A 54,772-nucleotide genomic window follows, 5' to 3' on the forward strand; every position below is an offset into this window, starting at 1 on the left:
CTCGCTCCCACAGATGGCTTTAGGTTTACCTGGGTTACTGGATATCTTCCGGCTTGACGATCACCCAGTTCTTGTCCGCCGTGACCGGCAGGCCTTCCTTGGCCTGGGCGGCGGCGTGCTTGGCCATCATGCCGTTGATCTGCGTCATGTACTTGTCCTTGCGGTTGACCCACAAATGGATGCCGCCCTTGGCCACGTCCACATCGTGGAACAGCATGTAGCCGTCGCTGCTCGGCGTGTCGCCGGCGACGAGCACCGGTTTTTTCCATTCATCGATGTAGGTCAGGATCGCCGCATGCTTGCCGGCCATCCAGGTCGCCGGGGTCCACAGGTAAGGCGTGTACTCCAGGTCCAGGTTGGCCTTCTCGTCATACTTGCCGGCAGTGATCTGCTTGCGGGCGGTGGTCAGCTCGCCGCTCTTGCGGTCCTTGAGCAACGTGGTCACGCCGATGACGTTCTGGGGCTTGAGGTTGTAGCCATACTTCGGATCGGCGGCGACCATGCGCACAAGCTCTTCGGAGGCGGCGGTCATGACATACACCTCGATGCCATTTTCCATCAGCTTGTTGTACAGCTCGGTCTGGCCGGTGAAGACTTTCGGCGGGTTGACGTTGTAGTTGACCACCTTGTCGCCGTCGTAATAGGTGGTCGGCACCGGCTTGCCGGAAGCCATCAACTCGTCGACATAGCCTTTGAGTTCCTTGAGGGTAAAACCTGCAAACACCTGGGCCACCCACGGGTAGCAGACCATGTCGTCCACTTCACACAGGCGATAGTAGTAACTGAACAGACTTTCCTTGTGATCGGCCGTGTCCTTGAACGGCATCAGCTTCAGGGACGGATCCAGGGTTTCGCGAGTGATGAGCCCTTTGTTCTCCATGAACGGCAGCAACGATTCCTCGAGGTCGTAACGGTAACTGGTGTTGTCCATGTCGAACACCGCGTAGTTACCCTTGTTGGCGTTGGCCGCGATCATCGCGTCCAGGGCCTTGGCCTGCTCTGCCGGCCAATGCTTGAGTTCAGCGGCGAGGACCTGGCCGGCCAGGCCCAGGCTCAAGGCGACAGCGAGAAAACGAGGTGCGAGCTTCATCGGCATTTCTCCCAGGTTTGAAGAACCCGACGCTAACAAATGCCTGTGACAGATATCGCCTGCCCGCGACCGCTTGCGTCTTGATCGCGTCAGCGACATGTCCGTAAACGCCACAGCCTTATTCCATAAACGACAATCTACATGCTTTTTTAGTATTAATTCATTAGTAATCAGGCTGTTAGGCTCCCCGGTTCGCAGTCGCGGCTTCAAGCGACTGGCACAAGTCTTATCGGAGTCTTTTGATGAATCTGCCGCTGATCCTCAATCTGCTGGTATTTCTCGCCCTGCTGTTCGGCCTGGCGCAAACCCGTCATGGCAGTTGGAGCCTGGCGAAAAAAGTGCTGTTGGCGCTGGTGCTGGGCGTTGTGTTCGGTATCGCCCTGCACACGATCTACGGCGCTGGCAACCCGGTGCTCAAGGCGTCCATCGGCTGGTTCGACCTGGTGGGCAACGGTTACGTACAGTTGCTGCAAATGATCGTCATCCCGCTGGTCTTCGCCTCGATCCTCAGCGCCGTGGCCCGCCTGCATAACGCCTCGTCCCTGGGCAAGATCAGCTTCCTGACCATCGGCACGCTGCTGTTCACCACCGCGATCGCCGCGCTGATCGGCATCGGCCTGACCAACCTGTTCGGCCTCACCGCCGAAGGACTGGTGGCCGGCACCCAGGAACTGGCGCGTCTGCAAGTGATCCAGAGCGACTACGCCGGCAAGGTCGCCGACCTGAATATCCCGCAGTTGCTGCTCTCGTTCATTCCGCAGAACCCCTTCGCCGATCTGGCCCGGGCCAAGCCGACCTCGATCATCAGCGTGGTGATTTTCGCGGCCTTCCTCGGTGTCGCGGCCTTGCAGCTGCTCAAGGATGACGTGGAGAAAGGTCAGAAAGTGATCAACGCCATCGACACCCTGCAAAGTTGGGTGACACGCCTGGTACGCCTGGTGATGAAGCTGACCCCTTACGGCGTGCTGGCACTGATGACCAAGGTGGTGGCCGGCTCCAATCTGCAGGACATCATCAAACTTGGCAGTTTCGTGGTGGTGTCATACCTGGGGCTGGGCCTGATGTTCGTGGTCCACGGCTTGCTGGTGTCCGCCGCCGGGATCAACCCGCTGCGGTTCTTCCGCAAGATCTGGCCGGTACTGACCTTCGCCTTCACCAGCCGCTCCAGCGCCGCGACCATTCCACTGAGCATCGAAGCCCAGACCAGCCGCCTGGGTATCCCACGGGCGATCGCCAGCTTCAGCGCTTCGTTTGGCGCCACCATCGGCCAGAACGGCTGCGCCGGTCTCTATCCGGCGATGCTGGCGGTGATGGTCGCGCCGACCGTGGGCATCAATCCGCTGGACCCGCTATGGATCGCGACGCTGGTGGCGATTGTGACCTTGAGTTCGGCCGGGGTGGCGGGCGTCGGTGGCGGCGCGACATTTGCCGCGCTGATCGTGCTCCCGGCCATGGGCTTGCCGGTTTCGCTGGTGGCGCTGCTGATTTCCGTCGAACCGTTGATCGACATGGGCCGTACGGCACTGAACGTCAGCGGCTCGATCACCGCCGGGGCGATTACCAGCCAGGTGATGCAGCAGACTGACAAGGCGTTGCTGGATGCCGAGGAGCATGCTGAGTTAGTGCATGCCTGATAGACCGCTATCGCAAGCAGGCTTGCTTCCACAGGGTTCGAGGTGAACACAGCAGTCACTGTCACCGCTGGACACTGTGGGAGCGAGCCTGCTCGCGATGCTCTGGCCGTTAACGCTTTTCCCACACCTCAAAACTGTACGCCGGCTTATCCCCTTCCGCCGGATTCGGCTGGTTCGAAACCAGCTTCCACTGGCTCGAATCGAACTCCGGAAACCACGCATCCCCTTCCGGGCTCAGCGCCACGCGCGTCAGGTACAGCCGATCGGCCTGTTCCAGCGCCTGGGCGTACAACTGAGCACCACCGATCAGCATCAACTCATTAACGCCTTGCTCCTGGGCCCATGACTCGGCCCGTGCCACGGCAGCTTCCAGGGTGGAGAAGACTTCCGCCCCCTCCAGCACCAGCCCAGGCTGGCGACTGACCACGATGTTCAAGCGCCCGGGCAACGGTCGGCCCAGGGAATCCCAGGTCTTGCGACCCATGATGATCGGCTTGCCCAGAGTGGTGGCCTTGAAATATTTGAAATCCCCCGGCAGGTGCCAGGGCATGCGGTTGTCGACGCCGATCACACGGTTTTCACCGAGGGCTGCGATCAGACTTAAAGGGAGAGTTTTTTTCATGATGGCGAGGATACCAGAGCCCCGGCGTACCCCGACAGGCGCCACAGCGGTTATCCTCAACGCTCATTTGCAACGGAAGCGCCCGTGACTGGACCTCTGACTGAACTGCAAAACCTCTGGCTGACCGAGACGATCCGCCTGCGTGAAGAGCACGCCGGGCCGCTGGAAGACCAGGAGGCCAATCGCCTGGCCCGTGCGGCGGGCGGCGATTTATCCAACCGTATCCGCCAGCGCGCCCTGGGCCTGGCCGAGCGCGACGGCCTGACCCAGGCCTTGCGCCACTGGCTGCAAGGGGCGCGCCTGGCGCTGCTGGTATTGGCGCTGCTCGCCATTGTCAGCGGTGCCGGCCTGGGATTCGCCGCACTGGGTGACGGGCAGACGCCGGTCAACGTGTTCTGGGCCTTGGGCAGTCTGCTGGGGTTGAACCTGGTCCTGCTCGTCGGCTGGACGCTGGGGCTGGTATTCGCCGGTGAGCAAGGCGCCACGCTGGGGCGCCTGTGGCTGTGGCTCAGCGAAAAACTCGCCCGGGATGCCAAGGCCGCCCAACTGGCACCGGCGTTGTTGCTATTGCTGCAACGGCGCAAGCTCAATCGCTGGACCCTCGGCACGCTGGTCAACAGCTTGTGGTTGCTGGCGATGCTCAGTGCACTGGTCATCGTATTGGTGCTGATGGCGACCCGGCGCTATGGCTTTGTCTGGGAAACCACAATTCTTGGCGGTGAAACCTTTGTCGCCCTGACTCGAACTCTGGGCGCGCTGCCGGCGCTGCTGGGGTTCAGCGTGCCGAGCATGGACATGATCCGCGCCAGCGGCGACGGCGCGCTCAATCTCGAAAGCGCACGCCAGGCCTGGGCTGCCTGGCTGGTCGGGGTGCTGCTGGTCTACGGCGTGCTGCCGCGCCTGTGCCTGGCGCTGCTGTGTCTGTGGCGCTGGCGACGTGGCCGGGCGCTGCTGCGCCTGGACCTGAATCTGCCGGGCTACGCTCAATTGCGCGAGCGCCTGATGCCCAGCAGTGAGCGGCTGGGCGTCAATGACACCGCGCCTGCGCAGTTGCATCGGGTCGAACCGGCAATCGGTACGCTACAGAGTGACGGCGCGCTGTTGGTCGCCATCGAGCTGGATGACCGTCCCTGGCCGCCAAAACTGCCGGACACAGTAAAGAACGCCGGCATCCTCGACAGCCGCGAGTCCCGTAACAGACTCTTGGAACAGTTGTCGCGCTTCCCGCCCGCGCGGCTGGCGATTGCCTGTGACCCTCGGCGCTCGCCGGACCGAGGCAGCCTGGCATTGATCGCCGAGCTTGCCCGCAGCGCCAGCGCCACCCGCGTCTGGCTGTTGCAGGCACCGCCCGGCGAAGCGCTGGACGCCGAGCGCCTGGGAGACTGGCACACCGCGCTGCAACAACTGCAACTGCCCTTCGCCGATTGCGCGCCGTTGAACTGGTTGGAGAGCGGCCATGACTGATCCGATCAAGCCGCTCAAGTTGGCCGTGGTCGGCCATACCAATGTCGGCAAGACCTCATTGCTGCGCACGCTGACCCGTGACGTCGGCTTTGGCGAAGTCTCCCACCGGCCCAGCACCACGCGGCATGTCGAAGGTGCGCGTTTGTCGGTGGACGGCGAAGCGCTGTTGGAACTGTACGACACACCGGGCCTGGAAGACGCCATCGCCCTGCTCGATTACCTGGAGCGGCTGGAGCGTCCCGGCGAGCGCCTAGACGGTCCGGCGCGCCTGGCCCGCTTCCTCGATGGCAGCGAAGCCCGGCAGCGTTTCGAGCAGGAGGCCAAGGTACTGCGACAGTTGCTCGCCAGCGATGCCGGCTTGTACGTCATCGATGCCCGCGAGCCAGTGTTGGCCAAATATCGCGACGAACTGGAAGTGCTCGCCAGTTGTGGCAAGCCGCTGTTGCCAGTGTTGAATTTCGTCAGCAGCGCCAACCACCGCGAGCCGGCCTGGCGCGAAGCGTTGGCTCGGCTGGGGTTGCACGCCCTGGTGCGCTTCGACAGCGTGGCCCCGCCCGAGGACGGCGAGCGCCGCCTGTATGAGAGCCTCGCGCTGTTGCTTGAAAGCGCCCGGGGACAACTGGAGCGGCTGATCGCCGATCAGCAGACCCAACGCTTGGCGCGCCAGCAGAGCGCGGCGCGGCTGATCGCTGAATTGTTGATCGATTGCGCCGCCTGCCGCCGCAGCGTCGCCAGCGACCCGGAACTGGAACGCCAGGCCATCAGCGAGCTGCGCAACGCGGTGCGTCAGCGCGAGCAGCGGTGCGTCGAGGCCTTGCTCAAGCTTTTCGCTTTCCGCGCCCAGGACGCGGCGGCCAGCGATCTGCCGCTGCTCGACGGGCGTTGGGGCGATGACTTGTTCAACCCCGAGACCCTCAAGCAGTTGGGGGTGCGCGTCGGCGGCGGGATCGCGGCGGGCGCGGCGGCCGGTGCCGGCGTGGATCTGCTGGTGGGCGGCCTGACCCTTGGTGCCGCCGCGCTGGCCGGCGCCATCGCCGGCGGCGCCGTCCAGACTGCCCGCAGCTACGGCAACCGGTTGCTGGGCAAACTCAAGGGCCAGCGGGAGCTGACGGTGGACGACAACGTGCTGCGCCTGTTGGCCCTGCGCCAACGACAACTGTTGCAAGCCCTCAACCAGCGCGGCCATGCGGCACTGGACCGCATCCGCATCGCCACACCCGAGGAGGACAAGACCTGGCGCGAAGGCAAGCTGCCCGACGCCCTGACCAAGGCCCGCGCTCATCCCCAATGGTCCGCCCTCAACCCCGAGGCGCGATTGAGCCAGGCTGAGCGACAGGAGCAGATCGAGCAGTTGGCTGGGCAGTTATAGCCACCCAAAACTGTGGCGAGGGAGCTTGCTCCCGTTCGGCTGCACAGCAGCCGCAAAACCACTGCACGCGGTGTATCTGATGAAACGCGGCGAGTCGTCTGGGGCTGCTTCGCAGCCCGGCGGGAGCAAGCTCCCTCGTCACAAAAGGCGGTTCGACTAGGTTATTCCTTGATCAAAACCTTCAGCGTCGCCGCGGCTTGCGGCAGTTGCAACTCGTTGAACACTTGCACGCCATGGCGCTTGAGCAGCGCAGCAGTGACGCCTTCGCCACTGACTTTCACGCCGGCAAACGTTCCGTCGTAGGTCAGCAGGTTGCCGCACGACGGGCTGTTGGCCTTGAGCACGGCGATCCGAATGCCATGTTCGCGGACCAGTGCCAACGCCTGGTGGGCACCCGACAGGAACTGTGCGCTCACGTCCTCGCCGTCTGTGGTGATCACCGCCACCTGGCCGTCGAGCACCTGAGCGCCTTGTCCGCCGGCAATCTCCGCAGCCGCCCTTGGCGTGGGCAGGCCGCCGGCGACTTCGGGGCACAGCGGCACGACCCGGCACTCGTCGAGCCACTGCTGAAGTTGATCGAACGGCCCGCTGGCGCCGCCGTCATAGCGCACACGGTGACCGAGCAGGCAGCGGCTGACCAGGATCTTTTCCATGTTCAGAACAACTCGTTGCCGCGGCGCCGGAACCAGCCGGTCAAGGACAGGCGATCGCGATTGGCCGGAAGGACTTCATGGGGGATATCGCCCGACAGGAACACCACCAGGCAACCACCCGTGGGCAGCACGTCATGTTCAGCGTCCTGCAGGTACATGCGCAACTGGCCGCCCTGGTCCGGCAACCAATCGTCATTGAGGTAGAGCACCGCCGACACCATGCGCCGGTCGTCGTCGCGAAAGCGGTCGACATGCCTGAGATAGAACGCACCGGGTGGATAAAGGGCAAAGTGACTCTCGAAGTCTTCCAGGCCCAGGAACAGCGCCCGGTTCATCGCCTCGCGCAGACTGTCCATCAGATCCAGGTAGCTATCACAGGCCTGCGCCTGGCCGGGCTCGATCCACTGGATGCGATCACCACGAATGCCTTCACGGATTTCCGAGAACGGTCCGCGTCCGACTGCCGCCGGCGCCAGTTCGCCTTCGGCGGCGCGCTGGCGACACTCGGCCGCCAGGGCGCGGGTCAGGGCGTCCGGCAAGAAAAAGTCCTGCTGCGACCAGCCACGCTCGGCCAGGTCGTCCACGATACGTAACAGCAGCGGATGATCAGAAGATATTTGCATGGCGCGCATAGTATGCCTGTGCCGGTAAAACCGACAGCGCCGCGCAGCGGTTCCGGTGCTCCGGATCGCAGTGGCGTACGAACTTGATACGAATTCTCGACAAGACCCCACACCCCACGGAGAATAGTCGGCTGCTGACAGGAGTCCCTATGCGTCGTTTGCTTTTCTCACTGTTGATGTTCTGCGTTTTGCCCGCCTGGGCAGACAGCTACGACCAGTTGTATCAGGTCGCTGGCTGGCCGGAACAGCGCGCGCATTTCAACGATGCCTTGAGCGCCGCACAACAGCGCTATCAGAACAGCCTGCCACCGGCGGTGTTCCAGGCGCTGGTGACCAACAGCAATCAACGCTTCGCGCCCCAGGCCATGGACCAGCGCGCCGAGACGCAGATGCGCAAGAACCTCCGCGACCCTACCCCGGCCCTGAACTTTTTCCAATCGCCCCTGGGCCGCAAAGTGGTGGCGGCCGAGCTGCTGGCGACCCGGCGCGATCAGTTGGCGAAGAACGCCAGGGGCCTGCCGAAGATGCAGGCCAGCGATAACCGCCTGTTGATCATCGGCCACCTGGCCCAGGCCCTGCCGGCCCGCGAAGCCGGCGCCGAGGTCAGCCTGGCGATTGCCGGCGTGGCGGCCGACAGCCTGAGTTCGATGATCCCCGGCCTGCTGGGTGGCGGCCAGGCCCAAGGCATGCTGAATGATCAGCGCCAGCGGCTGATGGAGCAGATCGGCGCCGACCTGAACAACACCCTGCTGTACGTCTACCGTGACCTGAGCGATACCGAGCTGGAAGAGTTCGCCACCTTTGCCGAATCGGCCGAGGGCCAGGCTTACTATCAAGCGGCCCTGGCGGCGATTCGGGCGGGGTTGGCGGTGGGGCAGAACCTGGGGCAGTAGATAGAACTGCAGCGCCTGGAATTACGCCATCGCGAGCAGGCTCGCTCCCACATTGGATCGTGGCCGGTCGCAATATTCGATTTCACCCAATCCCCCTGTGGGAGCGAGCCTGCTCGCGATAGCCGTGTCTCGGTCACCCCCGAAACCGACTCATCCGCTTGCTCAAGAACCCGAACATCTCCTGACGCAACGCCAGCGCTTCGTTCGCCAGGTGATGCCGGCCCTCGGGCAGCATCAAGACCTGTGGCCGGTCGAACTTGCTGCGCAGCACTTGCAGGTTGTGCGTCCAGTCCACCGTCATGTCCGCCTGCCCTTGCACGATCAACGGCTGGCGCGAGCTGCTGGGCGCGGCTTCGATACGCTTGATCCATTGCGCCAGCGCGCCCACCCACGCAGTGGGCAGGCGCAGCGGTTGCAACGGATCGGCTTGCAGGAACGGCAGGAAACCGGGGTCGGTGGAGTTTTCACTGAACCGCCGGGCGATGCCGTTCACGAAAGGCTTGAGCAGGTAGTAGCTCAAGCGCGACCAACCCCATGCCCGCGGCCGCACCAGAGGCGACAGCAGGATGACCTGGCCCTGGGCCGGGCTCTGCGCGCCGTGATTGAGAACATGATCGACCACAATCGCCCCGCCAGTGCTTTGCCCACACAGATGCCAGGGCTGCGGCAACTCCAGCGCCGCAGCCTCGGCCAGCAATCCCTGCAACGTAGCTTGGTACTCGGCAAAATCACCGATGCTCGCCCGCTCGCCGCTGGACAAGCCGTGGCCTGGCAAGTCGCAGGCAATCACCACGAATTTCTGCTCCAGGCCCCATTCGATCAGGTGTCGGTAAAGCCCCATGTGATCGTAGTAGCCGTGGAACACGAACAGGGTCGCCACGGCCTTCTGCGGCCACCAGACCTGAGCGACCAACTCGTAGCCCTCGATCCCGAAGCATCCAAGGCCTGTGCGCAACTGACGCCCGGGAAAATCCAAGCCATAAAAACGCTGGTAAGCCTGCGCCTGCTCCGATAACGGTTGCCAGCGCACCAAGGGTTGCAGGCTGGCACGCAGGTGATCGGGGTCGAAAGTGGCAGGCATCGGGATTTCCAGGCAAAAGCGCATCGCGCAAAACGGACTTTGTCAGCGAGCGATATTCATCTGTCGCGCCAGCCATGGCAAGCTACCCGCCCCCAGAGGATCGATCCCATGCGCCCGTCCCACCGCACGACCCTGCTTGCCAGCCTGCTCGCCCTCGGGTGCGCTGCCGTGTTGTGGGTGGCTTATGACTGGTTTCAGGGGCGATTCCTGCGCGCCTTCAGCCAACACACGGCGGTGTTCTCCGGCGACCCCTTGCGCCTGCCCGAAGCACTGGCCGGCCCGGGCGCGATCCGCCTGGTGCATTTCTGGGACCCGGCGTGCCCGTGCAACGTCGGCAACCAACAGCATCTTTCCGAACTGGTGGATAAATACGTACCGCAAGGCGTCGAGTTCTACGCGGTACAAAAGACCGGCAGCCAGGGCCGACTGCCCGACACCCTGAACCGTCTCAAACCCCTTGCTGCACTCCCCGGTTCAGAGCAGCTTCCCGCCAGCCCGGCCGTGGCGATCTGGGACCGCAGCGGCCAACTGGCGTACTTCGGCCCTTACAGCGAAGGCCTGACCTGCAACTCGAACAACAGCTTTATCGAGCCGATCCTGGAAGCGCTTAGTGTCGGGCGCAAAGTTAACGCCGCTAACACACTGGCGGTCGGCTGTTATTGCCCCTGGTCAACTCCAAAATGATTAAGTCGGACTACGAAACGTATTTCAAAACACTCTTGCGTAGAACTAAACAAATCGAACATTTGTTTGATAGTAGAGCGTTTGCTCCAAACAGGCGCTTGCGCTGAACCGTTTGTCGGATCCAATTTTCAAAAAGCTCTCCCGGATCCCCCATTTTTTGGCCAAACCCCATGCCAGACGGGTCGCGAACGGGTGCCCAGGCTTTTCGACCGTTGAGCTGAAACGATTAACATCTGCCCCGGGTGCATGAACTTTTTTTTAATCGGTTCTCTAAACCTCCGTAGCAAACAGAACGTTGGTCTCAAGTCGGTCATGCCGCGGCGCGGGTAAGTTCCACGCGCCTTTGATCTTTAAATTTGTCGACCTCCTAACAACAAGAATGGAATCGTCAGTGATGCAAAAGATGCTTTGCGCTGCACTTTCCACTACCCATAAAGAGGATGTTCTCAACCTTGAGGCGTTCGCCCAAAGTGTCGCACCGCTCATGGTCGACGTGCTGTTGCGCGGCGAAACCGGCACCGGAAAAGACACGCTGGCGGAGAAAATCCACCGCATGTCCGGTCGTTCCGGCAAGTTCGTCGCCATCAACTGCGCGGCCATTCCCGAGAGCCTGGCAGAGAGTCAGCTCTTCGGTGCCAACACCGGTGCTTTTACCGGCGTGAGTCAAAGCCGCGCCGGGTTCGTCGAGGCCGCGCATAACGGCACGCTGTACCTGGACGAGGTCGATAGCATGCCCCTGGCGCTGCAAGCCAAGCTGCTGCGTGTCCTGGAGTCCAGGACCGTGCAGCGGCTGGGTTCGACCCAGAACATTCCGGTGAACATGCGGGTGATCGCCTCCGCCCAGTGCCCTTTGGGAGAGATGGTCGAACGGGGCGAATTTCGCCGGGACCTGTACTTCCGGCTGAACATCGTCAGCCTCAAGCTGCCGCCCCTGCGCAGCCGCAAGGAGCGCATCGTACCGCTGTTCCAGTCGCTCGTACGCCGGGAAGCCAAGGCCCTGGACCGGCCTTACATCGCGCCGTCGCCGGAGCTGCTGTGCCAGCTGATCGGCTACGCCTGGCCCGGGAACATCCGCGAACTGCAATCCGCCGCCAAGCGCTACGTGCTGGGCCTGGCGGCGCTGCCCCGCACCGAACAGTCGGAGCGCTGCAACACCACGCTCAATCTGAAGGAGCAATTGCAGCAGTTCGAAAAAGTGCTCATCGAAGACTGCATGCGTCGCCACCATCGGCACATCGACAAGGTCATCGCCGAGCTGGGCATCGCCCGGCGCACGCTCTACTACCGGATGAAATGCCTGGAAATATCGATGAGTTGAGTGCCCGGCGTGGAACCGTTTCCGCCTGCGCCGCCACCTAACCCTCGAGACACTCACAACCGTCTCGCCATTCCACAATCCGGAGATACGACTATGAGTTTTGGTGGAGCTTCCCTTGCGGCCTCCATGGCGGCCATGCAGCAGATGGACGCTACCTCGGCCGCGATGACGACCATGAAATCCGAATTCGATCAGAAGAAACTGATCGCCGACACCATGAACGCCATCTCGGCAGAGTCCATGGACAGCGCCACCAAGGCCATCACGGCCATGGGGGAGGCGTCCAAAAACATACGATTCTGACAACCCGCTTCAAGCCCCGCCGCGGCGGGGTCTTTTCAAGCGCGATGAGATCAGGCCCATGCATATCGATCGGCTGAACAGCCTCCGTCCCCCCCTAGCCCTCGCCCATGACGACCTCACTCAGCGCCGCGTCCCGGTTTCCCAAGGCCTGGCAGACGCGGTGATCGAGCACCTGACGCAGCACGCGGGCAGTGGCCGGTTGAAGGAGTCGATCGTTCGATGGAGCGGCGAACACGACTCGACAGGCGGGCGAGCTCCCTTCGGCTGGCAGCCTGCGCAGCAGGGGCAGGCGGCGGAAACGGAGAACCCGCTGAATCTGGTGCTGGCCGACATCCTGGAAGAGATCAACGGCGGTACCGGCCAGAACCTGGAGGTCGATATCGACGACGCATACTCCGACGAAGACCTGTTTGGCGACCTGGCGCAAATGTTCGCCCATCGCCGCCCGCCTATCGGCGACAACGACGTCGGCAGCCAGAGTGATTTCGGCAGCGCGAACAACCCGTTCTGCGGTGCCCTGTTCGGCGGCTGGGAAACAGAAGGTCCGCTCGATCGGCATGGCGCGAGCCTGCGGCTGTTGCTCAGGCTCATCGCGGTCCTGGGCCGGCGCAAGCTGCTGTCGCTGCTGGATATCGACGACAGCGCGGGCCAGGCGCGCTATGAGCCGGACGATCAGGACCTGATGTTCGAGATCGCCAGCTTCATGGACCAACACCCGCTGCGCTACCCGCCACCCGTCTCCCACGACGGCCAGGGGTGGACCTGGACCGAGCGCGTTGCCCTCGGTACACCGCTGGAAGCCCGGGAGACCCGGTTGTTCCAGCTGGCCCTGGAACAACTTGACCTGGCGCTGGCTCGCCTTGCAGGCCAGTACCCGGTCGCGCGCAGGCGGGCAAGGCGCGGCCGCGAGGAAATCGAGTTTCACCTGAGCGTCACCGGCAGTGCCCGCAACGTCCTGCGGCTGATGTGCGCCTGAAGCCATCCGCCCTTTTTGATTCTTTCTCACAGAATGGAGAAGCCCATGGAACTACAAGCCATCGATGCCAGCCAACTGGCCTCTTCCACGGCCAAGACGGGCGCCAAGCCCCAGGCCAGCGCCGAGACCAGCGACGTCAGCTGGTTCAACGCCCAAATGCGCGAGAAGCCGCCGGCGCCGGACACTGAAAACAACGTCGCGGCACGCATCATCGATTCGCTGTCGAGCCGCTCCGGCGAACTGCAGCGCCTGGACGAGCGGGCCAACCGCGACATGCTCAAGGCCATTCGCACTGCCGATCCGCAAGACATGTTGCAGTCGAACCGGTCCTTATCGTCGTTCCACCTGGAAAGCCTGATGACCGCGAAACTGGTCAGCAAAGGCTCCCAGGCGATCGAGAAGCTTACTAACCTTCAGTAAAGGAAATGCCGGCCATGTTCATGCGCGCATGCTCAACGCTGTTACTTTGCCTGCTGCTCACGGCCTGCGAGGAGCGGTCGGCGCTGCACAGCCGTCTGTCCGAGCAGGATGCCAACGAAGTGATCGCGGAGCTGGCGGACAAGAACATCGAGGCGAGCAAGCAAGTCGACAAGGACGGCATGACCGTCCTGGTCGAGCCCGCCGACATGAACAGCGCCGTCCACGTACTCGAAGCCGCCGGCCTGCCCCGGCGCTCACGTTCCAGCCTGGGGGATATCTTTCGCAAGGAAGGGGTCATTTCCACACCGCTGGAAGAACGCGCTCGCTACATCTACGCGTTGTCCCAGGAACTGGAATCGACCCTGTCTCAGATAGACGGCGTGGTGCTTGCTCGGGTCCATGTGGTGCTGCCGGAACGGGTCGCGCCCGGCGAACCGGTGCAACCGGCATCGGCCTCGGTGTTCATCAAGCACACCGGGGCGCTGGATCCCGACAGCATCACGCCACGGGTGCGTAACCTGATCGCCAGCGGGATCCCCGGCATGGCCGACGCGGCCCACAATGCGAGCAAGTTGTCAGTGGTCTTCGTGCCCACCGTGCCGTACCAGGAGCGGCGTAAAATGGCGCACTTCGGACCGTTCGTCATGCAAGCCGAAGAGGTCGCCTACTGGCGAACGGTCACTGTGGTGGCGGGCATCCTTTTGCTGAGCATCCTGCTGGGCGCCGGCTATGGTCTCTACCGGTTGTGGCGCAAGGGCGCCCTGACGCTGCCGCGCTTTCTCCAACAGAAGCTCGCCCGGCCGGACGCCCCCGCCGCGCCACCGGGCAACGCAGCGGCGCCGTTGTTCGCGGTCAAGACGCCGGGCGCCGGCGCCCCTGACAAAGGGTCCGCCGCATGAACCCCGCGCTGGAGTGGGTTCACTGGTGGCACCACGCCTGGCGCCAGGCGGCCCCCGGATGGCAGCCGCCGGGTCTTGAGCGGCTGGACGCGCCACGCCTCGACGCCCTCGCCCGCGGACACCACGCCGCGCTGGCCAGGCGCTTCGGCATGACGCCTGGCACGCCACCTAGGCCGAGCCCGGCGGTGCAGACCCTGCTTTGCGCGCCGACCGCGCTGGCCCTGGCCTGTGAACTGGTGGCGGCCACCTGTTCACCGTTGACGGCAGCCCCGACACTGTCGGCGCAGGACCGCGCCTGGTGCGAACGCACGGCCAAGGCACTGCGCCCCGGCCACTGGCTCGAACCGGAGCAGGATCCGCTCGCGCTGCTGCGGGCCTGGCTCGGCGAGCCGACCTGGCAGCGGGCGCGCCTGGCGTTCCCACGGGCAAGAATCATGGCCGTCGAGCGCAGCACCACACCCCGACCGCCCGCGGCCAGGCTCGACACGCTCTGGCAGTCCGCCTGCTGGAAAGCCGGGCAAAGCCTGGCGCTCCCCACCTCTACCGCCTACGACACGGAGATGCACGATGCTCGCCCGGCGCTCGCTTGAACTACGTCCCGAAGGCCAGGGCTTGCTACAGCCTTATATCGCTCGCGAAACCCTGGCCGACTGCGCCCGTGCGCAACGTGTCATCGAACGCGCCAGGGAGCAGGCCGCGCAATTGCTCGAACAGGCCAATGAAGTGGCCGAGGCGAAGGTACTGCAAGCCCAGGCTCGATTCTGGGACAAGGCCGACGCTCTGCTCAGCACATGGGAGGCGCAACGCCAGGCGATGTGGGAACAGATCGAAAGCAGCGCTGCACGGCTGGTCAACGAAGCCTTGCGCACGCTTCTGGACGAGGTGCCCGAACCTGCGCGCATCGATGCGCTCGTGCGCCAGTTGGCCTCAGGGCAGCGCGATCCGAGCGATGCCACCCTGTACTGTCATCCCGAGGACCTGGCGAGCCTGACCCGCAGCCTCGGCAATACCGCCCCACAACCCTGGACACCGGTGGCCGATGCCGGCATGGAGCGTCACCAGGTGAAACTGCAAACCCCTGGCGGTACATTCCAGCTCGACTGGCCCGGCGCCGTGCAAGCGCTGCGAGTGCCAGAGCCCCAACCATAAAGAAACACAACCATAAAACCAGCCCCTACCTGTGGGAGCAAAGCTTGCTCGCGATCGCGGCAGACCTGCCGACATCGCATCCGGCGGTCACGGCCTGATCGCGAGCAAGCCTTGCTCCCACAATCTTTCTGTTCTCCTCGCGGAACCGCCACGGGCGTAACCACCACTCACCGGGTGAACACGCCCAAGCCCGGAGGAACCGTTTATGTCTTCTATCGATGCCCTGCAGCGCCGCCTCGACACCTACTTCCAGCGCGCCACCGACAACGTCAACAACGCGGCAATGAATGCTGCACAGAGCCAGTCCCTGGACGACATGCACACCTTCCTCACCAGCATGAACGGCATGTCGGTCGCGGTAACGGCGGCCACCCAGCAGACCACGGCCCACCACAACCTCGCCAAGGCGATCATCGATGCAATGCCATGAGCTGCGCGCACAGCTCATCCGCTGGAGCGCCGGTGCCGACGAACCCGCGCCTTTCACCCTGGTCATCGACGACGGCGACGTCACCTTCGACAAACTCGAAGGTGCGCTGCTGCTGTCGGTCGAGCTACCCGCCTGCGTGTCCAACGAGGCGGCCCTGGAAGAAGTGCTCCGGCTGGCCCACCCGAGTCTTTCGCGCTTCCCCGGAGCCCTGGCGCGCTCTGGCGACGATGCCCGGTTATGGCTGATGGCGCAGTTGGCTCCGGACGGACACGTCGACGACTTGATCGAATTACTCGAAGCGCTGCTCAACCAGCGCGACACCTGGCAATCGATTCTGCAAAAAGCCCCACGTGGTGCGGCAGCGCCCGTGGCGCGACGGCCCTCGCACACTCATTTCCTCGGCACAGGACTCCGACATGCCTAACCAGTGGTTTATGCCGTACCGCTTGATGACCGAAGGCAACGCTCGTCTTCGCCAGTTGATCGCGCAGCGCTGGGCGACGCCCTCGCTGATCGCCCTGATGATGGCCGGCTCGCTTGGCCTGGCAGCACCAACCCAGGCGGCCGTGCCCACCGATTGGAAAAACACCCCTTATGCCTATGACGCCCAGGCCACGCCGCTGACCAAGGTACTCGATGACTTCGCCAATACCTTCGGCGTGCAACTGGTGATCGACGGCACCGTCAAGGGCACGGTGGAAGGCCGGATGCGTGCGGAAAGCCCCCAGGCGTTCCTCGACAGGCTCGGGTTGGAGAATCGCTTCCAGTGGTTCGTGTACGGCAGCAGCCTGTATGTCAGCCCGTTGCAGAACCAGCGCTCCAAGCGCCTGGAAGTGTCCGCCGATGCCGTACCGGACATGAAACAGGCGCTGACCGATATCGGCCTGCTGGACCCGCGCTTTGGCTGGGGCGAATTGCCCGACGAAGGCGTGGTGCTGATCACCGGCCCAGAACGCTACGTGCGTCTGGTGACGCAATTCGCCAAGGCGCGCAAGACTCCCGAGGAGAAACAGGAAGTCATCAGCTTCCCGCTGCGCTACGCCACCGCAGCCGACCGCAACATCAAATACCGCGGCGACACCTTGGTCATCCCCGGCGTCGCCAGCATCCTGCGCGGCCTGCTGGAGAACCGTGGCTCGACTTCCGGCGCGGCACCCACGGCCCTGCCCCAAGCGTCGTTCCAGAACATGCAGGGCAACCAATCGATGGCCATGGGCAATATCGAACAACTGGCCTTCAACGGCATGGGACGCCCGAACACTACCCGCGTGCAGCCCGGCGATAGCGGCGGTGGAAGCCGCGGCAAGATCCGCGTCGAGGCCGATGTGCGCAACAACGCGGTGCTCATCTACGACGCCCCCAAGCGACGGGAAATCTACACCCCACTGATCCGCGACGTGGACGTGCCGCGCAAGCTGGTGGAAATCGACGCGATCATCCTGGACATCGACCGGACCCAACTGGCCGAGCTGGCCTCCAACTGGAACGTCGAGAGCGGCGACCTGATCGGTGGCGCCTCGATGCTGCGTCCCGGTGCCAGCTCGACGGTATTCATCCAGGACTACGGCGACTTTTCCGCGCAGTTGCGCGCCCTGGAAGGCCGCGGCCTGGCCTCGGTGGTTGCCAACCCCTCGGTCCTGACCCTGGAGAACCAGCCGGCGGTCATCGACTTCAGCCGCACCGAATACCTCTCCGCCATCGGCGAGCGCGTGGCCAACATCGAACCCATCACCGCCGGCACCAGCCTGCAAGTGGTGCCGCATGCCATCGAGACCGGCGGGCACAAGCAGATCCAGATGGCCCTGGACATCGAAGACGGCCGTATCGAACCTTCGGAAGTGGGCCAGCAGACGCCCAGCGTGCGCCGCGGGGTGGTCAGCACCCAGGCGGTGATGGGCGAAAGCCGCTCACTGGTGGTGGGCGGGTTCCACACCGAGGAAACCGGCGACAACCTGGAGCGGGTGCCTTGGCTGGGGCGCATCCCACTGGTGGGGCCGCTGCTGTTTTCGTCGACGACCCGCCAGACCAGTCGCCGGGAGCGGGTGTTCATCCTGACGCCACGCCTGATCGGCGACCAGGTCGACCCGGCCCGCTACATCTCGACCCTCGACCGCGAACAGGTCGACAGCGCCATGGCGCGCGTGGAAGAGCGGCGCAACGGCAAGCGCCCGGTCGGACGCCTGGAGGTCAGCGACGTGCTCGCCCGCCTGGCCGACGGCAACATTCCGGCTTCGTTCAAACAGGCCGATTCGATTCCCTATTCCCCCGAGACGCTTTGCGCCTTGCAGCCCGGACTGACACTGGATGCCTCGCGCGCGCAGTGGTTCGCCGGCCCCGACTACGGCATCGCCGTGGGCGTGGTGCGCAACGACGGCCAGCGGCGGCTGCGCTTCGATGAAGCGAGCTGCGGCAGCCGCTGGACGCTGGCGGCCTCTGCCTGGCCGAAAGTGTGGCTGGAACCCGGCGAGGAAACCGAAGTGTTCGTGGTCATGAACCAGCCCGCTCGCGTGCCGGGTGGCGAACGCCCCTCCCTATTGCAAACCACCGCGAGGATGACCCCATGAGTCGCACACCGCTGCTGCTCGCCGTACTCCTGAGCCTGCCGGTATTCGCCGGCTGCGCAAGCCGCTCGGGCTGCCAGGCCGGTTCCTGCGAACGGGCCGAGCCCGACCACGCGCGAATCGTCGTCTGGTGGTCGCCCGGCATGCGTGGCGGCCTCGGCTCCCCCGAACACCCTCTCGACCACAGCGTCGTCCCTCTGGAGGACTGAATCGGCATGTCTTTCTCGGTGCACAGCGCAAACACTCGCCAAGCTTTTCAAAAGAACATCATCGCCGGCATTGCGACGTATTGGGAAATCGCCCCCGGCATCGAGTTCGGCTTGAGACGCGAGCCTCACAGCGTGGGTCTCGCGCTACAAGTACAAAGCCAGGTGCTACGCGCCAACCAGATCCAGCAGGCGCTCGAACGGCGCTTCGCCAATCCGTTGGAATACGCTCAACTGTTCGTGTTCCTCGACCCACAGCGAGCGCTCGTGGTGTGGCAGGCGCTGCCGGATTCCTCCATCACATCTGAATTGCTCGACGAGATCCAGTCCCGACAGCTGTCGCTGCTGGGCCTGGAAGACCTCGATGATCGTCCAGCCACCTACTGAGGTTCATCATGACCGCCGCACCGCTCGCCCAACGTTTGATCTCGGCCCTCGCCGATCATCTGCACGCGGACCTGCAACTGGAGCAAGGCGTATGTGCGCTCTACGACAAGAGCCACCGCGAAGCGGTGGTCATCGAGTTGCCCGAGCACAGCGACATGGCCATTCTCCACTGTGCGATCGAGGTGACGGCCCACGCCCCGGGCCTGCACAAGCGCCTGCTGGAACTCAACTTTCGCCTGGACCTGCTCGGCGGCAGTTGGCTGGCCCTGGACGACAAAGCCTGTGTTCGCCTGTGTGCCCACAGCGCGTTGTCGGCGCTGGACGAAACCCGGTTCTGTCACTGGGTGGTGGGCTTCGTCGCTCAGGTCAACGAGGTACGCCCGCGCATCCTCGACCTGGCCAAGCCTGGCGAACCCCGCCCGACGTCGCTGGCCATGGGCCGCACCCGGCTGGGCTGATCCACCCCGTCGAGCCCCACCAGGCAGGCCTGGCGGGGCCGTGGGCCATGCCAGGTTTCAACGCAGTTTCATCGCTTCACCACCCTCCTGCATGACCTTCCTGGCGCTGTCCAGGAAGCCCTTGGTGACCTCTGTCACCGTGTCGCTCATCAGCTTGGTCATGTCCGCCGCGCTCTTGACCTGCAGCAGCGCCGCCTGGCGCTCCTCCATGCCCATCTGAAGTTCGAACTGACGCTCCATCAACTGGCGCTGACGGGTCTCCATATCCCGCAGCATCGTTTGCTCGGAAGTGGGTGGCGTCGGTGGCGGCGTCGCTTCATTCGTTTCGGGAGATGGCCGTGGTTGTGGAGGCTGGGACCTGGAACGGGGCGCGCGGGTTTCCTCCCGCGTGCGCGTTCGACCGCGCTGGTGTAGCGCCGGAGGCGTTGAGGACGAGCGCCCTCGCGCCTGCAGGCTCTGGCTGGTGCGGCGTTGCTGGGCCTCATGGGGCTGCTGGCTCAATGAGGACGAGTTGGACAGCAGATTGCTGTCGACCCCGCGCAAGGCGCCTGTGCGCCCGACAAGGCTTGGGTCATGGGGCATGGGAAATTCTCCAGTGGGTTGCTCATGGAGGGTGGCGAGCCATAGCGGCAAGCCGGCAGCGCCAGAACGAATCCGGCTCATCCCCTGAGTGGCAACGACCCGTGCATCGGTTCCCTTGCGTGGCGTCAGCGCCGGTTCAACTCCGGAATCTCGATCACTTCGGCCTTGGCCTCATCGTCCAGCTCCCGCAGCACCCGGTAAATGTGCGCCACCGCCTGGAGCGTCTCGCGGGGGATGAAACCGCCGACGTCCTCGCGGTAGATCGTCCGTGCCAGCCAGATGCACTGGATGACCGGGATCCGCGCCGCCTTGGCCCGCTCGATCAGCGCACGGGCCTCGGCATCGACACCTTTGACGATGAGCTGCGGCAGCGCCGTTTCCTCGGGCCGGTAGCGCAGCGCGACGGCAAAGTGGGTGGGGTTGACCACCAGCATGTCGGCGTCTTCCACCGGCTTGGCTTCCTTTTCGGCGGAAGGCCCGGCCAACTGCCGGGCCAGGTTGCGGCGATGCATCTTGACGTGCGGATCGCCCTCCATCTCTTTGAACTCCTTGCGCACCTCTTCCTCACTCATGCGCAGGCGCTTGGCGAAAAAGTACTTCTGTAGGCCGAAGTCGATGATTGCCAGCACCAGCAGCACCCCCAGACATGTGTGCATGATGTGCCGGAAAAGGCTGGCCAACCCGCGCCAGTAGGTTTGCAGATCGCTGTTGACCAGGCTGACCAACGCCCCGAGCGCAGGCATCGTGACCAGGTACAGCACGGCCGCGATGAACACCGCCTTGACCAGCCCCATGAACAGGTTGATCAGCGCCTGCCCGGAAAACATCTGCTGGGCCTGATTCATCGGGTTCAGACGATTCGGGTCAGGCGTCAGGGCCTCGGGGGAGAACAGAAAACCGAACTGTATCCAGCCGGCCACCAGCCGCGTGGCAATCGCCAGCCCTACGGTCATCAGGGTGAAACTGAGGAGCACGCTGCCGGCATGGGCCAGGGTTTCCTCGAAGGCCCGCGTGAAGTCGACATCCAGCCGATGCAGCGGGAAGGCCACCAGGTCTTGCAGCGCCGGCATGCTGTCGTCGGCCAGCGTCAGCGCCACTTCGGTGATCGCCGCCAGCACCAGCAGGCTGCTGAGGTCCTGGCTCTGGCCGACCTGGCCTCTTTTGCGTGCGTCGCGAATCTTCTTCGGCGTCGCGCTCTTGGTTTTTTCGCCACTGTCTTCGCTCATCGGGCCCCTCCTTCAGGGCGCCTGCAACAGCAGGTCGAGCAGGTGCCGGATCTCCCCATAACGGATGAGACGACCAGTCATCGCGTCCCACAACGTAGGCAGGTAGAACAGCAAGAAGCCCAGGCCGATCAGGCTCTTGGCCGGCATGGCGAGGACAAATACCTGCAATTGCGGGCTGTACAGGCTGAGCAGTGCCAGGCTGAATTCCACCAGCAACAGCAGGCCAATGAACGGCGCGGCGTAGAGCAGCATGTGCATGAACATCTCGGCGAGCAGGCCGAGGAACACGCCGAAGCCATCCGCGCCGGGCAACGGGAACCAGGTCGTAGGCGACCAGACCAGGTAACTGTCCCAGATCACCTGGGTCAGAGTGCCGATGCCCAGGGTAGCGACCAGCAGCAGGATGATCATCTCCTTGAACAGGTGGCCCAGCGGTGTGGTATCGGTGCCCAGGGCCGGGTTCAACTGGCCGCCGATGAGCGCACCGCGCTGGTTGTCCAGCAGGGCCCCCACCGACTCGTACAGCCAGAACGGCATCGCCAGCAACACCCCGAGCAAGAGGCCCAGGATCAGTTCCTTGACCATCAAGCCGCCCAGCGAAAGCCAGTTCACCTGGGCGTCGATCAGCGCCTGGCGGATGCCAGGCGCCGGCAACATGGCCAGGGCGAAGACGATGGCATGGCGTGGCAGGCCGCGCAGGTGCTGGAAGCAGAACACCGGCACCAGGTAGGCGACCGGGTAGATACGCGCCATGCCGAGCGCCACCGACAACAGCAGGTCGAAATAGGGCAGGAACGCCGAGGCCGCCATCAGGTGTTGGCCATCATTTCAAAGGCCCGGCGCAGCAATCCCATCAGTTCCCCGCCCACCCAGCGCCCAGTCACTAGCAGGGTCAGCCCCACCGCTACCAGCTTGATGCCGAACGGCAACGTCTGGTCCTGGATCTGCATCAGGGCCTGCACCAGCGAAGTCAGTACCCCCACCAACACCGCCACGATCAAGGGCGGCGCGGACAGCAGGACCACCAGCAACATGCCTTCCTTGAACAGCGTCATCGCGTCCATCACAGGTCCTCACAGGTAGGAATAGAAGAGGCTGTCCAGGAGCTGCGTCCAACCCTGGGCAAGCACGAAGACCAGCAACTTGAGCGGCAGCGAAATGGTCATGGGCGCCACCATCTGCATGCCGAGCGCCAGCAGCAGGTTGGACACGATCAGGTCGATGACGATGAACGGGATGTAGATCAAAAAGCCCATCTGGAAGCCGGCTTCCAGCTCCGACAGCATGAACGCCGGGATCAACAGCATCAGGTCGTCGCGACTGGCCTGCTCGGCGCGTTCCTTGGGCCACATGCGCTGGGTGTTCTCGAGCAGGTGGGTGAGGATGTCCGGGTTGGTGTTGCGCGCCATGAACGTTTGCAGCGGCTTGATCGCATTCAGCGCCGAGCCCTGCAACGCCTCGGTGTTGCTGAAGTCCAGCGGCCGCTCTTTCAGCGCTTCGGCGACGTTGTGGCCCACCGGCGCCATGATGAACAGCGTCGCGGCGAGCGCGATGGCATACAGCGCCATGTTCGGCGGCACTTGCTGCACGCCGATGGCGTTACGGGTAATGGTCAGCACAATGGCGATCTTGAGGAACGCGCTGCAGATGATCAGCAGCAGCGGAACCAGGGATATCCCGCCGATGAACAGCGCCAGCAGAAAGGGGTCGACCCCCTGGAAGCTCATCCAGCCACATCCACGCGGACGATCTGCAAGCCCAGCCGGCCATCGACCTCCACCAGCTCGCCATGGGCCACGGGCCGCTCGCCATAGAATAAGGCCCCCGCCCCCGCCGCGACGCCCTGCACTTGCAGCACGGCACCGGGGGCCAGATTGCGCAGCTCACCCAGGGTCAGATGCAGGTGACCGCAACGGACCGTGAGCGCCAGCGGCAGGTCGTCGAAACGTTCAGGACGATCGACGGCCGCCTGTGGCGCAGCCGGTGCGTCCTCGGCGTCGGCTTCGGTAGCGGCCTGATCCAAAGAGGCCGGGTCGAACGCCTCGGGGTCTTGGTCGTCGGCGGCGTAGCGAGCGGTGTCGTCCCATTCGGGCGTCAGGATGTCGGTGTCGGCGGTGCTGCTCATATCGGTCTCCTCAAGCGCGAGTACGGTCAGGTGCAACGGTGCGGCGTGGCTGTGCACCTGCACATGTAGGCAATGCCGACCCAGGCGAACCAGGCCTTGGCCGGATGAATCGAACAGGTGTGTCTCGGGTACCACCACGTCACCGGGGCGCAGGGCGGCGAGCTGTCCGGTGACCAGGGCCAGGTGTCCGACCAGCAGCGGTACACGAAAGCCGAAGTGCTCGATCCAGGGCGCGGCCCGCCGCTGCCAGGGTGCGGCATCGAGCAGGCCCAGCAGGGTCTGGCCGGGGATTTCCAGATGGCTGACCACGCTTGCCGATCCCAAGCGCACGTCGAGTCGACAGGCAATGCCGCTGACCTCGGTCGCGACCTGCGGTTTGAGAAAGCCGAAGGCTTGGCGCAGAGGTTCGCTCAAAACCTGGTGGAACAATGACCAGAACCACTCGTCATCCGGTCCCGGCTCGGCGGGCAACGCCACCGGGCATTCACCGAACAGGCTCAGCGCCGGGCCGGGCTCGCCCAGAACAAAGGCCCCGTGGGCACACTCGAACGCAGCGGGCGTCGTGCCCGTGGGACCGTTGCCCAGGCTCAGCGTCAGCAACCCCGCCTCGCCTGCCACGTCGAACGGCAACTCGACGCCAGCCCCCAGCCGTTGGCGGGCGACGGCTTCTTCAGCGCTGACCGATGGCAGCGGCAGTGCAAATGCACCCATGTCAGTCGTCCTCCTCTACGCGTGCCACGTGCACGCTGACCGGTTGTCCCAGGCTCTGCGTCAAGGCGTCCTCAAGTTGGCCGCTTCGGCTCGACAGGCGTGCCTGTACTTCATCGCTTTCGCCACTCAGGCCGATGTCCCAACCGGGACCACTGTCCAGTCGCCGTGCCAGCACCTTGATTCGCCCCAGGTGCGGCAGGTGCAGCAACAGGTCCAATTGCCGGTCCTGAGTGGCACACAAGCGTGGCGTGAGCTGATCGACAAACGCCTCCACATCGCTGCCCTCCAGGCCCACCAGGCCCGACAGCGATCCAGCTCCGGCGGTGTCCTGCTGTAAGCCGCCCTCCGGCGCATCCACCCACTGGCGGAACCAGTAGCCGTCGCTGCGACCGACCATGGCCTCGGGATCGCGATCGGAGGCGGGCGTGCAATCGCGCAGCACCGAGCGTGTCGTCCGGCTCGCCTGGGCCGGTGGTGGTTCGTACCCACGCAGCGGGTGGCGAACCAACGGGCTCGGCGGCTCGTGCCGAGGTAACGGTTCATGGCGTACGGGACGTTCATTCATCGCAAGACTCCTGCGCCAGGCGCTCCATCAACGCCTTGAGCTTTTCCAGGTCGCGGCGGCGTCCGCGCAGGCGCTGCTGTGCCGCTTCCGTGTCCTGTGCCTGGCGGGCCTGGGCCGCGTCCAGCGCCTGCAAGCCCTGGGCTTGCTCGGCCAGCTCGCCCATCAGACGGCGTTCTTGGGTACTCCAGGCATTCAGCTCGACCACGCTCAGCGCTCGCCCCCGATGTTCGTCGCACAGGGCCGCGCGTTGCACTGCCTGGCGCTCGCTGGCCGCCTGCAATTGCGCCCGTGCGGCTGCCGCCTCGGCTTCGCGTTCACGCAGCAAGTCACGGGCCTGGCGCCACGCCCGCTCGGCCTGCGCTTCACGATGACGACGCACCGGCGCCAGGGCATCCAGATCAGCCTGGGACATAGGCGGTCAACTGTTGCAGGTGGGCGAGGGTCGACGGCATTGGCTCCGGCTCGCGCAGGTCCTGGCGCAGGAACCCGTCCAGCGCCCCGCGTGACTCCACGGCCAGGTCGGTCAGCGGGTCGGCGCCGGCCTGGTACTCGCCCAGGCGCAGCATCAGTTCGATCTGGTCGTAGGCCGACAACAACCGACGCAGGTTGACGCCCGCCCGCAGGTGTTCCGCCTCGGCCACATTGGCCAGGGTCCGCGACAGGCTCGCCAGCACGTCGATGGCCGGGTAGTGCCCGCGCTCGGCCAGCTTGCGCGACAGGACGATGTGGCCGTCGAGCAACGAGCGCACTTCGTCGGCCACCGGATCGTTCATTGAGTCCTGCTCGATCAGCACGGTGTACAACGCGGTGATGGCGCCATCGTGGGTCAGCCCGGCGCGTTCGACCAGGCGCGGCAGCAGGCTGTAGACCGACGGCGGCAGGCCGCCGCGCCCCAACGGCTCACCGGCGGCCAGGCCGATTTCACGCTGGGCCCGGGCAAAGCGGGTCAGCGAATCGATCAGCAACAGGACGCGCTGGCCGTCGGCCCGAAAGCCTTCGGCCAGTGCCGTCGCGGTGAAGGCTGCGCGGGCGCGCTCCATGCTGGAGCGGTCGGATGTGGCGCACACCAGCACCGCACGGGCCCGGAGTTCGTCGTCGAGTTCGTGGTCGAGGAACTCGCGCAGTTCGCGTCCACGCTCGCCAATCAGGCCGAACACGATCACGTCGCAATCGACGTTGCGGGCGATCTCCGCCAGCAGCGTGGTCTTGCCGCAACCGGCACCGGCGAACAACCCCACGCGCTGGCCTTCGCCGAGGGTCAGGGGCCCGTCGATGGCCCGTACGCCGGTGGTCAGGGCATGCTGGATGCGGGGCCGGGCGGTGGGTGGCGGGGCTTCGCCAATCACCACCGAAGCGTTCGGCACGGACGCATCGGCAAACGCACCGACGCCGCCGTCCACCAGCGGCCGACCGAACCCGTCCAGCACCTGGCCGAGCAACTGTGGCCCCACGTGCACCCGATGCGGCATGCCCAACGGTTCCACGGTGGCACCGACGCGCACGCCTTCCAGGCCACCCAACGCACTGAGTAAGGCATCGTGCTGGTCGAAGCCGACGATCTCGGCGAGCAATGGCTCGCGCCCATCGCGCTCGACGCGGCAGAGATCGCCGATCTGCGCCCCAGGCAGCCGGCATTGCAACAGGATGCCATTGACCCGTTGCACCCGTCCGCGCACCGCGACCGGCGCGAACCGCTGCAGACGCGCTCGCTGGGTGCTTTCCCAGGCTTGCAGGCGTGCAGCCGCCGCATGGGTCATCACCAGGTGACCTCGTAGCGCTGATCACCCTCGAAGGTCACTTTGTCGTTGCCGATAGCAGTCAGGCGCAAGCCATCGATCTGATCGCCGAGAAACAACCGACGGCCGTCGGACGTAACGACATGGCCGCGCTTGCCACCGACGATCTGGGCAATCTGGAACGGCAACTGCGTCAAACGTTCCTGCACGTTGGCGGTGACCGGGACCGGGGTTTCGTAGCGTTCGTTGAAACGTTCGACCAGGCGCTCGACCACCGCCAGGCGCTGGCGCGGCAGCTCGCCCACCAGCGCCAGGCGATCGTCTCGGGACTCGACTTGCACCTGCGCCGCCAGGTCACGCTCCTGCAGCATGCGATCCAGCTCCAGGCGCACCGCCGCGACATTATCCAGCGTCACCTTGCTGCGCTTGAGCGCCTGGGCCGGGCCGGGCGCCACGGGCTGCGCCGGCTGGCTGGTAAAGGCCCAGGCACTGGACGCCACGGTGATCACGGCGGCAGCAATGGCCAGGCGCCTGGGCCACGACGGTCGGGCCGCCGATTTCGGATTGTCCGGGCCGCCTGTCGCAGACGCAGGGTTTTGCAGCGTCGCCTCCTGCGGCCACGGCTGGTCGGCCGGTGCGAGGCACAGCCAGATACCGGCGACGACAAAAGGCGCGTTGATCGCCAACGGCTCCGTTGGCGCCCAGGGTTGGCCCTGTGCATCGCATACCGCGCCATCCAGCAGCTCCAGTCGCCACTGTTCTTCGATCCGGCCCAGGCGTACGTGCCGGGCGCAGATGCCTGGATCGTAGAGCGCCAGGTCAGCATCCTCCGCCGCCCCGACGACCCACTCATCGCCCACCAATGGCAAGGCCGCACCCCGGTGCAGACCACTCAATACCCGCAACTCGAACATGGCCAACTCCTCAAGGGGCGACATCGTTCGCCCTCACCTGTCGTGGGCGGGACACCCGCAGGCTCCCACCCGTGTTATGTGCAATGCGTGCAAGCGCCCCGCCACGCCGCCGAAGCCGGCTGTGCTCAGGCGGCAGCCTCTACCCGCAGTTGTTCCTGCTCGAGATCGAAGCGGCCCAGCACGTTGACCTGGGCGTTGCTGTTCAACTCGCTATAGGCGAGCACCGGCACGTGGTTGAACTCGTCGCGCAACAGATCGCGCAACGGTGCGCGCAGATCCTGGGCCACCAACAGCACCGCCACGCGCTTGGCACGCAGCGGAAAGCCTTCGCGCAACTGCAAGACCAGCGCTCGGGTGTGCCCGCTTTCCAGGGCAAAGAAGGTTTCCGTCTGGGTCTGGCGCAGCGCATCGCGCAGCAGCGTTTCGGTCTCCGGAGTCAGCAGCCAGGCATGCAAACCCTCGGCGTCGCGGTACTGGTGATAAATCTGCGACTTCAGGGCGATGCGTGCGTAGTCAGTCAGGGCGCCGACGTCCCGTTCGTGCTGCCCGTGCTCGATCAACGACTCGGCGATCAACCGCACCGCCCGCAGCGGGACCCCTTCCCCGGCCAGGCGTTGCAGCACCGCCGCGAACCGCGCCAACGGCATGGTCCGCTGCAACTCCTGCACAAGCTCCGGCTGGCCGGCTTCGAGCCAACTGAGGATCGACTTGCTTTCCTGCAGGCCAAGGAACTGCGGACCGGTGGCGAACATCGCACGGCTCATGCGCTCCACCAGCAGCTCGGTGGCGGACACCGCCTCCACCCGCTCGTCCGCCAGTAGCGGGTCGTCTGGCAACAGCCACAACCACTGTTGCTCGTCACGCACCTCGCTGCCGACCTGCGCCTCGCGCGGTTCGAAAGGCAAGGGCCCGCGCGCCACCGCCACACGCTCGCCGAAGGTGGCGCGCAACATCGGCACCTCATGCACACAGAAGCGACATTCGTCGTCTTCGAGCAGCGTGCTGTATTCGATTTCAAAGGGCGGCAATGTCAGGCCAAAGCCGGCCACCAGCCCGTTGCGCTTCTTGCGGATGGTCTGGATGGCGTCTTCGGTGGCCGGGTGTCCCTGCATCGCCTTGGAAAACTGCAAGAGATAGGCGCGGGTCGGGTCGAAGCTGCGCAGGTCTTCCGCACCGTTCTGTTCGGGGGACAACGCCGTCGGTGCCTGATCGCCTTGCCGTGTCTGCCGTGCGCGGGCATACAACTGGACGATCCCGGCCGTGCCGGTGATCAGGGCGATGACGATGAACACCAACGTCGGCATACCGGGCAGCGCGGCGAAGCCCAGCATCCCCACCGAGGCGATCACCCAGGCCTTGGGTTCGGCGGTCAACTGGCTGGCGATTTCCTTGCCGACGCTGCTTCCGGCCGGCTGCCCTTCCGGGGATACCCGCGTAATGATCATGCCAGCGGTAAGGGAAATCAGCAGTGCAGGAATTTGCGCAATGAGACCGTCGCCGATGGTCAGTACGGAATACAAGTGCATCGATTCGGAGGCGCCCATGTCGTGCTGCATCATGCCCACCGAGAAACCACCAATGAGGTTGATCACGACGATCACCAAACCGGCGATGGCGTCGCCCTTGACGAACTTCATCGCCCCGTCCATCGCCCCGAACAATTGGCTTTCCTTGTTCAGCTCTTCTCGGCGGCGACGGGCTTCGCTGACATCGATCAGGTTGGCACGCAAGTCACTGTCGATGGACATCTGCTTGCCCGGCAGCGCGTCCAGGGTGAAGCGCGCCGCCACCTCGGCGACACGCTCGGAGCCCTTGGTGATCACCAGGAAGTTGACCACCGTCAGGATCATGAAGATGACCAACCCGACGGCCAGGTTGCCGCCGACCACAAAGTTACCGAACGCCTGGACGATATGCCCGGCATCGCCCTGGAGCAGGATCAACCGAGTGGTCGCTACCGACAGCGCCAGGCGGAACAGCGTGGTCAGCAGCAACACCGCCGGGAACGAAGAAAAGGCCAACGGACGAGGCAGATACAGCGAGAGCACAATCAGCAGGCAGGAAATGCAGATGTTGACCGCGATCAGCGCGTCGACCACCGAGGTCGGCAGCGGCAGGATCAACATGAACACGATGCCCAGCACCACGAACGCGCCGGCCACCTCAATGCGCCGCACCGCTGCGCCGGCGACTTTGTTCAACAGGGCGATCATGCGTGCACTCCTATGATCGGTGCGCCGGTCTGCCCGCGAATCTCGCCACGGGAGCGCTCATCCAGCAGCACCAGCAGATTTTTCAACGCACTCTGCCGGCTCTTGCCATCGCGCCAGAGCGCCAGCGGCAAACGCTTGAGCATCGAATACAGACCGTTCAGGGAAACCAGTTGGTCGCGCTCCTCATCGCCGCCGAGTTCACGTCCGATGCGGCGCACTTCGGCCGCCGACAAACCACTGGCCGCCACCCCGAGCATGCGCTGGAGCAACAGCACCGCAGTGAGCTGGCTGGTCGGGCAACTGCCGGCCAACTGCTCCAGCAACTGCCGACAGCTATGCAGCACGCTGCTGAGCTGGGTCGAAGCAGCCAGGCCGATCAGCAGCGCACGCAGCTTGGCGGTGGGGCTCGACGGGGTCTGTGCGGCGATGTCGTCTGCCAGGGCCCGGCGCATCATGTCCAGCCCCGACACGAACGCGGCCTCGCCGAACAGGCCGAGCAGCGCCTGCATCATGGTCGGCAGCGACTGCTTGAGCACCACGGTGTCGTAGTAGAGGCGACGCACCGCCTGGCGCAGCTGCGGATCACCGCCTGCCGCGCGCAGCGCCTCGGCGATGTTCATACCGGCCTGGATCTGCGCGCCATACTGTTCGCGCAACAATTGCAGGTAATCACGGGCCCGCTTGGCTTCGACCTGCCGACCCTGGGATTCGGCCTCGCGCAACACTTCTTGCAGGATCAGGTCGGTACGGGCCGGGTCCCCACCGGTGGCGTGCACCACGTCCTCGAGCGCCGGCTGGCTGTAGAGCAAGGTCCCGGCCTGGGCCGCCATCGCACTCAGGCTTTGCTTGCCGGGATGACCGAGTTGGTCGTACCACTCTTCCAATCGCTCACGCGTCTCGACTCGCGTCTGGCCGACCTCGCTGCGCGCGTTACGAATGCGTCGCTGGCTCAAGGCCTTGCTGTTGCGCTCCACGTGATGGCTGAAGGTCATGCCCACTTCTTCCATCGAATTGGACTGCACGGCCTGTTGCGTTTCGACAGGCTTGCCCACGCTCCCCAACGCCGAAGCGGCCTGGGCGAGATTGACGGCAATGCGCATGTTTGTCGGTGCTTCTACTTTCATGATGACCATGAGGCGTGGTTTCGGACGCTCAATGGGTGGCTGCGGTCCGCTCTTCGGTTCCATCCCTTCACAAGCTCTTTTTCGACGTCTCCAAAAGGTCGCGGCATCGCGCTTTTACACCGGGCCAGGCGGTGCAAATTATTGCAGTGGCGCCCGGGTCGGCTGTGCACGGGCCTGCACAGATAGAGTCACCGCTCTAATTGAAAAACTATAATTTTCAATGAGATAGGCATTAGAAATGGTTTGGCACAGGTCCTGCTGATAGGGGTTGTCGACATCCGATCGACGCTAAGCATCTTTTCAGAGGGATTCATTGATGAGCAGTCTGAACCTCGTGTCACCCCCGAAAACCTCCTCGCCAGGCATGACATTCGGCGAGGAGCGCAAACTGCGTCTGTTCGTACAAAAACGTGTACTCAACCAGGACGACGCCGACGACCTCATCCAACTCACCTATCTGGAAGCCTGGCGTAACCAGGAGAAATTCAAAGGACTGGCCAAGCCGGACACCTGGCTCTGCGGGATTGCCCTGAACCTGATCCGCAACCATTTCCGCCGCTACTACGCACAGCCGCCGCTGAGCACGTTCGATGAGAGCGAGTTTCATGAATCCAGTGACGACATCGACCTCAGCGAGCTGTGCGACAACCGTCGGCTGCTGGACCGCACGCTGTCGGCGATGGATGCGCTGCCCAAGGACATGCGCGAGACCTTGTGGACCGCCGTGGACACCGAGAGCAGCTATCGCGACGCCGCCGAACGCCTGGGCGTGCCCATCGGGACCGTGCGTTCGCGCCTGTTCCGCGCCCGAGAGCAACTCAAGCGAAGCGTTTATGGAGAAGCCCGATCATGACCACCAATCGCTTGAACAGCCGATCCGACCTGCCCCGTGGGGTACGTCGCTACACGCCCGACGACCTGCCGGTAATGACCGATATCTTCAACGAAAGCGCTCTGGGGGGCACCAGTTCCCCTGTGCTCAGAGCGTTTTCCCTGAAGGAAATGACGTTCTTCGTCGACTGCTTCGTCAAGGAAGGCGACCCGATATACGTGCTGGAACGCGCAGGCGAAGTGGTCGCCTGGCTGATCGTCAACCGCTTCAGTTGGGGCGCCCAGGCCTGCCGGTTGACCGGCGAGGTGTCGATCTATGTGCGCCACGACCATGTGGGCAGCGGCGTCGGCATTCGCCTCGGCCAGGCCGCCGTGGTGTTGGCCCGACGCTATGGCTTCGAAACGCTGGTGGCCTGGATCATCGAGCATAACGAGGCCAGCAAACGCGGCGTGCAAGGCTTGGGCGCGACGCAATGGGGGCGGTTTCCGGGCATTGCCCGGTTCGCCGACTCGCGGGCCGATGTGGTCCTCTACGGGCTGCACCTGACACCGGATGTTTCGGCCCCCGCCACCGCGCATGTGCAGGAGGCGCACGTGGCGCTGGCGTAACCTCACGGCTCGCCCAACCAGTGTGTCGGGCGAGCCCTTCCTGCCATCGTCAGTCCACCGACCAGCGCACCGGCAAGGCTTGCGGCCCCCTGAAGTTGGGGACATAACGCCAGCGCACGGCCTCGGGCGCCACCGCCAGTTGCAGCCCCGGACAGCGCCTGAGCAAGGTGTTCAATGCGATTTCCAGTTCCTGCCGCGCCAGCGAGGCCCCCAGGCAATGGTGCGTGCCTTTGCCGAACGACAGGTGCGGGCAAGCCGGGCGGGTGATGTCCAGGGTGTCGGGATGAGGGCACAGCGCTTCGTCACGGTTGGCCGACCCCACCACCGCCATCAATAACTGGCCGCGCTGCAAGCGTTGCCCCGCCAACTCGGTGTCCTGGGTCACGAAGCGGACCATGGCCCGTTCCACCGACGAGTCATAGCGCAGCAATTCCTCGACGGCATTGGGCATCAGGCCCGGCTCGTCGCGCAATTGCATCAGCGCCTGGGGATGCTGCACGAGCAGGTACACCGCATTGCCGATCATCGACGCCGCCGTTTCGTGCCCGGCGATGATTAGCAGCGCGATCATGCTGCACAGCTCGCTGGTGCTGAGTACGTTGCCCTCTTCCTCGACCTGCACCAGCGCAGACACCAGGTCGTCGGTCGGCTGCGCCCGGCGCTGCTCGATCAAGGTCAGCATGTAGGTCGCGAACTCGCTGTAGCAGCGCTGCAACTCGCTCAAATCGTGCCCGACCTGCTGGACAATCAAGTGGGACCAGCGGCGGAAATCATCCCGGTCCCGGGCGGGCACGCCGAGCAATTCGGCGATGACGATGATCGACAAGGGAAACGCGTACTGGCTCACCACGTCCATGTGCCCGCCTGGCCCGGCCTGGTCCAGCAGCGTCTCGGCGATCTGCTCGATGCGCGGGCGCATGGCATTGACCGCCTTGAGCGTGAACGCCTTGTTCACCAGACGACGCAAGCGGCGGTGGCGCTCGCCGTCGCGGTTGAGCATGTGGTCGTTGAGAAACGCGATGGACTGCTCGCCGCCCATCATCGCCGCGAACTGCGGGCTGATCCGGGCCGGGTCACGGGCGAAGCGCTCGCTGTCCAACAACACCGTCTCGACTTCCCGGGCCCCGGTGACGTACCAGATCGGCAACTGCCCTTGCGGCTGGCTGAGAAACACCGGCGCGACCTCGCGCAGCGTCGCATAGTGCTGGTAAGCCAAGCGGCGAAAGGCATCGCTGTTGAAATCGAGGCTGTCGGGATCGACCCAGTTGGTATCGACGCGGTTGGAATCGACGCGGTTGGAATCAAGGGTACGCTCGTACGCCATGGACATGCTCCAGAAACAGGATCGTTGACCCTGAGTGGCCTGGCGTGCAGAAAAGATCCATCACCAGGCGCCTGGGCAAACGGCTGAACCGTTTGCATCGCCGCGCTCACTCAGGAGGGACCTTTTCTCTTTTCTGGAGCTGACATGACGCGCACACCCGTAGTCCATGGCCATTGCGATCCTCGCTTCGAACCGGTCAGGGCGGCCTTCATCCAACTGATGCAAAGCCCCTTCGAACGCGGCGCCGCCCTGTGCATGCAGATCGACGGCGACACGGTGATCGATCTCTGGGCCGGCATGGCCGGGCCCGAACCGGATCGCCATTGGCAACACGACACCCTGCTCAACCTGTTCTCCTGCACCAAGCCCTTCACGGCGGTGGCGATCATGCAACTGGTGGGCGAAGGCCGCCTGGACCTGGACGCCCCGCTCTGCCAGCACTGGCCGGCCTTCGCCGATGCAGGCAAGGCCTCGATCACCTTGCGTCAGGTGCTGTGCCACCGAGCCGGGCTACCGGCGCTGCGCACGCCGTTGGCGCCGGAAACGCTGTACGACTGGGACACCATGGCGCAGCTGATTGCCGGGGAACAGCCCTGGGCCGGCGCCGGCGAACGGCAGACCTATTCGCCCTTGCTGTTCGGCTGGATCCTGGGTGAACTGCTGCGTCGGGTAGACGGCCTGCCTCCCGCCCAGAGCATTTGTCGCCGGGTGGCCGCGCCACTGGGGCTGGACTTCCACCTGGGCCTGGACGACGCGACCATGGCACGCTGTGCCTACATGGCGCGGACCAAGGAGGAGATCGACGACGAAGCCTTCGGGCGGGTGCTCCAGGACGTGCTCACCGCACCGACGGCGATGAGTGCGCTGGCCTTCGCCAACCCGCCGATGGTGCTCGGGCGCAGCAACGAACCCGGCTGGAAGCGCATGACCCAACCGGCCGCCAATGGGCACGGCAACGCACGCAGCCTGGCGACGTTCTACGCCGGCCTGCTCGACGGACGCTTGCTGGAATCGCCGCTGCTCAATGAAATGCTGCGTGAACACAGTGCCGAATACGACCCGACGCTCCAGACGCCGGCGCGCTTCGGCCTGGGCATCATGCTCGACCAGCCGAACGTGGCGAATGGCAGCTATGGCATGGGCGCCGACGCGTTCGGCCACATGGGTGCGGGCGGCACCGTCGGTTTCGCCGACCCGGAGCGCGGCGTGTCGTTCGGCTTCGCGTGCAATACGATCGGTTCCTACGTGCTGATGGACCCGCGCGGCCGGCACCTGGCCAACGTCGCGACGAGCTGCTTGTAGCTCACCCGACCAGCGCTGCGCCCCGCCCCACGGGGCGAGCGTTGGCTCACGCCCCTGGCGGCACGTTGGCCTCCGCGACCTGCGTTCCCGCTACATCGGACTCAGGCACGGCGACTCGCGGCTCTTCACTACCTGGCACCCGGGGCTGCGCTGCCCTGGCGATCATGTCCGGCTGCGCGCTCAGTCGGCGCGAGGCCGCCATGGGCATCAACAAGCGCCCACTGGCACGCCCTCGTCCGGCCGGGTTGAGCATGCGCAACTCGCGCTCATGCACACCGGACAACACCGCCAGGTGCGCCAGGTCCACGGGCTGCTCCAGGGCGAGCATCTGGAAGTACGGCTGGTCGGCGATGGGCACCAGGTCGACGCCATAGTCCGCCGGCGCATTGACCAACTGCGACAACGCCAGCAACCGCGGTACGTAATTCTGGGTCTCGCCGGGCAGCGACAGGTTCCAATAATTGGTCGCCAGGCCGCGAGCCCGGTTACGCGTGATGGCGTCGCGCACGCGTCCCTCCCCGGCGTTGTAGGCGGCCAGTGCCAGCAGCCAGTCGCCGTCGAAGTAGTCATGCAGGTAAGACAGGTAATCCAGGGCGGCGCGGGTGGAGGATGGAATATCGCGGCGCTCGTCATAGTCGGCGCGCTGCTGCAACTGATAACGGCGCCCCGTGGCCGGGACGAACTGCCACAGGCCCATGGCCTGGGCCGGCGATTGCGCGTTCGGGTTGAAGCCGCTCTCGATGGCCGGCAACAGCGCCAGCTCCAACGGCATGTTGCGCTTGCTCAACTCGCCGACGATGAAATGCAGATAGCGGCTGCCGGCGCGCCCGGTCTGGGTGAGAAACGCGGGGCGGTCCATCAGCCAGCGGCGCTGTTCGTCGATGCGCGCCACACCGCGCGCCTTGGCCTGCAACGAAAATCCCTGGCGCATACGCGCCCATAGGCTGCCGTCGCCTTGGGGAGACAGTTCTTCGATCTGAACGATCGTGTCTGTAGGCGCCGGCGTGCGCCAGCGCAACTGCGACCGATAGGGCTCGTTGGCGAACGGGTCGCCGATGGTCAGCTGCGGTTCGAGGTGCTGGCAGCCGTACAGCAAGGAGCCCACGACCAACATGGACAGGCCCCGGGGGACGAAGCGAAGGACCGGCGAACGTGAAAGTGAACGGGACATGGGCGGTCAACCTTGAATGAGGTGGCGCCAATGGGTGGCCGATCCCTGCCCGGCGGTTCCCATCCGGGCGGCATGACAGCGCCCCGTGGAACCGAAATGCCACCGGTGTCACTCACGAGGGCAGCAGGCGCTCGTCGCGCCTGGATGACAATGCGAGGTCAATCATGGCGTCACCCACCTATTGCAAGCTGATCGATCAGCTCTGTGCCCTCACGATGATTCCCACCCCGTCCGCGTTCTATGAACAGGCGAACCTGTCGGTGAAGGAGGTCGACTTTTCCCTCAAGCACACCCCCAGCGTGGGCGAAGGCGACGTGTTCATCTACGCCAGCTTCGGAGCGCTGCCAACCGCCAATCGCGAAGCCGTCCTGCAACGGCTGCTGGAAACCAACCTCTACCTGCTGAGCGGGCCGTTCTGCCCGTCCCTGTCCTACAACCGCGACAGCGAGCTGGTGATCCTGATCGGCCACGTGCCCCTGGAAAACCTCACCGCCGAACACTTGCTGGGACTGATGGGCGGTATCGCCGACATGGCGCTGATCTGGCGAGAAGGTTACTTCTTCGACGGCCCCGTCACGGGGCGCGACGCCAAGCCTGCCCAGGCGCCAAACCCCATCAAGCGGCACTCAGGACTCAACAACGCCTTTTCACTCTAGGAGAAACACCATGGCAGATTTATCCGTAAGCCAGAACCAGGGCCTGGCGGCCCTGCGCCAACAACAGGACGATGAGATCAGACCGGTGAGCGCCAGCCTCGCCGAACAGGTCCGTCCCTCCACGACTCCCTTGGTGCCCTACCACTTCACCGGCAGCGCTACCGAATCGACGCAGCAGGCCTTCGCCAGCAAGAAGACCCGCCTGGAGGGGATGATCGGCAGGCTCGGCAAGAAGGACCCTGAAGCCGATCCCATCGGCTTTGCCCGGTCGCACATGACCCTGGAAGGCAAGGCATTGGGCTACGCGCCTGGAACGAGTTATCAGGACATGCACCAGCACCTGGCCGAGCTGGGCGGCAATACCCATCCGATGCTGTCGGGCCGCGAGGAAACCGCAGCCCTCACTGCCGACCTCAACGAATATTTGAGCAAGAGCGAAGAAGCACGGGACGCCAGCGGCGGCTTCAAAGCCGTCTGGGATGCCCACTGCGACCGCGTGGGCAACACCCTCGGGGCCTATCATTCGTTGTGCCAGGAAGTCATCGACAACTCCCAGGGACATGAGGACCTGCCTCACCTGGTCCGCAGCCACGCCGCCTTCCGGGGGTACGCCAAGGGTGTCATGAAATCCATGAGCGAGGAGATGCCTGCGCGCCTGAGCACGTTCCTGGATAGCCGTATCGCCCACGCGGAACAGGCCGCGAGCAACGATGCCCTGCCCAAGGCCGAGCAGGACAAGGCGCGCGATGATCTGGTCAAGTTGCAGGAAGTGCGTACGGAGCTCGGTGAGTTGCTCAAGAAGGATGAGGCCCAGCCAACCACCCCGACCGAGCTTGCTGAAGCGACCAAGAAAAACGAAGGGCTGGACACCGCCCTGAAGAACGTTGCGCGTCAGGACCATGTCGCCGAACTCAAGACCCAGACCGGCTTCGTCACCGGCCTGGCGGTCTTCGTCGATGCGGGAATTCCCCAGGGCGTCTCGTCCGCCGGCCACTTCGGCGCCAGCACCTCGGCCATCGATGAAGCGATGGCGGATTCGTCCTATGGCAAACATATCGCCGCGACCTCGACCGTCCTTGGAGCGGCTCACAAGGTGATCAGCGACGGCATTCGCCCGTTTGTCCAGGTGGTGGTCGACAAGACCATCGGCAAAGGCCTGGCCAAAGTCGACCCGCTGGCGGTATACCCCAAGCCCTTGCCAGACATCACCGTGGGCGGACGTCGGGTCGCCAACCCGGAATTCGCGGCGCTCGACGCTTCCCAGGCGCAGAAGCGCGACGAGTTCAAACTGAAACAGAATGCCAATAACTTTGGCACCTTGAGCGGTGACTTCACCGGTTACCTCGCCTTTGGCGCCGCCCATGCGGTGCGCGACACGCTGGACCAGTTCAGCTCGGTAAGCGCCTCGGGCATCGTTGCCCGCAGCGTGGCTTCCGCAGTAGGCGGCACCTTTATGGCGGGAGGCCAGGCCGTGGCGAAGTATGCGCAGACCCATGGCGACGAACAGATCCCGACCTACCGGGTCACCACCGAAAAGCGGGAATGGGGCGAGCTGCTGCCCAAGGCATTCTCCGAAGCTGCGGGCAAACTCCACCCCGCCAGCATGACCAACCTCAGCGACTACGCCAACCGGATCATCGGCGTCGGCGAAGGGATCGCCCTGCGAACCGCCGTGGGTGACGCGTCCGAGGCAGGCGATAACGCCACGGTGGAGGAAAAACTCGAACAGGTGGTCGCGACGTTCTTCAACTCCGGCCTGACCCTGTTCCCATTCTTTGCCAACAGCGTGGCAGCCCCGTTGGAAAACAAAGCGTTGGATCCAAACAAGGAGGACAAGCTCGCCCAACGTGCAAACGTACCGCTGCAAAACGTCCTGCATCCCAATCGTGACACCCTCCCCCACACCCAGCCGGAAGGCTTGCGGCGCAATCTGGAGAACACCTACCACGTGGCCCGCGGTTTTACACAGATCATTCCCCAGGTCGCTATCGCAGGCGTCAACAAGGGCACTGACAAGATCCAGCAAATGGCCACGAGATCCAGGAACCCGCCTGCGGGCGACAACCTCGAATTGGCCGAGCGCGGCCAGGCGAGACCCCAGGGCAATCCGCCTGGCGAAGCACAACCCAGCACGAGACCCGCCTGATGAAACCGTCGGGCCATCCTTCGATGGCTCGACGATCAACGGTTGAAATTCCCTCCTTTTACCGGCCGCAGGCGCGCCTGCGGTCGGCCCTCCTGACACACGCCGACTTACATCCCTTGCCCTTCGACAACAGCAGACGTGATCGTTGTCGCAATCAACGATAGCCTTGCGATGCCTGGCATCGGCCATTCGGTCGCCACCCTAGACTTTCCATCGCCTATACAGCGGCCCACCGGGCAGTCTGGAGAAAATCCCTCCAATGGACGATGCGCCGGGAAGCGGCCCTATGCTAAACAGGGAATCAACAGCGAGACGATGGACCGCTGTCATCAGAATAAGGAATCACCATGAAACGCACCCTCGTCGCCCTTCTGTCACTGGTCGTCACCGCTGTCATCGTCGCGGGTGGCTACCTCTACAGCAAGCAGCCCACCCGCCAGGGCACCGTGCAATTGCAAGGCTTGCATGGCTCGGTGACCGTGCGCTACGACGAGCGCGGCGTGCCGCATATCCGCGCCGAGAACGAAACCGATATGTACCGTGCCCTTGGCTACGTCCATGCCCAGGACCGGCTGTTCCAGATGGAAGTGTTGCGCCGGCTCGCCCGTGGTGAACTGGCCGAGGTGCTGGGCCCCAAACTGCTCGACACCGACAAGCTGATGCGCAGCCTGCGCATCCGCGAGCGGGCCGCGACCTATGTGGCCGAGCAGGACCGGCAGTCGCCGGCGTGGATCGCCATGCAGGCGTACCTGGACGGCATCAACGCCTACCAGGACAGCCACACCCGGCCGCTGGAATTCGATGTGCTGGGCATTCCCAAGCGTCCCTTTACTGCTGAAGACACGGTGAGCATCACCGGTTACATGGCCTACAGTTTTGCCGCGGCCTTTCGCACCGAACCGCTGCTGACCTACGTGCGCGACCAGCTGGGCGCCCACTACCTGGATATTTTCGATCTTGATTGGCAACCCCAGGGGGCGCTGGCCGAGAAGCGCGGGAGCAGCCTGCCGCTGGCCGCCCGCGACTGGAAAGACCTCAACGCCCTGGCCCGCCTGAGCGAGCAGGCCCTGGCCGAGCATGGCCTGCCGCAGTTCGAAGGCAGCAATGCCTGGGCGGTCTCCGGCAACCGCACTCATGGCGGCAAGCCGTTGTTGGCGGGCGATCCGCACATCCGCTTTTCGGCGCCCTCGGTGTGGTACGAAGCGCACCTGTCGGCGCCGGGCTTCGAGCTCTATGGGCATTACCAGGCGTTGATGCCCTTTGCGACGCTGGGCATGAACAAGGATTTCGGCTGGAGCATCACCATGTTCCAGAATGACGACCTGGACCTGATCGCCGAGAAGGTCAACCCGGAGAATCCCGAACAGGTCTGGTATCGCGGCCAATGGGTGGACATGACCCGCAGCGAACAGCAGATCGCGGTCAAGGGCCAGGCGCCGGTGACGCTGGTGCTGCGCCAGTCGCCCCATGGACCGATCGTCAACGATGTCCTCGGGGCGAATGCCGGCAAGACGCCGGTCGCCATGTGGTGGGGGTTCCTGGAGAGCCGCAACCCGATCCTCGAAGCGTTTTACCAGCTCAACCGCGCCGACACCCTTGCCAAGGCACGTGGTGCGTCATCCAGAATCCACGCCCCCGGACTGAATGTCGTATGGGCCAGTGCCAAGGGCGATATCGGTTGGTGGGCTGCGGCGCAATTGCCCAAGCGGCCCGCGGGCGTGAAGCCCGGTTTCATCCTCGACGGCAGCAGTCCGGAGGCTGACAAAGAGGGTTTCTATCCGTTCAGCAGCAACCCGCAGGAAGAAAACCCGACCCGGGGCTACATCATCTCGGCGAATTTCCAGCCGGTGGCGAGCAGCGGCATCGAGATCCCCGGGTACTACAACCTTGCCGACCGTGGTCAGCAACTGAACCTGCAGCTAAGCGACAAACAAGCGAAATGGGACCTCGAAACCACCCGAAAACTGCAACTGGGCACCACCACTGCCTACGGTCCGCGCTTGCTCGCGCCGCTGTTGCCGGTGCTGCGTGAGGTCGTCAGCGACCCGCAGGAACGCAAATGGGTCGAGCAACTGGCCCAATGGCCGGGTGATTACCCGGTGGATTCCATCAGCGCCACGCTGTTCAACCAGTTCCTGTTCAACCTGGCCGACGCAGCGCTGCACGATGAACTGGGCGATGGGTTTTTCGACACCGCGCTGTCGACCCGAGTGATCGACGCCGCCCTTCCACGTTTGGCGGCCGCCAAGGATTCGCCGTGGTGGGACGACCGGTCGACGCTGGGCACGGAAACCCGTGCCGACATCGTGGCAACGGCCTGGAACAAGAGCCTGGCGCACCTGAAGGCGACCTTCGGTAACGATGCCACGCAATGGCGGTGGGGCAAGGCGCACACCCTGACCCACGGTCATCCGTTGGGCATGCAGAAACCGCTGGACCGGCTCTTCAACATCGGCCCGTTTGCCGCCCCCGGTACCCATGAGGTACCCAACAATCTATCGGCGAAGATCGGCCCGGCCCCGTGGCCGGTGACCTATGGCCCGTCCACGCGACGCATCATCGACTTCGCGGACCCGACCCACAGCGTCACCGTCAACCCGGTCGGCCAGAGTGGCGTGCTGTTCGACAAACATTACCAGGATCAGGCCGAGGCCTATATCGAAGGCGTGTATCACCAGGCGCACCTGGCCGAGGTGGAAGTGACGGCGAACACTCACGGAACCCTGAAACTGCTGCCGGCCAGCACACAGTAGCGCTGCATTTCGTCGTGAAAACCGCTTGATCACCGCTGATGGTCAAGACTACAAGGGCTCCATGCCCTGCCCTCTCATTACAGGAGTCAATGCGATGTTCAACAACTGGTCCGAACTGCTGCCCACCATCAAGAGTGCCTTCGGCGCACTGGGCAAAAGCAACCCGAAAATGGTCAAGGCCTACATGGCCCTGGATGAAGCCGCCGCCGAAAACAACGTGCTCGACGCCAAGACTCGTGAACTGATTTCCATCGCCGTGGCCATTACCACTCGCTGCGACGGTTGCATCGGCGTGCATACCGACGCCGCCATCAAGGCCGGCGCCACCCGCGAGGAAATCGCCGCCACCCTGGCAACCGCGGTTTCGCTGAATGCTGGCGCGGCGTACATCTACTCGCTGCGGGCGCTGGAGGCTCATGACACGTTGAAGAAATGAGCGACTAGACCATCGCCGCGAAATTGAGCCTGAACTGCTGCGGCGTCACCCCCAGCCTGCGATTGAAGACGTTGCGCATGTGCTGGGCGTCGCGAAAGCCGCTCTGCCAGGCCACCGTCTTGAGCGGCGCGCGGGTGCTCTGCAGCATGACCCGCGCCGCGTCCACCCGGGCGCGCTCGACGAACTCCGCCGGGGTGACCTTGGCCTCCCGGGTGAACACCCGGGAGAAATTGCGCGGGCTCATGTTCGCGGCATTGGCCAGGCCGGTGATGCCCAAGTCACCATTCAGGTTCGCCAGGACATAGGCCTGGACCCGAGCCACGACGGACGAAGGCTCGACGTGGGGCGCGAGAAAAGGACTGAACTGCGATTGCCCGCCCGAACGCTGGGTAAACACCACCAGTCGCCTGGCAACACTCAGAGCCACGTCCGGGCCATGATCCTGTGCCAGCAGGAACAGCGACAGGTCGATCCCGGCAGTGACCCCGGCCGAGGTGTAGAGCGCGCCGTCCTGCACGTATAGACGATCTGCTTGTACCTGGGTGGAGGGGCACAGCTGCGCCAGTTCTGCGGCATCGCCCCAATGGGTAGTGACCGTTCGCCGCTCCAGCAAACCGGCCCGGGCGAGCATGAACGCACCATTGCAGATCGAGCCAAAGCGCAGCGCCCGTGCGCAGGCCTCACGCAGCCAGGCATCGAACGCCGCGCCGAAATCCATGGAGGGCAGGTGCGGTCCGCCGGCTACCAATAGCAGGTCGTACGCCTGCGTGGCATCACTGAAATGACGATGGGCATTGACCGACAAACCGTTGGAACAGGGCACCGCTCCCGGCTCGACCCCAATCACTTCAAGCCGATAGTGATCCTCTGGGGCCAGGAACCGATTGGCCTCGCAAAACACGTCCATGGGCCCGCTCACATCCAGCGACTGGACGCCGGCGAACACCACGACCGCAACGGTTTTTTCCATGAATACGCGCTTACCTTCGAATTGAATGGATCACAGCCTACGACACTTGCACCCTGGCCCATCCGCCACCAGGAAGTCACTTGGCACGAAATCGAGGCCTATTGGCACGGATCGCAGCCACGCCGCGATGGCTGGCGCGCATCCCGGCCTCCAGACTTGAATCCTCGGCGCCGCCCTGGCGCATCGTCAAGAGGAGAGCATCATGAACAGCATCGCCGGCATCAAGATTCCCGACAGCGCCCTTGCCCGCGCTACCACCGAGTACATCCGCGACGTTGAGTCCGATCTGCTGTATCACCACTCCCGCCGGGTATTTCTTTTCGGGGCCTTGAGCGGCCAGCGCCGCCAGTTGGCCTATAACCCGGAGCTGCTGTACGTCGGCGCGATGTTCCACGACATAGGCCTGGTGGAAGGCCATCGCAGCGATGATGAGCGTTTTGAAGTGGACGGAGCGAATGCTGCCGCAGCGTTTCTCAAACCCTATGGGCTGAGCGATGACGATATCGAACAGGTGTGGCTGTCCATCGCCCTGCACACCACACCGGGCATACCGAAACACCTGCGTCCCACCGTCGCCTTGGTGACCGCTGGGGTGGAAATGGATGTGCTGGGTATGGACTATGCCGCCTTCCCGCAAGCGCAGCGTGAAGCGGTGGTGCACGCTCATCCGCGTGGGGAGGGATTCAAGGAGTGCATCATTTGCACATTCGCCGACGGCTTGCGGCATCGCCCGCAGACGACCTTCGGCAATGTGAAGACCGATGTACTGGTGGATCAGGAGCCGGGGTTCAAGCCGATGAATTTTGTAGAAATCATCCGCACGTCTCCTTGGTATTCATAGCCCAGCTCGCGATGACGGCCGCACAGTCAACATCTCCATCGACTGCCCCACCGCTATCGCGAGCAAGCTCGCTCCCACAGTGGGGCGGCGGTGGAGTGCGATGCAGTGAACGACAAAAAACCCCGTGGGAGCGAGCCTGCTCGCGATGGCGTTGGCATATCCGATATCTTCATCGGCTGACTCACCGTCATCGCGAGCAAGCTCGCTCCCACATGGACCCCGCCTGGCCTCTAGGCCGACGCAGTTTCCGGCCGGCGTACCTGGGGTTGTTTCCAGGAGTCGGCAGCGCTTTCTTCGATGGCTTGCTGGATCGCGCGCTTGCGGTTTTCTTCGGCGCGGCGGCTGAAGTACCAGACGAGGAAGGTCACCAGGGACACGGCCAGCAGGATCAGGCTCGCCACGGCGTTGATTTCCGGCTTGACCCCCAGGCGTACCGCCGAGAACACTTCCATTGGCAACGTGGTCGAGCCAGGGCCGGAGACGAAGCTCGCCAGCACAAGGTCATCCAGCGACAAGGCGAACGACATCATGCCGCCCGCCGCCAGCGACGGCGCGATCATCGGGATGGTGATCAGGAAGAATACCTTCCATGGCCGCGCGCCCAGGTCCATGGCCGCCTCTTCGATGGACAGGTCCAGCTCACGCAGGCGCGCCGAGACCACCACCGCCACATAGGCCGCACAGAACGTGGTGTGGGCGATCCAGATGGTGACGATGCCGCGCTCCTGTGGCCAGCCGATCATCTGCGCCATCGCCACGAACAGCAGCAACAGCGACAGACCGGTGATCACTTCCGGCATCACCAACGGCGCGGTGACCAGGCCGCCGAACAGCGTGCGGCCCTTGAAGTGGGTGATGCGGGTCAGCACGAAGGCCGCCAGCGTACCCAGGGCCACCGCGGCAATCGCCGTGTAGCAGGCGATTTCCAGCGAGCGCAGCACCGATCCCATCAACTGAGTATTGTCCAGCAGGCCGACGTACCACTTGATCGACCAGCCGCCCCACACCGTCACCAGTTTCGAGGCGTTGAACGAATAGATCACCAGGATCAGCATCGGCGCGTAGATGAACAGCAAACCCAGCACCAGCATCAGGCTTGAAAAACTGAAGCGCTTCATTCCTTGCCCTCCATTTCCTTGGCCTGACTGCGGTTGAACAGGATGATAGGCACGATCAGGATCGCCAGCATCACCACCGCCAGGGCGGATGCCACCGGCCAGTCACGGTTGTTGAAGAATTCCTGCCACAGTACTTTGCCGATCATCAGGGTTTCCGGGCCGCCCAGCAGTTCCGGGATCACGAACTCGCCCACCACCGGGATGAACACCAGCATGCAGCCTGCGACTATGCCGTTCTTGGACAGCGGCACGGTGATTTTCCAGAAACTGTTGAACGTACTCGAGCCCAGGTCGGACGCGGCCTCCAGCAAGCTGGGGTCGTGTTTGACCAGGTTGGCGTACAGCGGCAGGATCATGAACGGCAGGTACGAGTAGACGACCCCGATATAGACCGCCAGGTTAGTGTTGAGGATTTGCAGCGGCTCGTCGATCCAGCCCATGCTCAGCAAAAAGCCGTTGAGCAGGCCGTTGTTGCTAAGAATGCCCATCCACGCATAGACGCGGATCAGGATCGCGGTCCAGGTCGGCATCATGATCAGCAGCACCAGCACCGTCTGCAGCTCTTTACGGGCGTTGGCGATGCCGTAGGCCATCGGATAACCGATCAGCAGGCACAGCACGGTGCTGATCAGCGCCATCTTCAGCGAACCGAGGTAGGCGGCAATGTACAGCTCATCGTCGCTGAGCATCACGTAGTTGCTGAAGTTGAGCAGCACTTGCAGCTTCTGGTCGACGTAGCTGTAGATCTCGGTGTACGGCGGAATGGCGACGTCGGCTTCGGCGAAACTGATCTTCAACACGATGAAGAACGGCAGCATGAAGAACAGGAACAGCCAGATGAAAGGCACCCCGATGACCAGTTGACGGCCACCGGGCGTTATTCGGTCGAGTCGGCGTTTGAATTTGCGCATGTTCATGAGCGAAGTACCACGCCGCTGTCGTCTTCCCACCAGACGTACACCTGATCGCCCCAGGTCGGCCGCTGGCCGCGGCGTTCGGCGTTGGCGACGAACGATTGCACCAGCTTGCCGCTCGGCAGCTCGACGTAGAACACCGAGTGGCCGCCCAGGTAGGCAATGTCATGGACCTTGCCGCTGGACCAGTTGTAATCGCAGGTCGGCTGCTCGGCGGTGACCAACAGTTTTTCCGGGCGAATGGCGTAGGTCACGGACTTGTCCTGCACCGAAGTGCTGATGCCGTGGCCGACGTAGATCCCGCGATCCAGGTCCTTGCAGGTCAACACCGCGTGCCCTTCGGCGTCGTCCACCACTTCGGTCTCGAAGATGTTGACGTTGCCGATGAACTCGCAGACCAGCCGACTGGTCGGGGTCTCGTAGATGTCGATCGGGCTGCCGATCTGGGCGATCCAGCCCAGGTGCATGATCGCGATGCGCTCGGCCATGGTCATGGCCTCTTCCTGGTCGTGGGTCACCATCACGCAGGTCACGCCGACCCGCTCGATGATCTCCACCAGTTCCAGCTGCATCTGCGAGCGCAGCTTCTTGTCCAGGGCGCCCATGGGTTCATCGAGCAGCAACAGCTTGGGCCGCTTGGCCAGGGAGCGGGCCAGGGCCACACGCTGGCGCTGGCCGCCGGAGAGTTGGTGCGGCTTGCGCTTGGCGTACTGGCTCATCTGCACCAGCTTGAGCATTTCCGCGACGCGGGCCTCGATCTCAGGCTTGGGGATCTTGTCCTGTTGCAGGCCGAAGGCGATGTTCTGCGCCACGGTCATGTGCGGGAACAGCGCGTAGGACTGGAACATCATGTTGATCGGCCGCTCGTACGGCGGCATGTCGGTGATGTCCACACCGTCGAGGAAAATGCGCCCCTCCGTGGGCCGTTCGAACCCCGCCAGCATCCGCAGCAAGGTGGATTTGCCTGATCCCGAGCCGCCGAGCAAGGCGAAGATTTCGCCTTTCTTGATCTCCAGGGACACATCGTCCACGGCAATCGTCTCGTCGAACTTCTTCGTGACCCGGTCGATCTTGACCAGCACCTGCTTGGGTGTCTGGTCGCCCTCGAGGGCTTTCTTATAGGCGCCGGAGGCAACTGCCATTTACGAAACTCCCACAGAATTTGCAGTTCGCCCCACGCGGACGAACCTTGGTTATGCGTTTAGCGTTATTTGCCCGACTTGACCTTGGTCCAGCTGCGGGTCATCAGGCGTTGGATCTTGGGCGGCAACTCGGAATTGACGTAGAGCTTGTCGACCACCGCCTGCGGTGGATAGACCGCTTCATCGGTGCGCACTTTTTGGTCCATCAGCTCGCCGGCCTTGGGGTTCGGGTTGGCGTAACCGACGACGTCACTGACCTGGGCGATCACCTCAGGCTTGAGCACATAGTTGATGAACGCGTGGGCCTCCTTGACGTTGGTGGCGTCGCGTGGGATCGCCAGCATGTCGAACCAGAGGTTGCCGCCTTCCTTGGGGATCACGTAGGCGATCTCGACGCCCTTGCCGGCTTCGCTGGCACGCGAGCGGGCCTGGAAGATGTCGCCGGAGAAGCCGGCGGCCACGCAGATCTCGCCATTGGCCAGGTCGGAAATGTATTTGGAGGAATTGAAGTAGGTCACGTAGGGCCGGATCTTGAGCAACTGGGCCTCGGCCTTCTTGTAGTCCTCAGGATCTTCGCTGTTGGGGTTCAAGCCCAGGTAGTTGAGCATCGCCGGGATCATTTCATCACCCGAATCGAGGAAAGACACCCCGCAACTGGAGAGCTTCTTGATGTTTTGCGGCTCGAACAGCATGGCCCAGGAGTCGATCTTGTCGACACCCAGCACCGCCTTGACCTTCTCGACGTTATAGCCGATGCCGTTGGTGCCCCACAGGTAAGGCACAGCGTACTGATTACCCGGGTCGTTGCGCTCCAGGCGCTTGAGGAGCGCAGGATCGAGGTTGGCGTAATTCGGCAACTGTGCCTTGTCGAGCTTCTGGAACGCCCCGGCCTTGATCTGCTTGCCCAGGAAGTGGTTGGACGGCACGACCACGTCATACCCGGTACGGCCGGCCAGCAGCTTGCCTTCCAGGGTTTCGTTGGAATCGAACACGTCATACACCGGCTTGATACCGGTGGCTTTTTCGAAATCCGCCAGGGTGGTCTCGCCGATGTAGTCCGACCAGTTATAAATATGCACGGTGGAAGCAGCCTGGACGCTGACGGCGAGCGTCAGGCCGGCGCCGACCAGCAAGGCGTTGCGTAACAAAGAAAAGACTGGCACGTGGAGGTCCTCTATATAGTCGGGCCCAAGTTGCCCCCCGTTACCTGGCCATCAAGGGCCCTGCAACAAAACCGGCGCGCAACTTACCCTCGATAAACCGATCCAGCAAAACTTTTATTATTGAATGTGTTCCTGTTGTCGCCGCCGCGATGACCGCGACAACAGGAAAGTGCTTCAGGCCGGCTTATTTACCGGATTTGATCTTGGTCCAGCTGCGGGTCAGGATCCGCTGGGTCGCCGGCGGCAGGTCGCTGATCGCATAGAGTTTGGCTTTGACTTCATCCGTCGGGTAGATGTTCGAATCACCTGAGATGTCCTTGTCCACCAACGCCGTAGCGGCTTTGTTGCCGTTCGGGAAACGGACGTTGTTGGTGATTTCGGCCATGATTTCCGGCTTCAGCAAGAAGTTCATGTACTGGTAGGCCGCATCGACGTTCTCGGCGTCCTTGGGAATGGCGACCATGTCGTAGAACGAACCGGCACCTTCTTTCGGAATGGCGTAGGCCACTTTGACCTTGCCACCGGCTTCGGCAGCGCGGGACTTGGACTGCTCGATATCACCCGAGTAACCCACGGCCACGCAGATGTTGCCGTTGGCCAGGTCGGAAATGTACTTGGACGAGTGGAAATAGCCGATCGAAGGACGGATCTTGAGGAACAGCGCTTCGGCGTCAGCCAGTTGTTTCTTGTCCTGGCTGTCGGTCGGATAGCCCAGGTAATGCAGCGCCACCGGGATCATCTCGGTCGGCGAATCGAGGAAGCTCACGCCGCAGCCCTTGAGCTTGGCGATGTTTTCCGGCTTGAGCAGGGTGTCCCAGGAATCGATCTTGTCGACGCCCAGCGCGGCCTTGACCTTCTCAGGGTTATAGCCGATGCCGATGGTACCCCACATGTAAGGGAAGGCATGCTGGTTGCCCTTGTCGCTGGCGTCGCCAACGGCCTTGAGCAGGTCGGTGTCGAGGTTCTTCCAGTTCGGCAGCTTGGACTTGTCCAGCGGCTGGTAGACGCCGGCCTTGATCTGCTTGGCCAGGAAGTTGTTCGACGGCACCACGATGTCATAACCGGACTTGCCGGCCAGCAACTTGGCTTCCAGGGTCTCGTTGCTGTCGAACACGTCGTAGACCACTTTGATCCCCGACTCTTTCTCGAACTTGGCGACGGTGTCCGGCGCAATGTAGTCGGACCAGTTGTAGACGTGCAGCACTTTGTCTTCCGCCTGGACGGCCCCCGCCATCACCCCCATCAGGGACATGGCCAGGAGGGTCTTGCCAGCTATCTTCTTACCTAATGCGTTCATGCCTAATGCCTTCATGAATAATGCTCCAGTTATTCTTTTTAGCGCCACGTTCAGTAACCGGCTCGCGGGCAACTTGAACAGCACGGTAGTCTGGCAAGTTACGGGGCAGGCTTTCAACAAGCCCAGCCTTTTATTCACACCGGGTGAGGCCCTTGAAGGCGCCTCGCACAGAGCCTCGCACAGAGCCTAGCACTTAGCCTTGCAATGCACTGAGGGTCAGGTCCAGGCAATGCCGAGCCTTGCTCACCAGTTCGTCGATCTCGGCCTTGCTGATGACCAGCGGCGGCGCAATGATCATGGTGTCGCCCACCGCGCGCATGATCAGCCCGTTATCGAAGCAGAACTGCCGGCAGATCATGCCTACGCCCTTGCCTTCGTAGCGCTTGCGCGTGGCCTTGTCCTGGACCAGCTCGATCGCCCCCAGCAAACCGACGCCGCGCACTTCACCCACCAGCGGATGATCGTTCAGTTCCCGCAAACGTTTCTGCAAATAGGGTGCCGTTTCGTCGTGGACCCGCTCGATGATCTTCTCATCGCGCAGGATACGGATGTTTTCCAGGGCCACCGCCGCCGCCACCGGGTGGCCGGAATAGGTAAAGCCGTGGTTGAAGTCGCCACCTTCGTTGAGCACCGCGACCACATCATCACGCACGATCAGCCCGCCCATGGGGATGTAACCGGAGGTCAGGCCCTTGGCGATGGTCATCATGTGCGGTTTCAGATCGTAGAAATCGGTACCGAACCACTCGCCGGTACGGCCGAAACCGCAGATCACTTCGTCAGCTACGAACAGAATGTCGTACTTGGCGAGGATCTCCTTGACCCGCGGCCAGTAACTCTCCGGCGGCACGATCACCCCGCCCGCGCCCTGGATCGGCTCGGCGATGAAGGCGCCGACGTTGTCCACGCCGACCTCCAGGATCTTTTCTTCCAACTGGTTGGCCGCCCACACGCCGAATTCTTCCGGGCTCATGTTGCCGCCTTCGCCGAACCAGTAGGGCTGGGCGATATGGACGATGCCCGGGATCGGCAGATCGCCCTGTTCGTGCATGTACGTCATGCCGCCCAGGCTCGCGCCGGCCACGGTCGAACCGTGGTAACCATTCTTGCGGCTGATGATGACTTTCTTGTTCGGCTGGCCCTTGATCGCCCAGTAGTGGCGGACCATGCGCAGCATGGTGTCGTTGCCCTCGGAGCCGGAGCCGGTGAAGAACACGTGGTTCATGCCTTCAGGGGCGATGTCGGCGATGGCTTTGGACAATTCCAGCGCTGGCGGGTGAGCGGTCTGGAAGAACAGGTTGTAGTACGGCAGCTCGCGCATCTGTTGACTGGCGGCGTCGGCCAGTTCGTCGCGACCGTAGCCGACAGCCACGCACCAGAGACCGGCCATGCCGTCGAGGATCTGGTTGCCTTCACTGTCCCAGAGATAGACGCCCTTGGCGCGGGTGATGATGCGCGGCCCTTTCTCCTTGAGTTGCTTGAAATCACTGAATGGCGCCAGGTGGTGATCGCTGCTCAAGGCTTGCCATTCACGGGTTTGCGGGTTGTTACCGGTCATGCCGATTCTCCTTTTATATCGGTGGGGGCGAGACAGCGCCGCTGTCTCGCCCGGCGCCTCAGACGGCAAAGAGCAGGAATTCCCGCTCCCACGAACTGATGACGCGCTTGAAGTTTTCATGCTCGGCCCGCTTGACCGCGACGTAGCCGGTGATGAATTTCTTGCCCAGGTATTTCTCGATGGTCGCGCTGTTTTCCATGCGCTCCAGGGCGTCTTCAATGGTCAGCGGCAGGCGCAGGTTGCGACGCTCATAACCGCGCCCCACCACCGGCGCACTCGGGTTGATGCCTTCGACCATGCCGATGAAGCCACACAGCAGGCTGGCGGCAATTGCCAGGTACGGGTTGGCGTCGGCGCCCGGCAGGCGATTTTCCACCCGGCGGTTCTGTGGCACGGCGTCCGGCACGCGCAGGCCGACGGTGCGGTTCTCTTCGCCCCACTCCACGTTCACCGGCGCCGAAGTGTCCGGCAGGAAGCGGCGGAACGAGTTGACGTTGGGGGCGAACAGCGGCAACAGCTCGGGAATGAACTTCTGCAGGCCGCCGATGTGGTGCAGGAACAGGTCGCTCATGGTCCCGTCTTCATTGGAGAAGACGTTCTTGCCGGTTTCCTTGTCGATGATGCTCTGGTGCAGGTGCATCGCACTGCCCGGCTCGCCGGTCATGGGCTTGGCCATGAAGGTCGCGGCCACGTTGTGCTTGAGCGCCGCCTCGCGCATGGTGCGCTTGAACACCAGGATCTGGTCGGCCAGGGACAGCGCGTCGCCGTGACGGAAGTTGATTTCCATCTGCGCCGTGCCGTCTTCGTGAATCAAGGTGTCGAGGTCCAGCTCCTGCAATTCGCACCAGTCGTAGACGTCTTCGAACAGCGGGTCGAATTCGTTGGCCGCTTCGATCGAGAACGACTGGCGACCGGTTTCCGGGCGACCGGAGCGGCCCACGGGCGGTTGCAACGGGAAGTCCGGGTCGTCGCTGCGCTTGGTCAGGTAGAACTCCATTTCCGGCGCGACAATCGGCTGCCAGCCCTTGCCGGCGTAGAGCTTGAGCACCTTCTTGAGCACGTTGCGCGGCGACAGCTCGATGGGGTTGCCCTGCTTGTCGTAGGAATCGTGGATCACCTGAGCGGTGGGCTCGATGGCCCAGGGCACCAGGAACACTGCGTTTTCGTCCGGGCGGCACATCATGTCGATGTCGGCGGGGTCGAGCAGTTCGTAATAGATGTCGTCTTCGACATAGTCGCCCGTCACGGTCTGGAGCAGGACGCTCTCGGGCAGGCGCATGCCTTTCTCGGCGATGAACTTGTTGGTCGGCGAGATCTTGCCCCGGGTGATGCCGGTCAGGTCGCCAATCATGCATTCGACTTCTGTGATCTTGTGGTCTTTCAACCAATCGGTGAGCTGGTCGAGGTTGTTACTCATAAATGCCTCTAGGCGTGAGTTTCCTGACGGCTATTAGTCGTCAGGCGTTGTTTGACGCATCGGCGTCGCGTTGTGTTGCCCTTGCTCGGCAGGCATCGCCAAATGCCTGGAAAATCGCAAGGTAGTGCGGGTTGGAGCTTACCGCCCATTCGGGGTGCCATTGCACTCCTAAAGCAAAAGCCTTGCCCTGTATAACCGAAACAGCCTCGATCAGGCCATCCGGCGCCAGCGCCTCGACCCGCAACCCCGGTGCCAGACGCTCGATGCCCTGGCCGTGGATCGAGTTGACATCGATCAGTGCCGGCAGGCCCAGGCCGGCGAGAATACCGCCCGGCTGGATATGCATGGCGTGGGCCGGACCGTACTGGACGTCCACCGCCTGGGTGTCGTCTTCACGGTGATCGATAAAGGTTCCGACTTCATGAACTTTCTGATGCAGGCTGCCGCCAAAGGCTACGTTCATTTCCTGGAAACCGCGGCAAATACCCAGCACCGGTACACCTGCCTCGACAGCGGCGCGAATCAGCGGCAGGGTGGTGGCGTCCCGTGCAGGATCATGAGCAGTGCCTGGCGCACTGGCCGGGCCCTGGTAATGAAAAGGTTCTACATTGGAAGGAGAGCCGGTGAAAAGCAGGCCATCCAGGGCGTCCAGAATATCGGACGGCGGGACCAGGTCCGCGAGGGAAGGAATCAGCAGGGGCAGGCCCTTGGCGGCCGTTGCGACAGCTCGTGAATACTTGTCGCCGCTGACGTGATACGCATGCAGACCGATCTGCCTGGAGCAGGTGGTAACGCCGATTAACGGCAGGCGAGACATGAAGCACCCCGGTATTATTGCTGTTATGGGTTTGAATCGAGCTTAGCCTTGTTCATTTTTTTACACAACACCCCCGTAAAAAATACAACACGGCCCGCTCAAGCCTGCGGGCGCCAAGCCCTCTAAAGGGAAAAAAACGCCCTAAATTGCCCCAAAAAAGCCCAGCAAGTGCTTTTTTAGGGCAAAAAAGGCCCTGCTTGACTTCGGCATGCCGTTCGGGTTGACTGGGTTTCGAAAAGATCAATGATTGATATTTTTAACAACAAAGGTGTTGCATCATGTCGGTACCCCCGCGTGCCGTTCAGCTTAACGAAGCGAACGCGTTCCTTAAGGAACATCCTGAGGTTCTGTACGTTGACCTTCTGATTGCGGATATGAATGGTGTGGTGCGCGGCAAGCGCATCGAACGCACCAGCCTCCACAAGGTTTACGAGAAAGGCATCAACCTGCCGGCCTCCCTCTTTGCCCTGGACATCAACGGCTCGACAGTGGAAAGCACTGGCCTGGGCCTGGATATCGGCGATGCCGACCGCATCTGCTATCCGATCCCCGGCACCCTGTCCAACGAACCCTGGCAGAAGCGCCCTACCGCGCAGTTGCTGATGACCATGCACGAGCTCGAAGGCGAGCCCTTCTTCGCCGACCCGCGTGAAGTCCTGCGCCAGGTCGTGACCAAGTTCGATGAGCTGGGCCTGACCATCTGCGCCGCCTTCGAACTGGAGTTCTACCTGATCGACCAGGAGAACGTGAATGGCCGCCCACAGCCGCCCCGCTCACCGATCTCCGGCAAACGCCCGCACTCGACCCAGGTCTACCTGATCGACGACCTCGACGAATACGTCGACTGCCTCCAGGACATCCTGGAAGGAGCCAAGGAGCAAGGCATTCCTGCCGATGCCATCGTCAAGGAAAGTGCTCCGGCGCAGTTCGAAGTGAACCTGCATCACGTGGCCGACCCGATCAAGGCCTGCGACTATGCGGTACTGCTCAAGCGCCTGATCAAGAACATCGCCTACGACCATGAAATGGACACCACCTTCATGGCCAAGCCGTATCCGGGCCAGGCGGGCAATGGTCTGCACGTTCACATTTCGGTCCTGGACAAAGACGGCAAGAACATCTTTGCCAGCGAGGATCCCGAGCAGAACGCCGCGCTGCGTCACGCGATCGGCGGTGTGCTCGAGACCCTGCCCGCGCAGATGGCCTTCCTCTGCCCGAACGTCAACTCCTACCGGCGCTTCGGCGCACAGTTCTACGTGCCGAACTCACCGACCTGGGGCCTGGACAACCGAACCGTGGCCTTGCGCGTACCCACCGGCTCCGCCGATGCCGTGCGCCTGGAACACCGCGTGGCCGGCGCCGACGCCAACCCGTACCTGCTGATGGCTTCCGTATTGGCTGGCGTACACCATGGCCTGGTCAACAAGATCGAGCCCGGCGCCCCGGTGGAAGGCAACAGCTACGAGCAGAATGAGCAAAGCCTGCCGAACAACCTGCGCGATGCCCTGCGCGAGCTGGACGACAGCGAAGTCATGGCCAAGTACATCGATCCGAAATACATCGATATCTTCGTGGCCTGCAAGGAAAGCGAACTGGAGGAGTTCGAACACTCCATCTCCGACCTTGAGTACAACTGGTACCTGCATACCGTGTAAGCGGTGGTGGTAAGAAGAAACGCCGCAGGCCTTCACGGGCTGCGGCGTTTTTTATGGCTGTTCAATCCAGATGATGAATTGGCTGCCTCCACAATGGTCCGGCCAGACACAAGACCGTGGCGAGGGAGCTTGCTCCCGCTGGGCTGCGCAGCAGCCCCAAAAAAGCTTGATCGATCAACTTCAAACACCGCGGCGACTGATTTAGGGGCTGCCTCGCAGCCCAGCGGGAGCAAGCT

55 protein-coding genes are annotated in these 54,772 nt (G+C 63.5%); 27 read left to right on the plus strand and 28 right to left on the minus strand.

From position 1 onward, the window contains the following. Positions 1-34 precede the first annotated feature (34 nt). Positions 35-1,090: a haloacid dehalogenase-like hydrolase gene (locus ACLEJQ_RS13905; protein WP_440795850.1), complete on the minus strand. Its 1,056-nt coding sequence runs from the start codon at positions 1,088-1,090 to the stop codon at positions 35-37. A 242-nt stretch (positions 1,091-1,332) separates the two neighbouring features. Here ACLEJQ_RS13905 and ACLEJQ_RS13910 point away from each other — a divergent pair, with 242 nt between their 5' ends. Beyond that, a complete protein-coding gene (locus ACLEJQ_RS13910; protein ID WP_440795852.1) occupies positions 1,333-2,724 on the plus strand; it encodes an L-cystine transporter in 1,392 nt (463 codons plus the stop codon). A gap of 109 nt (positions 2,725-2,833) precedes the next feature. Here the strand turns inward: ACLEJQ_RS13910 and ACLEJQ_RS13915 are convergent, their stop codons facing one another. Further along, positions 2,834-3,346, minus strand: a complete 513-nt coding sequence (locus ACLEJQ_RS13915; protein ID WP_440795854.1) for a dihydrofolate reductase — start codon at positions 3,344-3,346, stop codon at positions 2,834-2,836. Between the two features lie 96 nt (positions 3,347-3,442). On the opposite strand from ACLEJQ_RS13915, the gene ACLEJQ_RS13920 reads away from it, so the two are divergent. Further along, positions 3,443-4,810 (plus strand): DUF2868 domain-containing protein, encoded by a 1,368-nt coding sequence (locus ACLEJQ_RS13920; RefSeq protein ID WP_440796175.1) that lies wholly within the window; start codon positions 3,443-3,445, stop codon positions 4,808-4,810. After that, a complete protein-coding gene (locus tag ACLEJQ_RS13925) occupies positions 4,803-6,179 on the plus strand; it encodes a GTPase/DUF3482 domain-containing protein (RefSeq protein ID WP_440795856.1) in 1,377 nt (458 codons plus the stop codon). The genes ACLEJQ_RS13920 and ACLEJQ_RS13925 overlap by 8 nt, the downstream gene beginning before the upstream one ends. Before the next feature lie 161 nt (positions 6,180-6,340). Here the strand turns inward: ACLEJQ_RS13925 and ACLEJQ_RS13930 are convergent, their stop codons facing one another. Then, positions 6,341-6,832: a DUF523 domain-containing protein gene (locus tag ACLEJQ_RS13930; RefSeq protein ID WP_440795858.1), complete on the minus strand. Its 492-nt coding sequence runs from the start codon at positions 6,830-6,832 to the stop codon at positions 6,341-6,343. A gap of 2 nt (positions 6,833-6,834) precedes the next feature. After that, entirely contained in the window at positions 6,835-7,464 is a 630-nt protein-coding gene (locus ACLEJQ_RS13935) for a 2OG-Fe(II) oxygenase (protein WP_440795860.1), read from the minus strand. 140 nt (positions 7,465-7,604) lie between these two features. Between ACLEJQ_RS13935 and ACLEJQ_RS13940 the strand changes: the two genes are divergently transcribed. After that, a complete protein-coding gene (locus ACLEJQ_RS13940; protein WP_440795862.1) occupies positions 7,605-8,348 on the plus strand; it encodes a hypothetical protein in 744 nt (247 codons plus the stop codon). A gap of 133 nt (positions 8,349-8,481) precedes the next feature. Here the strand turns inward: ACLEJQ_RS13940 and ACLEJQ_RS13945 are convergent, their stop codons facing one another. Further along, a complete protein-coding gene (locus tag ACLEJQ_RS13945) occupies positions 8,482-9,429 on the minus strand; it encodes an alpha/beta hydrolase (protein ID WP_440795864.1) in 948 nt (315 codons plus the stop codon). Between the two features lie 108 nt (positions 9,430-9,537). Between ACLEJQ_RS13945 and ACLEJQ_RS13950 the strand changes: the two genes are divergently transcribed. The 14 genes from ACLEJQ_RS13950 (at position 9,538) to ACLEJQ_RS14015 (ending at position 19,220) form a co-directional block, all read left to right on the plus strand. Further along, on the plus strand, positions 9,538-10,113 hold the full coding sequence (locus tag ACLEJQ_RS13950) for a DUF6436 domain-containing protein (protein WP_440795866.1): 576 nt from the start codon (positions 9,538-9,540) through the stop codon (positions 10,111-10,113). Between the two features lie 394 nt (positions 10,114-10,507). After that, positions 10,508-11,431 carry a sigma 54-interacting transcriptional regulator gene (locus ACLEJQ_RS13955; protein WP_440795868.1) on the plus strand — a complete coding sequence of 308 codons (924 nt, stop codon included), beginning with the start codon at positions 10,508-10,510 and terminating at the stop codon, positions 11,429-11,431. Between the two features lie 9 nt (positions 11,432-11,440). Beyond that, positions 11,441-11,734: a hypothetical protein gene (locus tag ACLEJQ_RS13960; protein WP_440795870.1), complete on the plus strand. Its 294-nt coding sequence runs from the start codon at positions 11,441-11,443 to the stop codon at positions 11,732-11,734. 58 nt (positions 11,735-11,792) lie between these two features. Beyond that, positions 11,793-12,710, plus strand: coding sequence for a type III secretion protein (locus ACLEJQ_RS13965; protein WP_440795872.1), 918 nt, complete (start codon positions 11,793-11,795; stop codon positions 12,708-12,710). Positions 12,711-12,755: 45 nt separating this feature from the next. Beyond that, on the plus strand, positions 12,756-13,130 hold the full coding sequence (sctI, locus tag ACLEJQ_RS13970) for a type III secretion system inner rod subunit SctI (protein WP_440795874.1): 375 nt from the start codon (positions 12,756-12,758) through the stop codon (positions 13,128-13,130). Between the two features lie 14 nt (positions 13,131-13,144). Further along, positions 13,145-14,029 (plus strand): type III secretion system inner membrane ring lipoprotein SctJ, encoded by an 885-nt coding sequence (gene sctJ, locus ACLEJQ_RS13975; protein ID WP_440795876.1) that lies wholly within the window; start codon positions 13,145-13,147, stop codon positions 14,027-14,029. A gap of 149 nt (positions 14,030-14,178) precedes the next feature. After that, a complete protein-coding gene (locus ACLEJQ_RS13980; protein WP_440795878.1) occupies positions 14,179-14,619 on the plus strand; it encodes a type III secretion protein in 441 nt (146 codons plus the stop codon). Then, the gene (gene sctL / locus ACLEJQ_RS13985) at positions 14,597-15,178 is read left to right on the plus strand and encodes a type III secretion system stator protein SctL (protein WP_440795880.1); all 582 of its coding nucleotides are present in this window, start codon (positions 14,597-14,599) and stop codon (positions 15,176-15,178) included. Before ACLEJQ_RS13980 ends, sctL begins: the two co-directional genes overlap by 23 nt. Positions 15,179-15,383: 205 nt before the next feature. Continuing rightward, a complete protein-coding gene (locus ACLEJQ_RS13990) occupies positions 15,384-15,608 on the plus strand; it encodes a type III secretion protein (RefSeq protein ID WP_042731296.1) in 225 nt (74 codons plus the stop codon). Further along, entirely contained in the window at positions 15,595-16,032 is a 438-nt protein-coding gene (locus tag ACLEJQ_RS13995; RefSeq protein WP_440795882.1) for a type III secretion system chaperone, read from the plus strand. Before ACLEJQ_RS13990 ends, ACLEJQ_RS13995 begins: the two co-directional genes overlap by 14 nt. Beyond that, positions 16,025-18,172, plus strand: a complete 2,148-nt coding sequence (sctC, locus tag ACLEJQ_RS14000; RefSeq protein WP_440795884.1) for a type III secretion system outer membrane ring subunit SctC — start codon at positions 16,025-16,027, stop codon at positions 18,170-18,172. Before ACLEJQ_RS13995 ends, sctC begins: the two co-directional genes overlap by 8 nt. Continuing rightward, positions 18,169-18,378, plus strand: a complete 210-nt coding sequence (gene hrpT, locus ACLEJQ_RS14005) for an HrpT family type III secretion system protein (RefSeq protein ID WP_440795886.1) — start codon at positions 18,169-18,171, stop codon at positions 18,376-18,378. Before sctC ends, hrpT begins: the two co-directional genes overlap by 4 nt. A gap of 6 nt (positions 18,379-18,384) precedes the next feature. Then, positions 18,385-18,762 (plus strand): transcriptional regulator, encoded by a 378-nt coding sequence (locus tag ACLEJQ_RS14010; protein WP_440795888.1) that lies wholly within the window; start codon positions 18,385-18,387, stop codon positions 18,760-18,762. Positions 18,763-18,770: 8 nt separating this feature from the next. Next, positions 18,771-19,220, plus strand: coding sequence for a type III secretion system chaperone (locus ACLEJQ_RS14015; protein ID WP_440795890.1), 450 nt, complete (start codon positions 18,771-18,773; stop codon positions 19,218-19,220). Positions 19,221-19,277: 57 nt separating this feature from the next. On the opposite strand, the gene ACLEJQ_RS14020 is transcribed toward ACLEJQ_RS14015, so the two are convergent. The 12 genes from ACLEJQ_RS14020 to sctW all read right to left on the minus strand — a co-directional run bounded on the left by ACLEJQ_RS14020 (position 19,278) and on the right by sctW (position 30,425). Then, positions 19,278-19,484: a hypothetical protein gene (locus tag ACLEJQ_RS14020; RefSeq protein ID WP_440795892.1), complete on the minus strand. Its 207-nt coding sequence runs from the start codon at positions 19,482-19,484 to the stop codon at positions 19,278-19,280. A 443-nt stretch (positions 19,485-19,927) separates the two neighbouring features. Further along, positions 19,928-21,028: a type III secretion system export apparatus subunit SctU gene (gene sctU / locus ACLEJQ_RS14025; protein ID WP_440795894.1), complete on the minus strand. Its 1,101-nt coding sequence runs from the start codon at positions 21,026-21,028 to the stop codon at positions 19,928-19,930. 12 nt (positions 21,029-21,040) lie between these two features. Further along, positions 21,041-21,838 carry a type III secretion system export apparatus subunit SctT gene (gene sctT / locus ACLEJQ_RS14030; RefSeq protein ID WP_440795895.1) on the minus strand — a complete coding sequence of 266 codons (798 nt, stop codon included), beginning with the start codon at positions 21,836-21,838 and terminating at the stop codon, positions 21,041-21,043. Further along, positions 21,838-22,092 (minus strand): type III secretion system export apparatus subunit SctS, encoded by a 255-nt coding sequence (sctS, locus tag ACLEJQ_RS14035; protein ID WP_042731017.1) that lies wholly within the window; start codon positions 22,090-22,092, stop codon positions 21,838-21,840. The genes sctT and sctS overlap by 1 nt, the downstream gene beginning before the upstream one ends. Positions 22,093-22,101: 9 nt before the next feature. Next, positions 22,102-22,755, minus strand: a complete 654-nt coding sequence (sctR, locus tag ACLEJQ_RS14040) for a type III secretion system export apparatus subunit SctR (RefSeq protein ID WP_440795898.1) — start codon at positions 22,753-22,755, stop codon at positions 22,102-22,104. Beyond that, positions 22,752-23,864, minus strand: coding sequence for a FliM/FliN family flagellar motor switch protein (locus tag ACLEJQ_RS14045; RefSeq protein WP_440795900.1), 1,113 nt, complete (start codon positions 23,862-23,864; stop codon positions 22,752-22,754). The genes sctR and ACLEJQ_RS14045 overlap by 4 nt, the downstream gene beginning before the upstream one ends. Before the next feature lies 1 nt (position 23,865). Then, positions 23,866-24,429 (minus strand): type III secretion protein, encoded by a 564-nt coding sequence (locus ACLEJQ_RS14050; RefSeq protein WP_440795902.1) that lies wholly within the window; start codon positions 24,427-24,429, stop codon positions 23,866-23,868. Continuing rightward, complete coding sequence (locus tag ACLEJQ_RS14055; RefSeq protein ID WP_440795904.1) at positions 24,422-24,841, minus strand: hypothetical protein; 420 nt, start codon at positions 24,839-24,841, stop codon at positions 24,422-24,424. Before ACLEJQ_RS14055 ends, ACLEJQ_RS14050 begins: the two co-directional genes overlap by 8 nt. Beyond that, on the minus strand, positions 24,828-26,186 hold the full coding sequence (locus tag ACLEJQ_RS14060) for a FliI/YscN family ATPase (RefSeq protein ID WP_440796177.1): 1,359 nt from the start codon (positions 26,184-26,186) through the stop codon (positions 24,828-24,830). The genes ACLEJQ_RS14055 and ACLEJQ_RS14060 overlap by 14 nt, the downstream gene beginning before the upstream one ends. Next, entirely contained in the window at positions 26,186-27,079 is an 894-nt protein-coding gene (locus ACLEJQ_RS14065; RefSeq protein ID WP_440795905.1) for an FHA domain-containing protein, read from the minus strand. The genes ACLEJQ_RS14060 and ACLEJQ_RS14065 overlap by 1 nt, the downstream gene beginning before the upstream one ends. Before the next feature lie 125 nt (positions 27,080-27,204). Next, positions 27,205-29,292: a type III secretion system export apparatus subunit SctV gene (gene sctV, locus ACLEJQ_RS14070; RefSeq protein ID WP_440795907.1), complete on the minus strand. Its 2,088-nt coding sequence runs from the start codon at positions 29,290-29,292 to the stop codon at positions 27,205-27,207. Then, positions 29,289-30,425 (minus strand): type III secretion system gatekeeper subunit SctW, encoded by a 1,137-nt coding sequence (gene sctW, locus ACLEJQ_RS14075; RefSeq protein ID WP_440795909.1) that lies wholly within the window; start codon positions 30,423-30,425, stop codon positions 29,289-29,291. Before sctW ends, sctV begins: the two co-directional genes overlap by 4 nt. 307 nt (positions 30,426-30,732) lie before the next feature. Here sctW and ACLEJQ_RS14080 point away from each other — a divergent pair, with 307 nt between their 5' ends. Next, on the plus strand, positions 30,733-31,269 hold the full coding sequence (locus ACLEJQ_RS14080) for an RNA polymerase sigma factor (RefSeq protein WP_440795911.1): 537 nt from the start codon (positions 30,733-30,735) through the stop codon (positions 31,267-31,269). Then, on the plus strand, positions 31,266-31,856 hold the full coding sequence (locus tag ACLEJQ_RS14085) for an N-acetyltransferase family protein (RefSeq protein WP_440795913.1): 591 nt from the start codon (positions 31,266-31,268) through the stop codon (positions 31,854-31,856). Before ACLEJQ_RS14080 ends, ACLEJQ_RS14085 begins: the two co-directional genes overlap by 4 nt. Positions 31,857-31,905: 49 nt before the next feature. Here ACLEJQ_RS14085 and ACLEJQ_RS14090 read toward each other — a convergent pair whose 3' ends face one another. Beyond that, on the minus strand, positions 31,906-33,180 hold the full coding sequence (locus ACLEJQ_RS14090) for a cytochrome P450 family protein (protein ID WP_440795915.1): 1,275 nt from the start codon (positions 33,178-33,180) through the stop codon (positions 31,906-31,908). A 144-nt stretch (positions 33,181-33,324) separates the two neighbouring features. Between ACLEJQ_RS14090 and ACLEJQ_RS14095 the strand changes: the two genes are divergently transcribed. Continuing rightward, the gene (locus ACLEJQ_RS14095; protein WP_440795917.1) at positions 33,325-34,482 is read left to right on the plus strand and encodes a serine hydrolase domain-containing protein; all 1,158 of its coding nucleotides are present in this window, start codon (positions 33,325-33,327) and stop codon (positions 34,480-34,482) included. Positions 34,483-34,528: 46 nt separating this feature from the next. Here ACLEJQ_RS14095 and ACLEJQ_RS14100 read toward each other — a convergent pair whose 3' ends face one another. Next, the gene (locus ACLEJQ_RS14100; protein ID WP_440795919.1) at positions 34,529-35,653 is read right to left on the minus strand and encodes a transglycosylase SLT domain-containing protein; all 1,125 of its coding nucleotides are present in this window, start codon (positions 35,651-35,653) and stop codon (positions 34,529-34,531) included. Between the two features lie 164 nt (positions 35,654-35,817). Here ACLEJQ_RS14100 and ACLEJQ_RS14105 point away from each other — a divergent pair, with 164 nt between their 5' ends. The 4 genes from ACLEJQ_RS14105 to ACLEJQ_RS14120 all read left to right on the plus strand — a co-directional run bounded on the left by ACLEJQ_RS14105 (position 35,818) and on the right by ACLEJQ_RS14120 (position 41,644). Further along, positions 35,818-36,309, plus strand: coding sequence for a CesT family type III secretion system chaperone (locus ACLEJQ_RS14105; protein WP_440795921.1), 492 nt, complete (start codon positions 35,818-35,820; stop codon positions 36,307-36,309). Positions 36,310-36,319: 10 nt separating this feature from the next. Beyond that, the gene (locus ACLEJQ_RS14110; protein WP_440795923.1) at positions 36,320-38,455 is read left to right on the plus strand and encodes a type III effector; all 2,136 of its coding nucleotides are present in this window, start codon (positions 36,320-36,322) and stop codon (positions 38,453-38,455) included. Positions 38,456-38,802: 347 nt separating this feature from the next. Beyond that, positions 38,803-41,208, plus strand: a complete 2,406-nt coding sequence (locus tag ACLEJQ_RS14115) for a penicillin acylase family protein (RefSeq protein ID WP_440795925.1) — start codon at positions 38,803-38,805, stop codon at positions 41,206-41,208. A 94-nt stretch (positions 41,209-41,302) separates the two neighbouring features. Next, the gene (locus tag ACLEJQ_RS14120) at positions 41,303-41,644 is read left to right on the plus strand and encodes a carboxymuconolactone decarboxylase family protein (RefSeq protein ID WP_024780471.1); all 342 of its coding nucleotides are present in this window, start codon (positions 41,303-41,305) and stop codon (positions 41,642-41,644) included. Between the two features lie 4 nt (positions 41,645-41,648). On the opposite strand, the gene ACLEJQ_RS14125 is transcribed toward ACLEJQ_RS14120, so the two are convergent. Then, on the minus strand, positions 41,649-42,614 hold the full coding sequence (locus ACLEJQ_RS14125; protein ID WP_440795928.1) for a GlxA family transcriptional regulator: 966 nt from the start codon (positions 42,612-42,614) through the stop codon (positions 41,649-41,651). Between the two features lie 199 nt (positions 42,615-42,813). On the opposite strand from ACLEJQ_RS14125, the gene ACLEJQ_RS14130 reads away from it, so the two are divergent. Further along, entirely contained in the window at positions 42,814-43,455 is a 642-nt protein-coding gene (locus tag ACLEJQ_RS14130; protein WP_440796179.1) for an HD domain-containing protein, read from the plus strand. 230 nt (positions 43,456-43,685) lie between these two features. Here the strand turns inward: ACLEJQ_RS14130 and ACLEJQ_RS14135 are convergent, their stop codons facing one another. From ACLEJQ_RS14135 to ACLEJQ_RS14170, 8 genes are all read right to left on the minus strand, one after another. Further along, positions 43,686-44,573, minus strand: coding sequence for an ABC transporter permease subunit (locus tag ACLEJQ_RS14135; protein WP_440795930.1), 888 nt, complete (start codon positions 44,571-44,573; stop codon positions 43,686-43,688). Beyond that, the gene (locus ACLEJQ_RS14140) at positions 44,570-45,490 is read right to left on the minus strand and encodes an ABC transporter permease subunit (RefSeq protein WP_440795932.1); all 921 of its coding nucleotides are present in this window, start codon (positions 45,488-45,490) and stop codon (positions 44,570-44,572) included. The genes ACLEJQ_RS14135 and ACLEJQ_RS14140 overlap by 4 nt, the downstream gene beginning before the upstream one ends. After that, on the minus strand, positions 45,487-46,629 hold the full coding sequence (locus tag ACLEJQ_RS14145) for an ABC transporter ATP-binding protein (RefSeq protein ID WP_440795934.1): 1,143 nt from the start codon (positions 46,627-46,629) through the stop codon (positions 45,487-45,489). The genes ACLEJQ_RS14140 and ACLEJQ_RS14145 overlap by 4 nt, the downstream gene beginning before the upstream one ends. A 65-nt stretch (positions 46,630-46,694) precedes the next feature. Beyond that, positions 46,695-47,792, minus strand: a complete 1,098-nt coding sequence (locus ACLEJQ_RS14150; RefSeq protein ID WP_440795936.1) for a polyamine ABC transporter substrate-binding protein — start codon at positions 47,790-47,792, stop codon at positions 46,695-46,697. Between the two features lie 184 nt (positions 47,793-47,976). After that, positions 47,977-49,089: a polyamine ABC transporter substrate-binding protein gene (locus ACLEJQ_RS14155; protein WP_440795938.1), complete on the minus strand. Its 1,113-nt coding sequence runs from the start codon at positions 49,087-49,089 to the stop codon at positions 47,977-47,979. A 193-nt stretch (positions 49,090-49,282) separates the two neighbouring features. Further along, positions 49,283-50,647, minus strand: coding sequence for an aspartate aminotransferase family protein (locus ACLEJQ_RS14160; protein ID WP_440795939.1), 1,365 nt, complete (start codon positions 50,645-50,647; stop codon positions 49,283-49,285). Between the two features lie 58 nt (positions 50,648-50,705). Further along, positions 50,706-52,064, minus strand: coding sequence for a glutamine synthetase family protein (locus ACLEJQ_RS14165; protein WP_440795941.1), 1,359 nt, complete (start codon positions 52,062-52,064; stop codon positions 50,706-50,708). A 40-nt stretch (positions 52,065-52,104) separates the two neighbouring features. Then, positions 52,105-52,881, minus strand: coding sequence for a gamma-glutamyl-gamma-aminobutyrate hydrolase family protein (locus ACLEJQ_RS14170; protein WP_440795943.1), 777 nt, complete (start codon positions 52,879-52,881; stop codon positions 52,105-52,107). 278 nt (positions 52,882-53,159) lie between these two features. Here ACLEJQ_RS14170 and ACLEJQ_RS14175 point away from each other — a divergent pair, with 278 nt between their 5' ends. Then, positions 53,160-54,536, plus strand: a complete 1,377-nt coding sequence (locus ACLEJQ_RS14175) for a glutamine synthetase family protein (RefSeq protein WP_304551690.1) — start codon at positions 53,160-53,162, stop codon at positions 54,534-54,536. Positions 54,537-54,772 lie beyond the last annotated feature (236 nt).

Source organism: Pseudomonas sp. SMV71, assembly GCF_052042015.1.
Taxonomy (GTDB): Bacteria; Pseudomonadota; Gammaproteobacteria; order Pseudomonadales; family Pseudomonadaceae; genus Aquipseudomonas.

Coding starts and splice junctions, on each gene's coding strand:
- ACLEJQ_RS13905 (WP_440795850.1), bottom strand. CDS start 1,090: ATGAAGCTCGCACCTCGTTTTCTCGCTGTCGCCTTGAGCCTGGGCCTG.
- ACLEJQ_RS13910 (WP_440795852.1), top strand. CDS start 1,333: ATGAATCTGCCGCTGATCCTCAATCTGCTGGTATTTCTCGCCCTGCTG.
- ACLEJQ_RS13915 (WP_440795854.1), bottom strand. CDS start 3,346: ATGAAAAAAACTCTCCCTTTAAGTCTGATCGCAGCCCTCGGTGAAAAC.
- ACLEJQ_RS13925 (WP_440795856.1), top strand. CDS start 4,803: ATGACTGATCCGATCAAGCCGCTCAAGTTGGCCGTGGTCGGCCATACC.
- ACLEJQ_RS13930 (WP_440795858.1), bottom strand. CDS start 6,832: ATGGAAAAGATCCTGGTCAGCCGCTGCCTGCTCGGTCACCGTGTGCGC.
- ACLEJQ_RS13935 (WP_440795860.1), bottom strand. CDS start 7,464: ATGCGCGCCATGCAAATATCTTCTGATCATCCGCTGCTGTTACGTATC.
- ACLEJQ_RS13940 (WP_440795862.1), top strand. CDS start 7,605: ATGCGTCGTTTGCTTTTCTCACTGTTGATGTTCTGCGTTTTGCCCGCC.
- ACLEJQ_RS13945 (WP_440795864.1), bottom strand. CDS start 9,429: ATGCCTGCCACTTTCGACCCCGATCACCTGCGTGCCAGCCTGCAACCC.
- ACLEJQ_RS13950 (WP_440795866.1), top strand. CDS start 9,538: ATGCGCCCGTCCCACCGCACGACCCTGCTTGCCAGCCTGCTCGCCCTC.
- ACLEJQ_RS13955 (WP_440795868.1), top strand. CDS start 10,508: ATGCAAAAGATGCTTTGCGCTGCACTTTCCACTACCCATAAAGAGGAT.
- ACLEJQ_RS13965 (WP_440795872.1), top strand. CDS start 11,793: ATGCATATCGATCGGCTGAACAGCCTCCGTCCCCCCCTAGCCCTCGCC.
- sctI (WP_440795874.1), top strand. CDS start 12,756: ATGGAACTACAAGCCATCGATGCCAGCCAACTGGCCTCTTCCACGGCC.
- sctJ (WP_440795876.1), top strand. CDS start 13,145: ATGTTCATGCGCGCATGCTCAACGCTGTTACTTTGCCTGCTGCTCACG.
- ACLEJQ_RS13980 (WP_440795878.1), top strand. CDS start 14,179: ATGACGCCTGGCACGCCACCTAGGCCGAGCCCGGCGGTGCAGACCCTG.
- sctL (WP_440795880.1), top strand. CDS start 14,597: ATGCTCGCCCGGCGCTCGCTTGAACTACGTCCCGAAGGCCAGGGCTTG.
- ACLEJQ_RS13990 (WP_042731296.1), top strand. CDS start 15,384: ATGTCTTCTATCGATGCCCTGCAGCGCCGCCTCGACACCTACTTCCAG.
- ACLEJQ_RS13995 (WP_440795882.1), top strand. CDS start 15,595: ATGCAATGCCATGAGCTGCGCGCACAGCTCATCCGCTGGAGCGCCGGT.
- sctC (WP_440795884.1), top strand. CDS start 16,025: ATGCCTAACCAGTGGTTTATGCCGTACCGCTTGATGACCGAAGGCAAC.
- hrpT (WP_440795886.1), top strand. CDS start 18,169: ATGAGTCGCACACCGCTGCTGCTCGCCGTACTCCTGAGCCTGCCGGTA.
- ACLEJQ_RS14010 (WP_440795888.1), top strand. CDS start 18,385: ATGTCTTTCTCGGTGCACAGCGCAAACACTCGCCAAGCTTTTCAAAAG.
- ACLEJQ_RS14015 (WP_440795890.1), top strand. CDS start 18,771: ATGACCGCCGCACCGCTCGCCCAACGTTTGATCTCGGCCCTCGCCGAT.
- ACLEJQ_RS14020 (WP_440795892.1), bottom strand. CDS start 19,484: ATGGAGACCCGTCAGCGCCAGTTGATGGAGCGTCAGTTCGAACTTCAG.
- sctU (WP_440795894.1), bottom strand. CDS start 21,028: ATGAGCGAAGACAGTGGCGAAAAAACCAAGAGCGCGACGCCGAAGAAG.
- sctT (WP_440795895.1), bottom strand. CDS start 21,838: ATGGCGGCCTCGGCGTTCCTGCCCTATTTCGACCTGCTGTTGTCGGTG.
- sctS (WP_042731017.1), bottom strand. CDS start 22,092: ATGGACGCGATGACGCTGTTCAAGGAAGGCATGTTGCTGGTGGTCCTG.
- sctR (WP_440795898.1), bottom strand. CDS start 22,755: ATGAGCTTCCAGGGGGTCGACCCCTTTCTGCTGGCGCTGTTCATCGGC.
- ACLEJQ_RS14045 (WP_440795900.1), bottom strand. CDS start 23,864: ATGGGTGCATTTGCACTGCCGCTGCCATCGGTCAGCGCTGAAGAAGCC.
- ACLEJQ_RS14050 (WP_440795902.1), bottom strand. CDS start 24,429: ATGAATGAACGTCCCGTACGCCATGAACCGTTACCTCGGCACGAGCCG.
- ACLEJQ_RS14055 (WP_440795904.1), bottom strand. CDS start 24,841: ATGTCCCAGGCTGATCTGGATGCCCTGGCGCCGGTGCGTCGTCATCGT.
- ACLEJQ_RS14060 (WP_440796177.1), bottom strand. CDS start 26,186: ATGACCCATGCGGCGGCTGCACGCCTGCAAGCCTGGGAAAGCACCCAG.
- ACLEJQ_RS14065 (WP_440795905.1), bottom strand. CDS start 27,079: ATGTTCGAGTTGCGGGTATTGAGTGGTCTGCACCGGGGTGCGGCCTTG.
- sctV (WP_440795907.1), bottom strand. CDS start 29,292: ATGATCGCCCTGTTGAACAAAGTCGCCGGCGCAGCGGTGCGGCGCATT.
- sctW (WP_440795909.1), bottom strand. CDS start 30,425: ATGGTCATCATGAAAGTAGAAGCACCGACAAACATGCGCATTGCCGTC.
- ACLEJQ_RS14080 (WP_440795911.1), top strand. CDS start 30,733: ATGAGCAGTCTGAACCTCGTGTCACCCCCGAAAACCTCCTCGCCAGGC.
- ACLEJQ_RS14085 (WP_440795913.1), top strand. CDS start 31,266: ATGACCACCAATCGCTTGAACAGCCGATCCGACCTGCCCCGTGGGGTA.
- ACLEJQ_RS14090 (WP_440795915.1), bottom strand. CDS start 33,180: ATGGCGTACGAGCGTACCCTTGATTCCAACCGCGTCGATTCCAACCGC.
- ACLEJQ_RS14095 (WP_440795917.1), top strand. CDS start 33,325: ATGACGCGCACACCCGTAGTCCATGGCCATTGCGATCCTCGCTTCGAA.
- ACLEJQ_RS14100 (WP_440795919.1), bottom strand. CDS start 35,653: ATGTCCCGTTCACTTTCACGTTCGCCGGTCCTTCGCTTCGTCCCCCGG.
- ACLEJQ_RS14105 (WP_440795921.1), top strand. CDS start 35,818: ATGGCGTCACCCACCTATTGCAAGCTGATCGATCAGCTCTGTGCCCTC.
- ACLEJQ_RS14110 (WP_440795923.1), top strand. CDS start 36,320: ATGGCAGATTTATCCGTAAGCCAGAACCAGGGCCTGGCGGCCCTGCGC.
- ACLEJQ_RS14115 (WP_440795925.1), top strand. CDS start 38,803: ATGAAACGCACCCTCGTCGCCCTTCTGTCACTGGTCGTCACCGCTGTC.
- ACLEJQ_RS14120 (WP_024780471.1), top strand. CDS start 41,303: ATGTTCAACAACTGGTCCGAACTGCTGCCCACCATCAAGAGTGCCTTC.
- ACLEJQ_RS14125 (WP_440795928.1), bottom strand. CDS start 42,614: ATGGAAAAAACCGTTGCGGTCGTGGTGTTCGCCGGCGTCCAGTCGCTG.
- ACLEJQ_RS14135 (WP_440795930.1), bottom strand. CDS start 44,573: ATGAAGCGCTTCAGTTTTTCAAGCCTGATGCTGGTGCTGGGTTTGCTG.
- ACLEJQ_RS14140 (WP_440795932.1), bottom strand. CDS start 45,490: ATGAACATGCGCAAATTCAAACGCCGACTCGACCGAATAACGCCCGGT.
- ACLEJQ_RS14145 (WP_440795934.1), bottom strand. CDS start 46,629: ATGGCAGTTGCCTCCGGCGCCTATAAGAAAGCCCTCGAGGGCGACCAG.
- ACLEJQ_RS14155 (WP_440795938.1), bottom strand. CDS start 49,089: ATGAACGCATTAGGTAAGAAGATAGCTGGCAAGACCCTCCTGGCCATG.
- ACLEJQ_RS14160 (WP_440795939.1), bottom strand. CDS start 50,647: ATGACCGGTAACAACCCGCAAACCCGTGAATGGCAAGCCTTGAGCAGC.
- ACLEJQ_RS14165 (WP_440795941.1), bottom strand. CDS start 52,064: ATGAGTAACAACCTCGACCAGCTCACCGATTGGTTGAAAGACCACAAG.
- ACLEJQ_RS14170 (WP_440795943.1), bottom strand. CDS start 52,881: ATGTCTCGCCTGCCGTTAATCGGCGTTACCACCTGCTCCAGGCAGATC.
- ACLEJQ_RS14175 (WP_304551690.1), top strand. CDS start 53,160: ATGTCGGTACCCCCGCGTGCCGTTCAGCTTAACGAAGCGAACGCGTTC.